Here is a 57,671-nt window from a genome sequence, read left to right as displayed (position 1 = left end):
ACGCCGGTCGTGGTGGTGGGCGCGCCGCTCGCGCACGGGAACCGGGTGCTGAACACGGCCGTGGTCGTGCACCGGGGGCGGGTGCTGGGGGTGGCGCCGAAGTCGTACCTGCCGACGTACCGGGAGTTCTACGAGCGCCGGTGGTTCCAGCCCGGTGACGACGTGCGGGGGACCATCGAGCTGGGCGGCGAGGAGGTGCCGATCGGGCCGGACCTGGTCTTCGACGCCACCGACGTGCAGGGGCTGAGCCTGCACGTCGAGGTGTGCGAGGACATGTGGGTGCCGGTGCCGCCGAGCGCGCAGGCCGCGCTGGCCGGGGCGACGGTGCTGGCCAACCTGTCGGGCAGCCCGATCACCATCGGGCGAGCCGAGGACCGCCGGCTGCTGGTGCGCAGCGCGTCGTCGCGCTGCCTGGCGGCGTACGTGTACGCCGCCGCGGGGCTGGGGGAGTCGAGCACCGACCTCAGCTGGGACGGGCAGACGATGGTCTACGAGATGGGCGAGCTGCTCGCGGAGGCCGAGCGGTTCCCGGCCGAGGCGCAGCGCGCGGTGGCCGACGTCGACCTGGACCGGCTGCGGCAGGACCGGCTGCGGACCGGGACCTTCGACGACAACGCGCGCACCGTGGCGCCGGCGCTGCGGCGGGTCCCCTTCGAGCTCGAGCCGCCGACCGGTGACGTCGGGCTGCGGAGGCAGGTGCAGCGGTTCCCGTTCGTGCCCGCGGACGCCGAGCGGCTGGCCCAGGACTGCTACGAGGCCTACAACATCCAGGTCAGCGGGCTCGAGCAGCGGCTGCGCTCCATCGGGGACCCGAAGATCGTGGTCGGCATCTCCGGCGGCCTGGACTCCACCCACGCGCTGATCGTGGCGGCCAACGCCATGGACCGCCTGGGCCGGCCGCGCAGCGACATCCTGGCCTTCACGCTGCCGGGGTTCGCGACCACTGAGACCACCAAGGGCAACGCGATCCGGCTCATGGAGGCGCTCGGCACCACCTACGAGACCATCGACATCACGCCCGCCGCGGAGCAGATGCTCAGGGACCTGGGCCACCCGTACTCGCGCGGTGAGGAGGTCTACGACGTCACCTTCGAGAACGTCCAGGCCGGCCTGCGCACCGACTACCTCTTCCGCGCCGCCAACCAGCGCGGCGGCATCGTCCTGGGCACCGGCGACCTGTCCGAGCTCGCGCTGGGCTGGTGCACCTACGGCGTCGGCGACCAGATGAGCCACTACAACGTCAACGCCGGCGTCCCGAAGACGCTCATGCAGCACCTCATCCGCTGGGTCATCACCACCAGCCAGTTCGACGAGGACACCGACGAGGTGCTGCGGGCGATCCTGGACCAGGAGATCTCGCCCGAGCTCGTGCCCGCCCGCGACGACGAGCCCGCCCAGTCCACCGAGGACGCCATCGGGCCCTACAGCCTGCAGGACTTCACGCTCTTCAACGTGCTGCGCTACGGCTTCCGGCCCAGCAAGATCGCGTTCCTGGCCTGGCACGCCTGGCACGACGCCGACGCGGGCGTCTGGCCGCCGGCCTTCCCCGAGCAGCGCCGCGTCGCCTACGACCTGGCCGACATCCGCCGCTGGATGGAGGTCTTCATCAGGCGGTTCTTCGCCAACCAGTTCAAGCGCTCGGCCCTGCCCAACGGACCCAAGGTCAGCGCCGGCGGCACCATGAGCCCGCGCGGTGACTGGCGGATGCCGAGCGACGCGAAGCCGACGGCGTGGCTCAGCGAGCTGGAGAACGTGCCGACCCAGTAGCGCTTAGCCGGGCCTTAGCCCGCCGCTCGCGTGGCCTTGGCGCCGTCCGGTCGAACCTCGTCGGGTCAGTGAGACCAGACGAGGAGGACTCGATGAGGAAGGCAGTGCTGGCCGCGGTAGCGGTCGTGGTGGCGGCGGTCGTGGCGCTCGGTGCCTGGGCGGCGTTCGGCGCCGAGGGCGACCAGGAGCAGACGGCGCGCGAGACGTGCGACGGGCGCTCCACGGAGCTCTCGGTGGAGAGGGACGACGAGGGGACCGAGGTGAGCTTCGAGCTGCAGTCGACCGCGCCGGGGGAGACCTGGCAGGTCGTGCTCCAGCAGGGTGACACCGTGCTGCTCGATGGCCAGCGGCAGACCGACGAGGACGCCGAGCTCGACGTCGACGCGGTCGCGCAGGAGAGCGGGAGCGACGAGTTCACCGCGACCGCGACCCCGGCCGACGGTGGCGCCGCTTGCACGACGAGCGTGACCCGATGAAGGGGTGGACCGCGGCCGGCGCCGCGCTCGCGACGATCCCGCTCACGGTGCTGGCGACCGGTACGCCGGCGCACGCCGACGGGCCGACCGCGCGCGGGGCGTGCGGCACCGGCACCTACGAGCTCGAGGCCGAGCGCGACGACGGCCGGATCGAGGTGAGCGCCGACCTGGACCGGCTGGCGCCCGGGTCGCGCTGGACCGTGGTCGTCAAGCACGACGGCCAGCGCGTGGCCCGCGTGACGAGGACCGCCGACCGCGAGGGCGACATCGACGTCGACCTCGACCGGCCCGACACCCGGGGCGCCGACGTGTTCCGGCTCAAGGCCACGGCGGCGAACGGAACGCGCTGTGTCGCGACGGTGACGGTCCGCTAGGCCGGGCCGAGCGTCACGACCACCCGCGCCCCGCCCAGGGGCGAGGCGTCCAGGGCCAGACCGCCACCGCTCGCGGTGGCGGTCTGGTCGGCGATGGCGAGCCCGAGGCCGGTGGAGCCGGCGCCCGAGGTGCCGCGGCGTACGACGTCCAGCCCGGCGGGCAGCCCCGGACCGCCGTCGTCGACGGTGAGCACGAGCCCGCCGGCGGCGGAGGGCGCGAGCGACACCGCGACGGCCGAGCCCTCGGGGGCGTGGGTGAAGACGTTGTCCAGCAGCGCGTCCACCACGGCCTCGAGGTCGGCGGCCGAGGCGCGGACGGCGACGGGAGCGGAGGCGGTGCTGGTGAAGGCGAAGGACCGGTCCTGCTCCTCGGCCAGCGGCTCCCAGAAGCGCACCCGCTCCGAGAGCACGGCCACCCCGTCGGCGGCAGCAACCAGTCCCTCGCGCTCGGAGCGGCGGGCCTCGCGGACCACGTGGTCGACCAGCGCCTCGAGCTCGTCGAGGTCCGCGCCGAGCCGGTCGCGCTCGGGCCCGGCGGACAGCGCCTCGACCCGCAGCCGCAGCGTGGTGATCGGCGTGCGGAGCCGGTGCGACAGGTCGGCGACGCCGGCGCGCTCCCGCTCCAGGAGCGTCTCGATCCGGCCCACGAGCCGGGTCAGCGCGGCCGAGAGCTCGCGCACCTCGCGCGGTCCCCGAGACGCCACGGGCTCGACCGGCCGGTGCCCCAGCGCCCCGGCGTACGCCGCGAGCGCGCGGATCGGCTGCACGAACGAGCGGCCGAGCCGGTCGGCCAGGGCGAGCGCGCCGGCCAGCAGCACCAGGCCGAGCAGGGCCAGGACCAGCCAGCTGCGCAGGATGCCGGACTCGGTCCAGCCGGGCTCGTGCACGACGACCCGGATCACCGGGGTGGCGTCGGCGCCGGCGGTCGAGCCGCCCAGCGAGACCGGGACCAGGAACTCCGCGCCGCCGGCCACGTCGTCCAACCGCGCGCGCCCGGTGGTGCGCGCGTCGACCACGCGGTGGTCCTCGCCGGGATCCGGCCCGATGTCGGTGTCCGCGTCGTCGCCGGGGAAGAGCACCGTCGTCTCGGTGCCGGTGTCGCGGTTGATCCGGTCGAGGTACGCCGCCACCGCGCCGCGGTCGTCGCCCGCTCCGGAGACCACGGTCTCGGTGGCCTGCACCTCGAGCGCCGCGCGCGAGATCCGGTCCTCCAGCGCGTAGCCGCGCAGCAGCAGCGCCATCGGCACCAGCATGGCCAGCAGCACCATCGCCACGACCGCGGCGACGACGCTGATGAGGCTGCGCCGCACGGGTCAGCCCTCCGGCGCGCTGAGGCGGACGCCGACGCCACGCACGGTGTGCAGGTACCTCGGCTCCGACGCGCTCTCGCCGAGCTTGCGGCGCAGCCAGGACAGGTGCACGTCGACGGTCTTGTCCGAGCCGCCCCAGGCCTGCTGCCAGACCTCGGTGAGCAGCTCCTTCTTGGTCACCACCTCGCCGGGCCGCTCGGCCAGGTGCCGCAGCAGGTCGAACTCCCGCGGGCTCAGCTCCAGCTCGCGTCCGTCCAGCACCGCGCGCCGGCCGGCCACGTCGAGCTCGAGCCCGCCGACCACCAGCGCCTGCCGGGGCTGCCGCCCGCCCGCCGTGCGTCTGAGCACCGCGCGGATCCGGGCCTCGAGCTGGGTCGTGGTGTACGGCTTCACCACGTAGTCGTCGGCGCCGGCGTCCAGGCAGCCCACCAGGGACGGGTCGTCGTCGCGCGCGGTGGCCACGATGACCGGGACGTCGCTGACCGCCCGCAGCATCGAGAGCACCTGGGTGCCGTCCACGTCGGGCAGGCCGAGGTCGAGGATCACCAGGTCGGGGCGGGTGGAGACGGCCCGCTGGAGCCCGGCCATGCCGCTCACGGCCGAGTCGACGGCGTACCCGCGCTGGTCCAGGGAGCGCATCAGCAACGGCCGGATCCGGTCGTCGTCCTCGATGATCAGCACCTGCACCACGCCGTGAACCTAGCCGGACGACGTACGCGGGCGGCGCCGTCAGAGGGCGGCTTAGCGCGGCCTTAGCGAGCGCTTATCCGTGCAGACACCAGGATCAGCGGGTGACCCGTCGTGCCGTCCTGGGCTGGGCCGCGGCCTGGCTGCTGGCCGCCGCGGCCTCGGTCGTGGTCGGCGTCCTCGTGGTCGGCCAGCTGCGCGCGGAGAACCGCGACCGCGGCCCGATCGGCGACAACGAGCTGATCCGGCAGGCCCAGCTCAGCCAGGACCGGGCGACGCCGGACCCGCAGGCGAGGGTCGTGCGGCGCGAGATCACCGAGGAGTTCGGGGTCTTCGTGGTCGAGTGCCAGGGCGTCTACGCCTCCGGCGTCGAGGCCCGCCCGGACGAGGCGGCCGGCTGGCGCACGGTCAGCCTGGAGACCGGCCCCGACGACGACGTCGAGGCGGTCTTCGCCCAGGAGCGCCGCTCGGTGGAGATCGAGGTGTTCTGCAACCGCGGCCGCCCGACCGTCGCGGAGATCGAGCGCAACGAGCTCCCCGACTGACCTCCTCCCGGCGAGCCGTTGTGCGGCCCGTGTCAGGCTGACCGGCATGGAGCAGCGGACCCTCGGCAGGACCGGTCGCGACGTCTCGGTCGTCGGCCTCGGCACGTGGCAGCTCGGCGCGGACTGGGGCGACGTCACCGAGGAGCAGGCCCGTGAGGTGCTGGAGGCCTCGGCCGAGGCTGGGGTCACGTTCTACGACACCGCGGACGTCTACGGCGACGGGCGCAGCGAGCAGCTCGTAGGTGCGTTCGTGGCCGACCACGCCGACGCCGGGTTCACCGTCGCCACCAAGATGGGCCGGCGCGCCGAGCAGGTCCCCGAGAGCTACGTGGCCGACAACTTCCGCGCCTGGGTGGACCGCTCCCGGCGCAACCTCGGCGCCGACCGACTCGACCTGGTCCAGCTGCACTGCCCGCCGTCGGCCGTGATCGACGCCGACGCGACCTACGACGCGTTGGACGCGCTGGTCGAGGACGGCTCGATCGCGGCGTACGGCGTCTCGGTGGAGACCGCCGACCAGGCCCTCTCGGCCATCGCGCGACCGGGCGTGGCGTCGGTGCAGATCATCCTCAACGCGTTCCGGCTCAAGCCGCTCGAGCGGGTCCTGCCCGCGGCGATCGACGCCGGCGTGGGCATCATCGCTCGGGTGCCCCTGGCCTCCGGGCTGCTGTCCGGCAAGTACTCCGCGGACACCACCTTCGCCGAGGACGACCACCGGAACTACAACCGCGACGGCAGCGCCTTCGACGTGGGCGAGACCTTTTCCGGCGTGCCGTGGGAGACCGGGCTGTCGGCGGCGCAGGAGTTCTCGCGCCTGGTCGAGGCGCACGCCGACGGGCTCAGCCCGGCCCAGGCGGCGATCGCCTGGTGCGTCCAGCAGCCCGGCGTCAGCACCGTCATCCCGGGGGCCCGCAACCGGGACCAGGCGCGGTCCAACGCGGCCGCCGGCGGGGCCGGCCCGCTCGACCTGGCGCTGCTCGACGGCGTCCGCGCGCTGTACGACGAGCGGCTGCGCCCGCTGGTCCACGACCGCTGGTGAGCCACGCCTCCCGCATGGGTGCCCGGCCCACGGGGCACCGACGACCCGTGACCAGCACCGCTTCCGCACGACCCGGGGTCGACCCCTGGCCGTGAACTGGCTGCAGTGGTCCTACGTCGCCATGCTCGCGTTCTGCCTGGTCGGCACCCTCCCTCTGACCCACCTCTTCGGCCTGGACGTGCTGCGCCGGCCCGCGCGGCTGGCCGCCACGGTGCTGCTCGCCGGCGGACCGTTCCTGCTCTGGGACCTGTGGGCCACGCACGTCGGGCAGTGGTCCTTCGACGCTGCGCAGACCCTGCCGCCCCGGGTGCTCGGACTGCCGCTGGAGGAGATCGCGTTCTTCGTCGTCATCCCCCTCGTCGGGGTGCTCACCCACGAGGCGGTGCTGGCCGTGCGCGCCGGCGTCCGCCCGCCCTGGTGGCCGGGTCGGCGACACCCCGAGCCCAGCCGCGAGGAGGCCCGATGACCTACACCGCCCTGAGCGTCATCAGCATCGTGGTCGCGGTGGTCGTCGACCGCTGGGTGCTGCGGACCCGGCTGACCAGCACGGCCGGCTGGTGGTCGGCGTACGCCATCGTCGTGTTCTTCCAGCTGCTCACCAACGGCTGGCTGACCGGCCGCGGCATCGTGCGCTACCGCTCCGACGCGATCATCGGCGACTCGCACGCCCAGCTCCTCGGCGACGGCCGCCTGGTCTACGCGCCGGTCGAGGACCTCGGCTTCGGCTTCGGGCTGGTCCTCCTGAGCTGCGCCGTCTGGCGCTGGCTGAGCCGTCGCGACGAGGCGGCCCGGACGGAGACCTCGTGACCCAGACCGCCTGGCGCCGCCTCACCGCCGAGCCCGAGACGCTCGGGCTGCCCGGCCCGACGCCCCTGGACATGGCCAAGGTCCTCCGCTCGGTCCGCGCCGACCCGCTGTCCTACCTGGGCCGGGTCCGTGCGCAGTACGGCGAGCTCGTGCCGTTCCCGGTCCCCGGCGTGCCGGTGCTGCTGGTCAACGAGCCCGACGACGCCCGCCACGTGCTGCAGGGCAACGCGCGCAACTGGACCAAGCGGACCGTGCAGTACTCCGCGCTGGCCCGCGTCACCGGCCCCGGACTGCTGGCCTCGGCCGAGCCGGACTGGATCGCGCACCGGCGGATCGCGGCGCCGGCCTTCCACCACCAGCGGCTCGAGCGGATCGGCGAGCAGGTCCACGCCGCGGCCGACGACGCGGTGTCCTCGCTCGCGACGACCCGCGGCGAGGTCGTCGACGTCGCCCCGGCGGTCCTCCAGGTCGCGCTGGACGCGGTGGGTCGGGCGCTGTTCGCGGCCGACCTGTCCGGCCGCGCCCGCACGATGCTGCACGCCTCGGACGACGCGGCCAGCCTGGTCGTCCGGCTGGGCCGGGCGCTGCTGCCCATCCCGCAGGCCGTCCCCACCCCGCTCAACCTGCGGCTGGCCTCCGCGCGCCGCCGGCTCACCAGGGCCACGGCCGAGCTGCTGGCCGAGCGCCGGCGCGCCGCGACCGGCGGCGACGACCTGCTGGGGCTGCTCGTCGACAGCGGCCTGGACGACGAGGCCATCCGCGACGAGCTGGTCACCATGGTCATCGCCGGCCACGAGACGGTCGCGGCCAGCCTGACCTGGACGCTCATGCTGCTGGCCGAGCACCCGGAGGCCCAGGCCCGGGTGCACGCCGAGCTCGACGCGCTGGCCGACAGGGCAGAGCCGGTCTCCATGCTGCGCCACCGCGCGCAGCTGCCCTGGCTGGCCGCGGTGGTCGACGAGGCGCTGCGGCTCTTCCCGCCGGCCTGGGTCGTCTCGCGGCGCAGCGCCGGCCCGGACGTGATCAGCGGCCACGACGTGCCCGAGGGCACGACGGTGATCATCAGCCCCTGGCTGCTGCACCGGCGCGAGGACCTCTGGCCCGACCCGCTCGCCTTCCGCCCGGAGCGGTTCCTCGACGAGCGCGCCGCGCGCTCGACGTACCTCCCGTTCGGGCTCGGCCCACGGCTGTGCATCGGCCGGGAGTTCGCGCTGGGGGAGATGGCCATCGTGCTGGCCCGGGTGCTGTCGGCCTACGAGCTGCGCACGCCGGCCGGCTGGACCCGGCCCCGGCCGCAGGCCCAGGTCGCAGTGCACCCGCGCGGCGGACTGCGGCTGGCGCTGACTCCTCGGGGCCGCCTGTGAGCCCCGTCTGGTCGGCCGTCCTCGCCCTGGTCCTGCTGGCCGTCGGCACCCTCGCGGTGCGGCGGCTGGTCGCGGGCCTGCGCGTCCTGCCCGCCGGCGGTCCGGCGACGGGGGCAGCGGTCTCGGTCGTCGTCCCGGCCCGCGACGAGGCGGCCAGCCTGCCGACCCTGCTCGCGTCGGTCTCCCGGCTCGACCCGGCGCCGGCCGAGGTCGTGGTGGTCGACGACGGCTCCAGCGACGGCACCGGCGAGCTGGCCCGCGCCGGTGGCGCCCGCGTGGTCACCCTCGCCGGTCCGCCCGCCGGCTGGACCGGCAAGGCCTGGGCCTGCCAGCAGGGCGCCGAGGCCACCTCGGGCGAGCTCCTCCTCTTCCTCGACGCCGACACCGTGCTCGCGCCGGGCGCGCTGGGCGGGCTGCTGGCCGGGCACGGGCGCGGGCTGCTCTCGGTGCAGCCCTTCCACGCGGTCGGTCCCGGCTACGAGCAGCTCTCGGCGTACCCCAACGCCGTCTCCTTCCTGGCCAGTGGCGCCTTCGGCGCCCACCCCGAGCGCCGCCCGATGGCCTTCGGGCCCTGCCTGCTCACCACCCGCGCGGACTACGACCGGGCCGGCCAGCACGCCGCCGCGCGGGCCGACGTCCTCGACGACGTGGCCCTGGCCCGGGCCTACGACCGGGCCGGACTCCCGGTCCGCTGCCTGGCCGGCGGCGACGCGCTGGCCATGCGGATGTACCCCTCCGGCCTCGGCCAGCTCGTCGAGGGCTGGAGCAAGAACGTCGCCTCCGGCGCGAGCGCGGCCGCGCCGGGCGCCTCGGTGGCCGCGACCCTCTGGGTGGCCGCCCACCACGCGGTCGCCGTCGGCGCGGTGCTGTTCGTGGTGCACGCGGCCCGCGGCGACGCGGGGGCGCACGCCTGGGTGGCGGCGGCCCTGTGGGTCCTGGGGTGGCTCGGTGTGGCCCTGTCTCTGCGCGCGCTGCTGCGCCGGCTCGGCGCCTTCGCGTGGTGGACGTGGGCGCTGTTCCCGCTGACCCTGCTCGCCTTCGACCTGGTCTTCCTGCGCTCGGCCCTGCTCACCCTGCGCGGCTCGGTGCGCTGGCGCGGCCGGGCCGTCGCCACCCGGACGCCCGAGGCCGGGACGGAGGACGCCGCGTGCTGAAGCTCGTCATGCCCCAGGCCCTCACCCTCGTCGTCGACGTGGTGGCGTGGGGTGTCTTCCACAGCGTCACCGGGTACGCCGCGCACCGGCTCTCCGACGAGCGGCTGTCCCGCGACGGCTGGCTGCTGCGGCCGCGCCGCTTCGAGGACGGCGGCCGGTGGTACCGCCGCCGCCTGCGCATCCAGCGCTGGAAGGACCGCGTCCCCGAGGCCGGCGCGCTCTTCGCCGGCGGGGTGAGCAAGCGCGCGCTGCCCGCCCGGGACGAGGCCGGGCTCGAGCTGTTCGTCCGCGAGACGCGCCGCGCCGAGCTCGCGCACTGGTGGGCGCTGTGCTGCGGCCCGCTCTTCGTGCTGTGGAACCCGCCGCTCGCGGCCGGGGTCCTGGTGGCCTACGGCGTGCTGGTCAACCTGCCGTTCGTCGCCATCCAGCGCTACAACCGGCTGCGCCTGCTGTCGGTCCTCGCCCGCCGCAGGGCCCGCCCCGGTCCGGTCTCGTAGCCGTGCGCTCGCACGAGGAGCGGACGGTCGCGCCGTCCGGCACTCGACCGGCGTCCCGGCGCGACGACCCGAGCGCCCCCCGGCGCCGGTCCCGCCACGGCCCGGTGGCCCAGCTGCTCATCGCCTGGTCGCCGCTCAGCCTCATCCTCATCGCCTACGCCGTCGCGGGCTGGATCAGTGCGCCACTGGACCCCGACGACCCGGCCGAGCAGGTCAACCGGCTCGGGTTCCGCCTGCACACGCAGGGTCCGGCCACCGTCGACCGCCTGCTGTTCGGCGAGCACCCGTCGGCGTGGCTGCAGGACCGGCTGCTGGGCAGCACACCGCACTGGTACGACGCACTGGCGGCGCTGGTCTACGTCACCCACTTCGTCACCATCCCGGTCCTGACCGCGGTGGCGTGGTTCGCGCTGCGCGAGCGGTTCGCGCGATGGCTGGCCACCGTCGTGGCCTTCACCGTCGTCGGCATCACCGGCTACGTGGTCTACCCGGCCACGCCGCCCTGGCTGACCCGCGACGACGGGGTCCGGGTGGCGCAGCGCAGCTCGGCGTTCGGCTGGGACTACCTCCACCTGCACCCCGTCACCCGGCTGCTCGACCTGGCCCAGGCGGTGAGCAACCCCGTGGCGGCGATGCCGTCGCTGCACGCCGGCAGCGCGCTGCTCGTCGCACTGTTCGCCTGGCCGTCGGTGCGGCCGCGGTGGCGCGCCGTGCTGATGGCCTACGCGCTGCTCATGGCGGCCACGCTGGTCTACACAGGCGAGCACTACGTCGTCGACGTCGTCGCGGGCTGGGCCACGGCGGTCACGGCCCTGACGCTGGGGCGGACCGCGGAGCGCTGGTGGCGGGCTCGTCGCGACCGCGACGAGACCACCGTCCCGGACCCGGACCAGGACGGTGGCCCGACGACCGGACCAGGGACACTCCCCCCGGTCGCCTCCCGGGCCCGATCGTCCACTCTTCAACGATCCCCCCCTCGAGCGGGGTACGCCGTCGGGACGTGACGTGGGTCGCACCGGCGGGTGATGAGTTCTCCGGCTCCCGACCGTCACACCCCACGACACCCTCGAAGGACGGAGACGGACGTGGTGGAGATGGCGCAGGAGACCGACGAGCCGGCGTTCGCCGGGCTGACCGAACGGCACCGGCGGGAGCTGCACGTGCACTGCTACCGGATGCTCGGCTCGTTCGAGGACGCCGAGGACACCGTGCAGGAGACGTTCCTGCGCGCCTGGCGGCGCCGCGAGACGTACGCCGGGCGGGCCAGCGTGCGCGCCTGGCTCTACCGCATCGCCACCAACGCCTGCCTGGACCGGCTGGCCCAGCGCCGGCCCCGGCCGGCCACCGGTGGCGAGGTGCCGTGGCTGCAGCCCTACCCCGACCGCCTGCTCGACGAGCTGCCCGCCGCCGGCGCCGACGACCCCGAGCGGCGCGCGCTGGCCCGCGAGACCGTCGAGCTGGCCTACGTGGTCGCGGTCCAGCACCTGGCCCCGCGTCCGCGCGCGGTCCTGATCCTGCGCGACGTGCTGGGCTGGCCGGCCGCGGACGTGGCCGGGCTGCTCGGCGACTCGGTGAACTCGGTCAACAGCGCGCTCCAGCGGGCCCGGGCCGGCCTGCGCGCCCACCTGCCGGCCGACCGCGAGGACTGGGCCGCCGCGCCGCCCGACGACCCCGCCACCCTGGAGGTCGTGCGTCGCTTCGTCGACGCGACCCTCGCCACCGACACCGCCGCCCTCGCCGGCCTGCTGCGCGAGGACGTGCGCTGCTCGATGCCGCCGACGCCCGGGCTGCACGTCGGCCGGGACGAGGTCCTGCGCGACTGGGTGGCGGACGGCTTCACCGAGCTGGCCGGCCTGCGCGTCGTCCCCACCGCGGTGAACCGGCAGCCCGCCTTCGGCTGCTACCTGTGGTCCGAGGCCGAGGAGGCGTACCTGCCGCTCACCCTCGACGTCCTGCGTGTCGAGGGCGGCCTGGTCACCGAGGTCACGATCTTCCACGCCGACCGGTTCGCCGGTGTCGGGCTGCCCGAGCGGCTGGGCGCGTCGTGAGCGGGCTGCGCCTGCTCGGTCTCGGCGTCCTCGCCGCCGTGGCCGCCGCCGTCGTCACCACGCTCGTCGCCGCCCTCGCCGGCGCCCTCGGCGCCGACCTCGCCGTCCCCGACGGCGAGGAGCGGATCCCCCTGGCCGGCGTCGGCACGATGACCGTCGTCCTCTCGCTGGTCGGGGTGGGCCTCGCCCTGGCGCTCCGGGCCTGGTCCGCCCGGCCGGCGCGGGTCTTCCTGGTGGTGACGGCGGTGCTGACCGCGGTCTCGCTGGTGCCGCCACTCCTCGCCGGCGGCGACGCCGCCACCACCGTCACTCTCGTCGGGCTGCACCTGCTGGCCGCCGCGGTGGTGGTGCCGGTCCTCACCCGCGGGCTGGCCGTCTCACCCTCCTAGGCCCGCCCGGCGCAGGAGCTCGTCGACCACCTCGGCCAACGGCCGGGTGGCGTCGACGGCCACGCCCGCCGGCACGTCCTCGCCGCTCGTGTGCAGCCGCAGCACCAGCTCCCGCTCGGCCGGGGCCGAGCCCCACTCACCGGGCGGCCGGGCGTCGAGGCGGCGCGCCAGCGTCTCGCGGTCGACCTGCAGCACGAACACCTCGTCGAACAGCGCGACGAACCGGGAGACGTTCCGCGAGCCGCCGCAGCAGAACGTCACCGGCACGCTCCTGTCCGCCACCAGCGCCCGCACCCGTTCCACGTCCCACAGGTGGTGCTCGTGGTCCGCGGTGTCCGTCGGCGCACCGGTCACCGGGTCGCCCTGGTAGGCCAGCGTCCGGTCGCCGTGCACCACGTGCAGACCCAGCCGCGTCAGCTCGTCGGCCACCGCGGTCTTCCCGGTGCCGGACACGCCCTCGACCAGGTAGTTCCGCACGCCCACCCGGCCAGTGTCGCGCGGCGGCCGGGGTCACGTCGCCCAGCGCGCACCCCTCTAGGCTGCGGGCATGGGCAAGCAAGAGGACTTCGTGCTGCGCGCACTCGAGGAGCGCGATGTCCGCTTCGTGCGGCTGTGGTTCACCGACGTGCTGGGGTTCCTGAAGTCCGTGGCGGTCGCGCCCGCGGAGCTGGAGGGGGCGTTCGCGGAGGGGATCGGGTTCGACGGCTCGGCCATCGAGGGGTTCGCGCGGGTCTACGAGTCCGACATGCTGGCCAAGCCGGACCCGTCGACGTTCCAGATCCTGCCGTGGCGCGGCGAGGGCCCGAGCACGGCGCGGATGTTCTGCGACATCGTGATGCCGGACGGCTCGCCGTCGTACGCCGATCCGCGGTTCGTGCTCAAGCGGACGCTGGCGACCGCGGCCGAGCAGGGCTTCACCTTCTACACGCACCCCGAGATCGAGTTCTACCTCTTCCGCGACACCCCGGTGCAGGGGGTGGACCCGGTGCCGGTGGACCGCTCGGGCTACTTCGACCACACGGCGCAGTCCAAGGGCGCAGACTTCCGGCGCGAGGCCATCACGATGCTGGAGTCGATGGGCATCTCGGTGGAGTTCAGCCACCACGAGGGCGGCCCGGGTCAGCAGGAGATCGACCTCCGCTACGCCGACGCGCTGAGCACCGCCGACAACATCATGACCTTCCGCACGGTGATCCGGGAGGTGGCGCTGAGCCAGGGCATCTGGGCGACGTTCATGCCCAAGCCGTTCACCACCCACCCGGGCTCGGGGATGCACACCCACGTGTCGCTGTTCGAGGGCGACCAGAACGCCTTCTACGAGGCGGGCGCGGAGTACCAGCTGTCGCGGACCGGCCGGCAGTTCATCGCCGGGGTGCTGGCGCACTCGCAGGAGATCAGCGTCGTCACCAACCAGTGGGTCAACAGCTACAAGCGGATGATGTTCGGCGGCGAGGCGCCGTCGTACGTCTGCTGGGGCCACAACAACCGCTCGGCCATGGTCCGGGTGCCGATGTACAAGCCCAACAAGGGTCAGTCCACGCGCATCGAGATCCGCACCATCGACGCGGCGTGCAACCCCTACCTCGCGTACGCCGTGGTGCTGGCGGCCGGGATGGACGGCATCAAGCAGGGCCTGGAGCTGCCGCGCGAGGCCGAGGACGACGTGTGGACGCTGACCGAGCGTGAGCGCACCAGCCTCGGGATCGAGCCGCTGCCCAAGAACCTCAACGAGGCCATCGTCATCGCCGAGCGCTCCGAGCTGCTGGCCGAGACGCTGGGCGAGCACGTCTTCGACTTCTTCCTGCGCAACAAGCGGGCGGAGTGGGACGACTACCGCGGCCAGGTCTCCGCCTTCGAGCGGGACATGATGCTGCCCGTCCTGTGACGCCGGTCTACAGCCTGGACCGGGTCCGCCGGCTGCGGCTGGTCCTGCTCATCGTGGCCGCGCTGGCCGTGGTGATCGCCGTGCTCGCGGCGTTCATCCTGGCCCGCGGCGACAACCGGTCGGCGGGGGCGGTCGCGGTGGTGGTGGCCGGGCTGCTGCTCGGCGCGACCGGCGCGGCCCTGCGGCTGCTGCCCGACCGGGGCCGGCCCGCCAAGATCGCGACCGTCGTCACCGCGGTCGTGTGCGTGCTGTCCGGGGTGGGGCTGGCCGGCACCTGGCTGGCCTTCCTGCTGCCGCTGCTGGGCCTGGGCCTGCTGTTCCTCGCCCTCATCGCCGACGAGCCGGAGGCCCTCCCGTGAGGATCCTCGTGGTCCAGCCCGAGCTGGAGGACCCGCCGCACCTGTTCGGCCGCTGGCTGGAGGAGGCGGGCGCGGGCCTCGAGGTCGTCCACCCCTACGCCGGCGACCCGCTGCCCACGCTCGACGGGTACGCCGGGCTGCTGGTCCTCGGCGGCGCGATGAGCGCCAACGACGACGACCTCCTCGACTGGATCGGACCGGTCAAGGAGCTCATCCGCGACGCCGTGGCCGAGGGCGTGCCGACCCTCGGCATCTGCCTGGGCCACCAGCTCGTGGGCAGCGCCCTGGGCGGCACCGTCGCCCCCAACCCGCGCGGGCAGCAGAACGGTCTGATCCCCGTCGGCTGGACCGCCGCGGCCAGCGACGACCCGCTCTTCGGCGCCCTGGTCACGCCCCGGCGCGGCGTGCACTGGAACTACGACCTCCTCGTCGAGCTCCCGCCCGGCGCCGAGGTGCTGGCCCAGACCCCGGACGACGAGCCGCAGGTCGTGCGGTTCGGCGAGCGCGCGTGGGGCGTCCAGCTCCACCCGGAGGTGGACGAGACCGTGGTGGCCACGTGGGTCACCGACACCGAGCGCGGCGAGCTGGCCGACCGCGGCCTGGACGCCGACCGGCTGCTGGCCGACATCGCGGCGGCGCGCGAGGAGCTCGACCACGCCTGGGCGCCCCTGGCGGCCGGCTTCGCCGACCTCGCGCTGGGCCCGCCGTGAGCCCGACCGTGAGCCCGGCCGGGAGCCCCACCGGCAGCCGGCCCGCGACCACCCAGGGCCAGCTGACCCGGCTCGGCTTCGACGACCCCGAGCGCGCGCTGGCCGACCTCGCCCTGCTGGGCACGGCGGCCGACCCGCTGGTCGCGCTCATCGCCCAGGCCGCCGACCCCGACCTCGCGCTGACCTCGCTGACCCGGCTCCTCGAGCAGGCCGGGACCGACGAGGGCCGCGCGCTGCTCACCGCCCTGGTCGACGACGAGGGCACCGCCATGCGGCTGCTCTCGGTCCTGGGCGCCAGCGAGGCGCTGGCCGACCACCTGTGCCGCCACCCCGAGCACTGGCGCGAGCTCACCGACCCCACGCTGGGCTCGACCCGACCCCCGGCGTACGCCGTGCGCGAGGAGCTCCTGCGCGTCGTGGGCGCTGACCCCCGCGACGCGCAGCCCACCGCGAGCAGACCGGACGCCGAGGCGGTGGACGCGCTGCGCGTGGAGTACCGCCGCGTCCTGCTCCGCCTCGCCGCCCGCGACCTCACCCATCACCTCGGCGTCGACGACGCCGCCGCCGAGCTGTCGGACCTGGCCGCCGGCACCCTCGACGCCGCGCTCGCGGTGGCCCGCCAGCGGGTCGGCGCCGACGCCGCGCAGGCCCGGCTCGCGGTCATCGCCATGGGCAAGTGCGGCGGCCACGAGCTCAACTACGTCTCCGACGTCGACGTGATCTTCGTGCACGAGCCGGCCGAGGGCGCCGATCCGGACCGCGCGCTCAAGGTGGCCACCCAGCTGGCCGGCCACCTGATGCGCGTCTGCTCCGAGCACACCGGCGAGGGCACGATCTGGCCGGTCGACGCGGCCCTGCGCCCCGAGGGCAAGGCCGGCCCGCTGACCCGGACCCTGGCCAGCCACCAGGGCTACTACGAGCGCTGGGCCAGCACCTGGGAGTTCCAGGCCCTGCTCAAGGCCCGCGCGGTGGCCGGCGACCTCGCGCTCGGGGCGGCGTACGTCGCCATGGTCCAGCCGATGATCTGGAGCGCGGTCGAGCGCGACGGGTTCGTCGAGGACACCCAGGCCATGCGCCGCCGGGTCATCGCGCACATCCCGGCCTCGCAGGCCGAGCGCCAGCTCAAGCTGGGCTCGGGCGGGCTGCGCGACGTGGAATTCGCGGTCCAGCTGCTCCAGCTGGTCCACGGCCGCACCGACGAGTCGATCCGGCCCTCGACCACGCTCAGCGCGCTGGCCCGCCTGACCACGGGCGGGTACGTCGGCCGCGAGGACGGCGAGGCCCTGCACGAGGCCTACGCCTTCCTGCGCACCCTCGAGCACCGCATCCAGCTCTTCCAGCTGCGCCGCACCCACGTCGTGCCCGAGGACGAGCGGTCGCTGCGCCGCCTGGGCCGCAGCATGGGCTACACCAAGGAGCCGGTGGCCACCTTGGACAAGGAGTGGCAGCACCACCGCCGCGAGGTCCGCCGGCTGCACGAGAAGCTCTTCTACCGACCGCTGCTCACCTCGGTCGCGCGCCTGGAGTCCGACGAGGCCCGGCTGACCCCCGAGGCGGCCACGGCCCGGCTCGCCGCGCTCGGCTTCGCCGACCCCAGGGCGGCGCTGCGCCACCTCGAGGCGCTCACGTCCGGGGTGACCCGGACCGCGAACATCCAGCGCCAGCTGCTGCCGGTCATGCTCGACTGGTTCGCCGAGGCGCCCGACCCGGACGCCGGGCTGTTCGGCTTCCGGCGGCTGAGCGAGTCGCTGGGCCGCACGCCGTGGTACCTCAAGACCCTGCGCGACGAGGGCCAGGTCGCCGAGCGGCTGGCCAAGCTGCTGGCCACCTCGCGCTACGTCTCCGCGCTGCTCGAGCAGGAGCCGGCCGGCGTGCGGATGCTGGGGGAGGACCTCACCCCGCTCTCCTCCGAGCAGGTGGTGGAGGAGATGCTCGCCGCGGCCGGTCGGCGCACGGGGGCCGAGGACGCCGTCCGCGCGATCCGGGCCGTGCGCCGCCGCGAGCTGCTCCGCGTGGCCGCCGGCGACGCGCTCGGCCTCACCGACGTGGCCGACGTCGGCGCCGCGCTGTCCCGGCTGACCGACGCCACCCTCGAGGCCACCTTGCGGGTCGTGACCGCCTCGGTCGCGCAGGCCAAGGGCCTGGACCCCGCCCCCGCGCGCATCGCCGTCATCGCCATGGGCCGCTACGGCGGCTTCGAGCTGTCCTACGGCAGCGACGCCGACGTGCTCTTCGTGCACGAGCCGGTCGAGGGCGCCGACCAGCACGCCACCTCGTCGTACGCCGTCGCGGTGGCCAACGAGGTGCGCCGGCTGCTGGCCCTCCCCGGTGGCGACCCGGCGCTGGTGGTGGACGCCGACCTGCGCCCCGAGGGCAAGCAGGGCCCGCTGTCGCGCAGCCTGGACTCGCACGCGGCGTACTACGCGAAGTGGTCGCACGTCTGGGAGGCGCAGGCCCTGCTCCGCGCCGACGCCGTCGTGGGCGACGAGGGGCTGCGCGAGCGGTTCGTGGCCCTCATCGACCCGCTGCGCTACCCGGCGGCCGGACTGAGCGAGGACGACGCGGTCGAGGTGCGCCGGATCAAGGCGCGCGTGGACAAGGAGCGGCTGCCGCGCGGCGCCGACCCGGCCAGCCACCTCAAGCTCGGCCGCGGCGGGCTCGCCGACATCGAGTGGACCGTCCAGCTGCTGCAGATGCAGCACGCCGGCAGCGTCGCGGGTCTGCGCACCCCCCGGACCCTCGACGCCCTGGCCGCCGCCCGCGGGGCCGGGCTGATCGGGGCCGCGGACGCCGAGGCGCTCGCGCACGGCTGGCGCTGGGTCAGCCGGATCCGCAACGCCGTCACCCTCGTGCGCGGCAAGGGCAGCGACACCCTGCCGCACGACATCCGCGAGCGCGCCGCCGTGGCCAACGTGCTCGGCTACCCCGCCGGCGCCACCGACCGGATGGTCAACGACCACCTGCGGACCATGCGGGTCTCGAGCGAGGTCGTCGACCGGGTGTTCTGGGGATGACGCCGCTGCCCGAGGGGATGACCCTGCGGGTGCACCAGCGCGAGGCGCTCGCCGCGCTCGACGCCGCCTGGACCGCCGGGAGCCGCCGCGCCTGGGTCGCCCTCCCGCCCGGGGCCGGCAAGACCCTCGTCGGCCTGCTCACCGTCCGCGACCGGATCGCCGCCGGCGCCGCCGGTCGCGCCGTCGTGCTCGGCCCCAACACCGCCATCCAGGGCCAGTGGGCCGCCCAGGCCGCCGCCCTCGGCCTCGACGTGGGCACCGACCGCAGCCTCGAGCACCAGCTCACCGCCCTGACCTACCAGGCGCTGGCCGTCTTCGACGCCGACGACGAGGTCGACGACGACGGCGTACCCGCCGCCCCCACGGTCCCGGAGCCGCCGCCGGTCGCTTGTAACGCTCAGTTACAGGATCTTCCGACCCGTTCGAACGGGTCGGAAGATCCTGTAACTGAGCGTTACAAGCGGGAGGCGGGGTCGGCGGGGGAGCGGGGACTGCTGGACCGGCTGCACCCGAACGGGCGGGCGTTCGTCGAGGAGCTGCGGGCGGCCGGGCCGCTGCTGCTGGTGCTCGACGAGTGCCACCACCTGCTCGAGGTGTGGGGCCGGCTCATCGGCGAGCTGCTGGACCAGCTGCCCGACGCCCTCGTCCTCGGCCTCACCGCGACGCCGCCCGAGGCGCTCACGGCCGATCAGGCGCAGCTGGTCGACGAGCTGTTCGGCACGCCGCTCTACCGCGTCTCGATCCCGGCTGTGGTCAAGGCCGGCGACCTGGCGCCGTTCGTGGAGCTGGCCTGGCTGACGACGCCCACGGCCAGCGAGGACCAGTGGCTGGCCGAGGAGGCCGAGCGGTTCCAGGAGCTCGTCACCCAGCTGACCGACCCGACCTTCGGTTCGATGGCCTTCCTGCCGTGGCTCGACGCGCGCTTCGTGGCCGGCCGCTCGCCGTGGCTGACCCTGGTCCGCGAGCAGCCCGACCTGTGCCGGGCTGTGCTGCGGCTGCACCACGCGGGGCTCATCGGGCTGCCGTCCGGCGCGCGCCTGCAGGAGGAGCACCGCTCGGCGCCGACCGCCGACGACTGGGTGCTGCTGGTCGACGACTGGCTCACCGGCCGGCTCACCAGGACCGGCCTGCCCGAGGACGAGCAGGTCGTCGAGGCGGTACGCCGGGCGCTGCCGTCGGTCGGCTACCAGTGGACCCGGCGCGGGATCCGTCGCGGCCGCAGCCCGGTCGACCGGGTGCTGGCCCGCAGCGAGTCCAAGACGCAGGCCGTGGTCGAGCTCTGCGTGCACGAGCACCTCGCGCTCGGCGAGCGCCTGCGGATGCTGGTCCTCACCGACCACGAGCGCGCCGGCGCGACGCTGCCGGCCGACCTCACGGGGGTGCTGGACCAGCAGGCCGGCTCGGCCCACGCCGTGCTGGCCGCGCTGGTGGCGGCGCCGGAGACCGCCGGCCTCCGCCCGCTGCTGGTCACCGGCAAGACCGTGGCGGGCGCGGCCGCGACGCTGACGGCGTTCCTGGCGTGGCTCCCGGACCGGGAACTGGCGAGCAGGCTGGGCGTGCAGCCGCTCGACGGCGCCCTGGCCCAGGTCACCGGGCCGTGGGAGGCGCGCACGTGGGTGGGCCACGTGACGGCGTACTTCCAGGACGGCCACGCCCAGGTCCTCGTCGGCACCCGCGCGCTGCTCGGCGAGGGCTGGGACGCGAAGCGGATCACCGGCCTGGCCGACCTCACCGCCGTCACCACGATCACCTCGGTCGTGCAGACCCGCGGTCGGGCGCTCCGCACCGACCCCCTGTGGCCGGACAAGGTCGCGGTCAACTGGTCCCTGGTGTGCGTCTCGGACCGACACCCGAAGGGCGGCAACGACTGGGACCGGCTGGTGCGCAAGCACGCCGGCTACTTCGGCCTGGACCCCGACGGCCAGATCGTGGACGGGGTCGCACACCTCGACCCCGCCTTCTCGCCGTACGTCCCGCCGCCGGTGGCCGAGTTCGGCGCCGCCAACGCCCGCGCCGTGATCCGCGCCGAGCAGCGCGACACCGTCCGCACGCAGTGGCGGGTGGGGGAGCCGTACGCCGACACCGCGGTCTACGGCATCCGGATCAAGGCCCGCGGCACCAGCACCGGTGGCTTCGGGCTCGGCCAGGGTCCGGCGGACGTCGTGCTGCGACCGGACGCCGCCGAGCTGCGCGGCCTGCGCCGGCACCGCACCGCCGACCGCGCGACCTCGCTGCTGGCCGGCGCCGGCGTGCTCGCGGTGCTCGTGGCGGCCGTGGCCGGCGCGCCGCTGGTCCTGGCCGCCGGCGCGCTGGTCGGCGTCGGCGCCGCCGCGCTGCGGGTGCGCAGCCAGCTGCGCCACGGCGCCGAGCTCCTGCACGCCGCCGAGGAGGCGCCGTCGGTCATCCGGATCGCCTCCGCGGTGGCCGACGGGCTGCTCGCGGCCGGCCTGGTCCGCCGGGGCGCCGACGCGGTCGAGGTGGTGCTGGACCGGGACGGCGAGTACCGCTGCGTCCTGCACGCCGACCAGACCGAGGCCCAGACCTTCGCCACCGCGCTGGACGAGGCGGTCTCGCCGATCCTGCTGCCGCGCTACCTGCTGCCGCGCTGGGTCCGCTCGCCCCGGCCCCGCACCTGGTGGCGCGAGCTCCGGGCCGGGCTCGGGCGGGTGCGGCCCGACGGCGTGGTCTGGCACGCCGTGCCCACCGTGCTCGGCGTCAACGCCGAGCGCGCCGCCGCGTACGCCCGGGCCTGGGACCACTGGGTCGGCGGTGGCGACCCCGTCTACACCGGCTCGCCCGAGGGGCAGGGGGTCCTGGCCGCCCAGCAGGGCACCGACCCGTTCGCGGCCTCGACCGTGATGCGCCGCCAGTGGGAATGAACGGCAACGGTTGAGTCTTCAACCAGACATGACTCGCATCAGCATCGTCGGAGGCACCGGGTACGCCGGCGGCCACATCGCCCGGGAGGCCGTGTCCCGCGGCCACGAGGTGACCTCGTGGTCGCGCCACGAGCCCACCGAGCCGCTCGACGGCGTGACCTACCGCACCGGCTCCCTGGCCGACCCCGACGTGCTGGCCGAGGCCGCCCGCGCCGACCAGCTCGTCGTCGCCGTGCACGGAGCCGACGTGGACGGGCGGCCCCTGTCCGCGCTGACCCCGGGCCTCATCGACGCCGCCGTCGCCCAGGGCACCCGGCTGTCCTTCGTCGGCGGCGCCGGCTCGTCGTACGTCGCCGAGGGCGGCCCGCGCCTGGTCGACACCCCGGACTTCCACGAGGAGTGGAAGCCGGAGGCCCTCTCGCACGCCGACGTGCTGGCCGAGCTGCGCGCCGCGCCGGCCGAGCTCCAGTGGTTCTACGTCAGCCCGGCCGCACTGTTCGGCTCCTACGCGCCCGGCGAGGCGACAGGGGAGTACCGCACCGGCGGCGATGTCCTGGTGACCCAGGAGGACGGGAGCTCGGAGATCTCCGGGGCCGACTTCGCGACGGCCTTCGTCGACGAGATCGAGCGGGTCGCGCACCCCAACCAGCGCTTCACCGTCGGGCACTGAGCCTCAGTCGGCGAACCAGGCCAGGCCGCCGGTCGCCCAGACGGCGCCCAGCCCCACGGCGTACGCCGCCACCAGCGTCAGCGTGACCGCGGCCGGCCGGACCGTCTCCGGGCGCCGGAGGGCGCCGAGGCTCGCGCAGCCGGCGAGCCCGGCCGCGACCGGCCCGAGGAGCACGACGGCGTCGGCGGCGACCAGCCACACCGACGGCAGGTGGTCCCAGCCGGCGCCGAGCGGCAGCACGAAGGCCACGAGCCCCAGCAGGCACGCGGCCGCGACCCCGGCGGCGAGCCGGGTGTCCGTGGTGGTCACGGCCACAGGATGGCAGCCGTCGCTGCCGGGCGCCACGATCGGGCACAGTGAGGTCATGACTGCCGACGAGACCACCCGGGCCAAGGGGAGCGAGCTCCTCCGCCTCCACCAGGACCCCACGCTGCTCACCGTCGTCAACGTGTGGGACGTGATCTCCGCGAAGACCGTGGCCCAGGTCGAGGGCACCCGGGCGCTGGCCACGGCCAGCCACTCGATCGCGGCGTCCTTCGGCTACGAGGACGGCGAGAACATCCCCCTCGACCTGCACCTGGAGCAGATCGCGCGCATCGTCGGCGCGACCGACCTGCCGGTGACCGCCGACCTCGAGGGCGGGTACGGCGACGCCCCGGAGACCGTGCGCCGCGCGATCGGGCTCGGCGTGGTCGGGGCCAACATCGAGGACCAGATGAAGCCGCTGGCCGAGGCGGCCCAGCAGGTCGAGGACATCATGCGGGTGGCCGAGCAGGAGGGTGTCGACTTCGTCCTCAACGCCCGCACCGACGCCTTCCACCTGGGCCGCGACAACGACCCGCAGGACAACCTCAAGGCGGCGATCGAGCGCGGCAAGGCCTTCCTCGACGCCGGGGCACCCGTCGTGTTCGTGCCGGCCATCCTGACCGAGGAGATGATCGACGAGCTCGTCGCCGCGTTCGGACCGCAGCGGCTCACGACCATCGGCATCCCCGGCCTCCCGCCGCGCGACTGGCAGCAGGAGCACGGCGTGGCGCGCACGTCGTACGGCCCGCTGAGCCAGAACGTCGCCCTCACGGCCCTGCAGGAGCTGGTCGAGGAGGTCCACCGCGGCGGCGGCGTCCCCGGGAACATGCGCATCCTCAACTGAGGTGTCCGACCTCGCCGAGCGGTTCGTGGCGGCGGCCCGGGCCTGTGACGACACCGTCCTGGGCCACCGCCGTCGCGGCCCGGCCGAGACGCTCCGGACGCTGGCCGACGCGGCCGACGAGCTCGGGATCGACCAGTGGGACCGCTACGGCGACGGCGGCGCGGTCGCGCGCGTCGAGGCCGAGGTGGCCGAGCTGCTCGGCCGGCCCGCGGCGGTCTTCTTCGTCAGCGGGACCATGGCCCAGCAGGCGACGCTGCGCGCGTGGTGCGAGCGGCGCGGCTCGGACCGGGTGGCGATCCCCGACCTGGCCCACCAGCTGCGCCACGAGAGCGACGGGCCGCGGCTGCTCCAGGGGTTCCGCTTCGAGACCCTGACCACCGGCTGGGCCACCGCGACCGCCCCCGACCTGCTCGCGCTGCCGGCCGCGGACCGGCTCGGCGCGGTCCAGCTCGAGCTGCCGCTGCGCGAGGCCGGCTGCCTGCTGCCGGAGTGGGACGAGCTCGTCGACTTCTCCGAGGCCGCCCGCGGTCTCGGGGTGCCCTTCCACGTCGACGGCGCCCGGCTGTGGGAGGCCCAGCCGTTCTGGGACCGCGCGCTGCGCGAGATCACGGCCCTCTTCGACAGCGTCTACGTCTCGTTCTACAAGGGCCTGCGCGGCATGGCGGGCGCGGCCGTCGCCTGCGACGAGGAGCTCGCCCGCGAGCTGCGCACGTGGCGCCAGCGGATGGGCGGGACGCTCTACGGCCTCACGCCGTACGCCGTCGGCGCGCTCGTCGGCCTGCGCGACGAGCTGCCGCGGATCGGTGACGAGGTCGCCTGGGCGCAGGCCCTGGCCGGCGAGCTGGTCGCCCGCGGCTTGCGGGTCCAGCCGGAGCCGCCGCACACCACCACCTTCCTGCTCTTCGCCGAGGCCGACCCCGACGTCGTGACCGAGCGCACGGTGGCGTTCATGGCCGAGCGCGGCACCGTGCCCTGCAACCCCTGGTGGGCCGCCCGCGCACCGGGCACGGCCATGACCGAGGTGACCGTGGCCGGCGCCGCGCTCGACCACGACCCGGCCACCGTCGCCGGCTGGTACGCCGACCTGGTCGCGCCGGGCGACTAGGGTCAGCAGGAGGAGGAGCAGCGATGGCCGACGCGACGGTGGTGCCGGACGACGAGCCGGTCGTGCCCGTCTTCTTCCTCTCCGACAGCACGGGGATCAGCGCGGAGACCATGGGCAACGCCCTGCTCATCCAGTTCCCCGACCTGCGCTTCGAGCGGACCCTGTTCCCGTTCATCACCACCGTCGAGGAGGCCGAGCGCGTCGTCGCGCTGCTGGACGAGGCCATGGACGGCCCGGTCACGCCGCTGGTCTTCACCACCGCCGCCGACGACGTGATCCGCCAGGCACTGGCCCGGACCACGGCGCCGGTCATCGACTTCTTCGACATCCACATGAGCCGGGTCGAGGAGGTCCTCGGCACCCGCGGCCTGCACGAGGCCGCCCGGCTGCACGGCGTCGGCGACGTGCGCAACTACAACAACCGGATGGCCGCGGTCGAGTTCACCATCGAGCACGACGACGGTCAGAGCGTGCGTGGCCTGGACAAGGCCGACGTGGTCCTCATCGCGCCGTCGCGGTGCGGCAAGACGCCGACCAGCATGTACCTCGCCCTGCAGCACGGGCTGTTCGTGGCCAACTACCCGCTCGTCGACGAGGACCTCGACCGCGCGGACCTGCCCGACCTGCTGAGCGACCACCTCGACCGCTGCGTCGGCATCACCACCACCGTGGAGCGGCTCAGCCGGGTCCGCAACGAGCGGCGCCCCGGCTCGTCGTACGCCAGCCAGGAGCAGTGCCGCTGGGAGCTGCGCCGCGCCGGCGAGCTGTACGCCGCGCACCGGATACCGGTCATCGACTCCTCCACCCGGTCGGTGGAGGAGATGTCGACCCTGATCGTGCAGACCCTGACCAAGAACCGGAAGGCGAAGAAGTGAGCGACAACGTGCGGTGGTTCCGTGACCTGGGCATGGGCGACGTCGAGGAGGTGGGCGGCAAGAACGCCTCCCTCGGCGAGATGGTGAGCAACCTGTCCGAGCTCGGCGTGCAGGTCCCGGACGGGTTCGCCACCACGGCGGCGGCGTACCGCTCCTTCATCGGCACTGATGTCGATGGAAGGGGCGGGCTGGCCGAGCGGATCAGCGGCTTGCTCGAGGACCTCGACACCGACGACGTGCGGCGGCTGGCCGAGGTCGGCCGCGAGATCCGCACCGCGGTGGTCGAGCAGCAGTTCCCGGACGACCTCGAGCAGGACATCCGCGACGCCTACGACCAGCTGGTGGAGGAGAGCGGCGAGGAGCCGTCCTTCGCGGTCCGCTCCAGCGCGACGGCCGAGGACCTGCCCGACGCCTCGTTCGCCGGGCAGCAGGAGACCTTCCTCAACGTCCGCGGCATCGAGGCGGTGCTCACCGCGATCCGCGAGGTCTTCGCCTCGCTCTACAACGACCGGGCCATCGCCTACCGCGTCCACCACGGCTTCGAGCACGACGAGGTCGCGCTGTCGGCCGGTGTGCAGCGGATGGTCCGCTCCGACGTCGGGGCCTCCGGAGTCCTGTTCACCATGGACACCGAGTCGGGCTTCCAGGACGCGGTCTTCGTGACCGCGGCCTACGGGCTCGGCGAGGGCGTGGTGCAGGGCGCGGTCAACCCCGACGAGTTCTACGTCTACAAGCCCGCGCTGCGCGAGGGTCGCCCCGCCGTGCTCAAGCGCGGGGTGGGGGACAAGGCGACCAAGATGGTCTACACCGACGACGCGACCGTCGGGAAGACCACCGAGTTCGTCGACGTCGACCCGGCCGAGCGCAAGCGGCTGTCGCTCACCGACGAGGAGGTCGAGGAGCTGGCGCGGCACGCGCTGACCATCGAGGACCACTACGGCCGGCCCATGGACATCGAGTGGGGCAAGGACGGTGTCGACGGCGGGCTGTTCATCCTCCAGGCCCGCCCCGAGACGGTGCAGTCCCGCGCGTCCGGCACCCTCGAGCGGTACTCCATGCCGAAGGCCGCCCGCGCCGACGCGGAGGTCCTCGTCGAGGGGCGCGCGATCGGCCAGAAGATCGGCGCCGGTGCCGCCCGCATCCTCAAGACCGTGGACCAGATGCACGAGTTCGTGGCGGGCGAGGTGCTCGTCGCCGACATGACCGACCCCGACTGGGAGCCGATCATGAAGCGCGCCTCGGCCATCATCACCAATCGCGGCGGCCGCACCTGCCACGCCGCGATCATCGCCCGCGAGCTCGGCATCCCCGCCGTGGTCGGCACCGGCTCGGCGACCAAGGAGCTGGCCGACGGCCGCGAGGTCACCGTCTCCTGCGCCGAGGGCGACACCGGGCTGGTCTACGACGGCATCCTGGACTTCGCCGTCGAGCGGACCGAGCTGTCAGAGATGCCCGACCTGCCGGTCAAGATCATGATGAACGTCGGCACGCCCGACCAGGCCTTCGCCTTCGCCGCGCTGCCGCACCGCGGCATCGGGCTGGCCCGGCTGGAGTTCATCATCAACCGCCAGATCGGCATCCACCCCAAGGCGCTGCTCGACCTCGAGCGCGACCCGTCCTCGCTCGACGACGACCTGCGCCGCGAGATCGAGGACCAGATCGCCGCCTACCCCGGCCCGCGCGAGTTCTTCGTCCAGCGCGTCGCCGAGGGCATCTCGATGCTGGCCGCCGCGTTCGCGCCGTACCCCGTCATCGTGCGGATGAGCGACTTCAAGTCCAACGAGTACGCCAACCTGCTGGCCGGTCCGGCGTACGAGCCGGAGGAGGAGAACCCGATGATCGGCTACCGCGGCGCGTCGCGGTACCTCTCACCCGACTTCGCCGACTGCTTCGCCATGGAGTGCGAGGCGCTGCGCCACGTGCGCGACGACATGGGGCTCACCAACGTGTGGGTGATGATCCCGTTCGTCCGCACCCTGGAGGAGGCCTCGGGTGTCATCGACCTGCTGGCCGAGCACGGCCTGGAGCGCGGGCAGAACGACCTCAAGGTCGTGATGATGTGCGAGGTCCCGTCCAACGCCGTGATCCCCGAGCGGTTCCTCGAGCACTTCGACGGCTTCTCCATCGGCTCCAACGACCTCACCCAGCTCACCCTCGGCATCGACCGCGACTCCTCGCTCGTGGCCGCCGGCTTCGACGAGCGCAACCCGGCCGTGCTCGCGCTGTTGGAGCGGGCGATCAAGGCCTGCAAGGAGCAGGGGAAGTACGTCGGCATCTGCGGCCAGGGTCCCTCGGACCACCCCGACCTCGCCGAGTGGCTGCTCGAGCAGGGCATCGAGTCGATGAGCCTCAACCCCGACACCGTCGTCGACACCTGGCTGCGGCTGGCCGGTCAGAAGGCCTGACCGCCTCCGGACGCACGACGAGGCGGGCGCCCTGGAGGACGCCCGCCTCGCGCGGTGCGGCTAGGCCGTGATGGCCTCGGTCCGGCCCTCGACGGTCTCGGCGCCGCCGATCGAGATCTTGCGCGGCTTGGCCTTCTCCGCCACGGGGACGACGAGCCGGAGCACGCCGTTCTCGTAGGCCGCCTCGATGCGCTCGAGGTCCAGGTTGTCGCCCAGGACCAGCTGGCGGCTGAAGGCGCCGCGCGGGCGCTCGGTGGCCAGCATCTCCCAGTCGCCGTTGCGGCTCACGCGCTCGGCGCGGACGGTCAGCACGTTGCGCTCGACGTCGAGGTCGATGGTCTCCCTGCTGACGCCGGGCAGGTCGAACTCGATGACGAAGCGGTCGCCCTCGCGCCACGCGTCCATCGGCATCACCGCGGGACGGCTCGTGGTGCCGAGCAGCTGCTGGGTCAGGCGGTCGAAGTCGCGGAACGGGTCGGTCGTGCGGAGCAGCATGGTGTCCTCCTGGTTCTGGTCGGGTCGGGGAGCCTGGTGGCCCGTCGATCTGTATTGATAGATACATATTTGTTGTAGCGCGCGGGTCAGGTACTGTCAAGCCCGTGCCGGGCCGTCCCACGGGTGTCTTCGCGATCTCCGTCGCCGCCGAGATGGCGTCGATGGAGATCCAGAACCTGCGCGTCTACGAGCGCCGGGGCCTGGTCGAGCCCGAGCGCACGCCCGGCGGGACGCGGCGCTACAGCGAGGCCGACGTGGACCGGCTGGTCCGCATCGGCGAGCTGCTGGCCGAGGGGCTCAACCTCGCGGGCATCGCGCGGGTGCTGCAGCTCGAGGCGCGGGTGGCGCGGCTCGAGCGCGACAACGCCCGGCTGCGCGAGCGCGACTAGCCCGCCGGCGCGAGGCGTACGCCGGGCGAGCCGGCCAGCAGCGCGCGCGCCGTCTCGAGCTCGACCGGGCGCGACCACAGGTAGCCCTGGCCCAGGGCGCACCCGGCCTCCCGCAGCCAGTCGGCCTGACCGGGGTCCTCGACGCCCTCGGCGACGCTGGTCAGGCGCAGCGCGCGGGACATGGCCAGGATGGCGCTGACCAGGGCGTCGTCGCGGTCGTGCTCGAGGCGGTCGACGAAGGACTTGTCGACCTTGAGCACGTCCACGGGCAGTCGGGCGAGGTGGGACAGCGAGCTGTAGCCGGTGCCGAAGTCGTCGATGGCCACCCGCACGCCCTGGCGGCGCAGGGTGGTCAGCGCGGTGACGCCGGCCTCGACGTCGGAGAGCAGCGCGGTCTCGGTGACCTCGAGGGTCAGCCGGTCCGGCGCCAGCCCGGAGTCGGCCAGCGCGCTGCGCACCAGCGTGACGAAGCCGGGGTGCACGAGCTGGCGCGCCGAGACGTTCACGGCCACCGACGGTCGGTGCGTGGAGCTCTGGAGCGACGCGGCGTCGCGCACGGCCGTGCGCAGCACCCAGGTGCCGAGGCGCACGATCAGCCCGGTCTGCTCGGCCAGCGGGATGAACTCCAGGGGCGGGACCACCCCCCGGGTCGGGTGCGGCCAGCGGACCAGCGCCTCGAACCCGGTGACGGCGCCGGTCGCGAGGTCCACGGTCGGCTGGTAGTGCAGGGCCAGCGCGCCGTCGTCGACGGCGGCCTCGAGCTCGCGACGCAGCGTCAGGGTCTCGAGGGCGCGCTCGTGCGCGGCCGAGTCGTAGACCGCGAGCCCGCCCTTGCCCCGCTCCTTGGCGGCGTACATGGCCACGTCCGCGTGGCGCATGGTGGCGGCGCCGTCCTCCTCGCCGGGCACGGCCTCGGCCAGCCCGACGCTGGCGCGCACGGTGTGGGTGTGGCCGTCGAGGGTGACCGGCTCGGCCACCGCGACGAGCAGCCGGTGCGCGAGCTGCGAGGCGGTGGTGAGGTCGGTGTCCTCGAGCAGCACGGCGAACTCGTCGCCGCCGAGCCGGGCCGCGGTGTCGCCGGGCCGGACCCCGGCGGCGATCCGGGCCGCCACCGCGACCAGCAGCTCGTCGCCGGTCGCGTGGCCCAGGCTGTCGTTGACGTGCTTGAAGTCGTCGAGGTCCACGAACAGCACGGCCAGCGGTCGCGGGGAACCGGAGCGCCGGCTGAGCGCGTGGTCGAGCCGGTCGGTGAACAGCTGTCGGTTGGCCAGGCCGGTGAGCGAGTCGTGGAAGGCCTGCCGGGCCAGGTCCTCCTGCAGGCGCGCCCGCTCGGTCACGTCGCGCACGGTCAGCACCCAGCCCTGGACGGTGGGCTCGTCGCGCAGGTCGGTGAGCGTGCCCTCCGCCACCAGCGCGCGGCCGTCGGCGTGGTCCATCCGCAGCTGGAGCTCCTGCTGCCGCCCGGGCCGCGCGGAGCTCACCACGTGGAGGATCTGTGGGCGGTCCGCGGCGGCCACCAGGTCGAGCAGGCCGCCACCGAGGAGGTCGTCGGCGTCGTGGCCGAGGACGTGGGCCGCGGCCGGGCTGACGTACGACGCGCGCGCGTCCGGGTCGAGGATGGCGACCACGTCGGAGCTGCTCTGCACCAGGGCGTGCAGGCGCCGCTCGCCGGCGTCGGCGGCCTTGCGCTCGGTGAGCTCGCGCTCCACGCCGCGGTGCTTGGCGACCAGGCGCCGGAAGTAGAGCCACCACCCGACCGAGACCACCAGCAGCAGGACCACGAAGATCCCGGTCACCTTGCGGTCCACCGTGCTCTGCTCGTCGGCCACCGCGTCCCCGGCGACGTCGACCTCGTCGCTCAGGCCCTGCAGGTCCTCCGGCGTGCCCGAGGCGCGCCAGGTGTCCAGTCGTGCGGTCAGGGCCTCGGCGTCGGCCACCCCGCTGCCGGCGAGGTCGCGGACCGCCTCGGCCACCGCGGCGTCGTCCGCGCCGGGTCGCCACACCGCGACCGCCACCGCGGCACGGGCCTGCGCGCGGTCGCGGGCGTCCGCGCCGTCGTCGAGGTGGAACAGGGCCTGGAGGAGCACGAACTCGGTGACGATGAAGGCCACCGAGACCAGCACGAAGGCCGCGCTGCGCGTGCGCGAACGCCCCGCCGAGCCCGTCATCCGCCCCGCCCCCCTCTGCGCCGCGCCCAGTCGCGACGAGACTCCATGGTCACCCGATCGGGTGGCTTCGTCGGCGGAACGGCTCGGCCCGCCGGACTGGACTGGTCCGGTGGGCCCGGGTCCTCAGTTCAGGCGGACGTGCGCGGCGTTGAGGGCGGTGGCGAAGCCGGTCCAGGCGACGTACGGCGCCAGCGCGGCGGCCGCCGCCGGGTCGCGGCGGACGGTCTCGCGCAGCAGGGCCAGGTTGAGCGCGTCGAGCACCGCGATGGTGGCCAGCCCGCCGCGCGGCGACCGGGCGGTGAAGAAGGCCCAGCACCAGCCGGCGTTGACGGCGAGGTTCGCGCCGGTGAGCGCGAGGTAGCGCCCGCGGCGCTCCTCCTCGGCCGCGGCCGCGCGACCGGTGCTCCACGCGATCGCGGCGTACAGGGGCGTCCAGACGAGCGGGAAGGCGACCGCGGGCGGCTGCCAGGAGGGCTTGCGCAGCGCGCGGTACCACGCGCTGTCGGGCTTGGTGCCGAGCGTGCCCACCGCGGCGGCGGCGAGCGTGAGCAGACCGGTGGTCAGGCGGGGAGACATGATCCTCAGCCTCCCAGCCCCTCCAAGAGCCGCTCGAACGGCGTGAACTCCTCGACGGCGTGGGGGCGCGGGCGGCGCAGCACCGCTTCGGCCAGCTCGCCGGCGGCGCGGTCGATGCGGACGCTCAGCTCCGGCGAGGCGAAGTCCTCGCTGGCCGCGAACACACCGGTCGGGACCGGCACGGCCCGCAGGTAGGCGAACAACGGGCGCAGCGCGTGCTCGAGGACGAGCGAGTGGCGGGCGGTGCCCGCGGTCGCCGCCATCAGCACCGGCGTGCCGTCGAGCGTGCCCGGGTCGAGCACGTCGAGGAAGGACTTGAACAGCCCGCTGTAGGACGCGCTGAACACCGGCGTCACCGCGATGACCGCGTCGGCGCGCGCCACGGCCTCGACGGCGTCGGCCAACGCCCCGGTCGGGAACCCGGTCAGCAGGTTGTCCGCGATCGGGTGCGCGAGGTCGCGCAGCTCGACGTGGGTGACCTCCGCATCGGGCAGCTGCGCGACCACGGCGGCGGTGAGCCGCTCGGCCAGCAGGGTGGTGGAGGACGGGACGCTCAGTCCCGCCGAGACGACGACGAGGCGGGTCACGCCACGACCTCCTGCTCCTCGTGGACCGGTGCGCCACCGACGGCCGGGTGGACGGGCGGGTCGGACGGCACGTGCGCGGGACGCAGCGCCTCGAACTCCTTGCGCAGCGCCGGCACGACCTCCTCGCCGAGCAGGTCGAGCTGCTCGAGCACGGTCGTGAGGGGCAGCCCGGCGTGGTCGACGAGGAACAGCTGGCGCTGGTAGTCGCCGGCGTACTCGCGGAAGCCGAGGGTGCGCTCGATGACCTCCTGCGGTGAGCCGACGGTCAGCGGGGTCTGGCTGGTGAAGTCCTCGAGCGACGGGCCGTGGCCGTAGACCGGAGCGTTGTCGAAGTAGGGGCGGAACTCGCGGACGGCGTCCTGGCTGTTCTTGCGCATGAAGACCTGTCCGCCGAGGCCGACGATGGCCTGGTCGGCGGTGCCGTGTCCGTAGTGCTCGAAGCGGCGGCGGTAGAGGTCGACCATCCGCGCGGTGTGCGACGGCGGCCAGAAGATGTGGTTGGCGAAGAAGCCGTCGCCGTAGTAGGCGGCTTGCTCGGCGATCTCGGGCGAGCGGATCGAGCCGTGCCACACGAAGGGCGGGACGCCGTCGAGCGGGCGCGGGGTGGCGGTGTAGCCCTGGAGCGGCGTGCGGTGCTTGCCCTCCCAGTCCACGACGTCCTCGCGCCAGAGGCGGTGCAGCAGGGCGTAGTTCTCGACGGCCAGCGAGATGCCGTCGCGGATGTCCTTGCCGAACCACGGGTAGACCGGGCCGGTGTTGCCGCGGCCCATCATCAGGTCGAGGCGGCCGTCGACGAGGTGCTGGACCTTGGCGTAGTCCTCGGCGATGAGCACCGGGTCGGTGGTCGTGATCAGCGTGGTCGAGGTGCTGAGCAGCAGCCGCTCGGTCTGCGCACCGATGTAGGCCAGCGTCGCGGTGGGGTTGGAGGCGATGAACGGCGGGTTGTGGTGCTCGCCGGTGGCGAACACGTCCAGCCCGACCTCCTCGGCCTTCTTGGCGATCGCGACCGTGGCCTTGATCCGCTCGAACTCGCTCGGCGTGCGACCCGTGGTCGGGTCGGTGGTGACGTCGCCGACGGTGAAGATCCCGAACTGCATGGCTGGCTCCTCGGAAAGTAGTGCAAGATGCAACTACTCGAACACGGAGAGGTCCTCGGGCATTCCCGGCGCCTGGTCGGTCCCGTGCACGATGACCGCGTCGGCGCCGGCGCCGGCCAGCTCCCCGACGCGCGCCGAGATCTGCTCGGCGGACGAGTCCGGGGCCAGCGGGGCGAAGGCGTAGACCTGCGCGTCGCCGACCAGCTCGCGCGCGCGGCGTACGACGTCGGGGTCGGTCACGGTGTCGAGCAGCACCCCGTCGGCGACCTCGGCGGCCAGCTCGATGGTCTTGGGGCCGCGGGCGCCGACCAGCAGCCGCGGCGGCTCGGCGGGCGGCCAGTCCAGGGCCACGGCGTCGAGGGAGACGTAGCGGCCCGAGACGGTGACCGTCTCTCCGCGCAGCAGGTCGCGGACCGCGGTGGTGTGCTCGCGCAGCAGGGTCATCGGCGAGTCCACCCCGGCGCCGACCTGGCGCATCCAGTCGAGCACGCCGTGGCCCACGGTGACGGTCAGCCGACCGGGGAACATCCGGGCGAGGGTGGCGATCTCCATCGCGGCCAGCGCCGGGTTGCGCAGCGGCACGGGGAGCAGCCCGATGCCCACGTGCAGCCGCTCGGACCAGGCCAGCGCGCTGGTGGCCGCGGTGAGCCCGCCGTTGCGGAAGCAGTCCTCCCAGAACCACAGCTCGCCCACGCCGGCGGCCTCGGCGCGCTCGACCGCGGCCCGGAGCTCCTCGGGTGGCTGCTCGGGACGGAAGACGACGCCGGTGGTGACCATGGTCCGAGCCTGCCATCCCGGGCCGACAGCGCCGCCCGCGCCGGGCGGGCCGTCCGGGGCGGCGGGCTGGTGCGTTCGGGTGGAGGCCACCAGTGCGCCGGGCGCGCCCGGGTCATGCCGTCGTGGCCCGTCCGGGTGGTTCGCCGGGCTGGTCCTTGGCAGCGCTTCCCGCACCCGTCTACGTTCTGCGAGCGAGGACGCGGAGCCCCCTGGGGAGGGAGCGCGCCGGACGACGGCAGACCCCTGCCGCCGCCCGTCGTGTGGCGAGGCGGACTCACCAGGCGCGTCGCCGCCCCATGCGGCGACGCACACGCGACGGCCCCCCTCCGGATCTGCCCGGAGAGGGGCCGTCGTGCTGGCGAGCGGAGGACTACTCCACCTCGGAGCCCGGCAGCGCGGCGCCGGGGACCTCGTCGGGCAGGTAGATCTCCTCGTCGCCCGGGTAGGGCAGCTCCCAGTGGTGCGCGTCGTACCACGTGAACCGGTTCATCAGCTCCGGGTTCGCGTAGTCCGGCTGCGCCTTCGGTCCGGTCAGGTGCTGCTTGGCCGCCCACTCCTGCCACGCCGTGGCGTAAGAGACGTACGGCGTCGGCGTGGGCGCCGCCTGGACCGCCCGCGCCCCGGTCGGGGCGTCGAGACCGCAGGCCGGGGGCGTCGCGATGTTCTCGGTCAGCGGCACCCGGTTGGGCTTGGCGTCGTAGGCCGTGTAGTCCGGCTTCTTCCTGAAGGCGTCGAACATCGGCGTCGCCGCCGCGACCTTCTGGTTGAGCGGCTCGGCACCGAGGATCTGCTCGATGGTGCGCACCATGTTGATCTGCGAGTAGTAGCGCGACACCGTCTTCCCGTGCACCGCCCACGGGCTGATGACCTGCACCGGCGCGCGGTGCCCGTCGACGTGGTCCGCGCCGTTCTGGCTGTCGTCCTCGACCACGAAGATCGCGGAGTTCTTCCACCACCGGCTGTGGCTGATGGTGTCCACGATCTTGCCGACCGCGAGGTCGCTGCCGGCCACCTCGGCGCGCGCGGAGACCGGGCCGCCGGTGTGGTCGTCGGAGAGCCACATCATCTGGAAGTCCGCCGGTCCCCGCTCGAGGAAGTCCTGCTTCCACACCTGGTAGCGGTAGAGGTCGGGGATCGAGAGGTCGAACGGCGGGGACTGGCGGTAGGTGATGGCGTCCAGCGACGGGATCACCGAGCCGTAGTTGCCGCGCAGCGCCTGGCTGGACAGCTGTGCCGGGTCGCCGCCCTGGTCGACCGAGCGGCTGGCGCAGTAGTACTGCTGCCAGGTCCCGGCCGGCTTGCCCTCGGTGTAGATGAACTCGCCGTAGTTGCGCGCGCTGTTGCCCGCGGCCTGGACGGCGGTCCACAGGAAGCCCGAGCGCTGGTGGCCGAGGACGTCCTCCTCGGTGTCGTAGCTGCGCGTGTACTCACCGGCGCTGGACTCGGTGTACTCCGGGTCGTCGCCCTGCATCAGCCAGTTGTGACCCTCGGCGGAGTTGGTCCCCACGTCGTAGGTGTTGTCGTAGAGGCCGAACTCCCGGGCGAGGGCGTGGGTGTTGGGCGTGACGGTCTCGCCGAACTGCGCGAGGCTCGCGTCGCCGTTGCCCTCGGTCATGTCGCCGTGGATCTGGTCGTAGGTGCGGTTCTCCTTGACCAGCATAAAGACGTGCTTGATCGTCGACGGGTCGCCGATCTTCTTGGGCACCGGCACCGCCTTGGCCTTCTTGCCGCGCGCGTGCTTGACGTCGCTGTCGCCCTGGCCCCACCCGTTCTGCCGGTAGACGGTGGTCGTCCACTGCCGCCGGATGTCGGTGTCGCTGGGCAGGGTGAACCGGGTCAGCGACGCGGTGGTGCCGTGCGTGCCGCGGCCGGTCGCCGGCGTGGTGCCGTAGCCCTCGTTGAAGGTCAGCAGCGGGCCGCGGGCGTCGACGCCGCGCCGGTTGGCCACGACCACCTGACCGCCGACCGGGAAGACGTCCTCGGGGTAGTAGTCGGTCGGCACCAGGCCGACGTAGCTGACCGGGTCGAGGGCGTCCTGGCCGACCCGGTAGACCGCGATCGCGTTGGCGCGCCCGAGGCTCACCAGCAGCCGGCCGTCGACCACCGCGAGCGCGTCGGGGGCGTAGCCCACCTGTGAGCCCTGCCAGGGCTGGGTGTTGATGGTCTGCTTGACGGTGCCCGTGGTGGTGTCCACGACCGAGACGGTGTCGTCGAAGGTGTTGGCGACGTACAGCACGTCGTCGGCCACGAGCAGGTCGGTCGGGTGCAGCCCGACGGGGATGGTGCCGACGGGCGCCGCCGGGTCGGTGGTGTCGATGACGCTGAGGGTGCCGGTCGTCGACGTGCCGCGGACCGGGTCGGCCACGATCGCCGTGCCGTAGGAGTCCTGGGTCTGGTCCCCGCCGCCGGCCGGGCGGCCGCCCTCGTCGCTGACGTAGAGCGTGTCGCCGGCGAACGCCACCTGGCGCGGGGCGTTGCCGACCGGCCACGTGCCCTGGGCGGCGCCGGTCGCGGGGTCGAGGGCCACCACGGTGTTCTGGCCGTTGAGGGCGGCGTACAGGGTGCTGCCGTCGGGGGAGTAGGTCATCCCGGCGGTGAGCGGCTGCTTGCCGTCGACGGTCGGCAGGGTGATCTTGGTGCCGACGCCGGGCTTGCCGTCCGGGCCGATCGGGAAGCGGGTCAGCCCGGTGGCGTTGGGCATCCACAGCACCGTGCCGTCGGGGGAGTAGAGCGGTCCCTCCTGGCCGACGGTGTTGTCGGTGAGCTTCTGGTCCACGCCGGTCGCCGTGCCGCCGCGCCACAGCAGCCGGTAGCTCTGCAGGTCGAAGATCTGCAGCGAGACCGAGCGGTCGTTGGCGGTGGCGGCGAGGTAGCGGCCGTCCGGGCTCACGGTCGAGCCCATGAACTTGCCGTACGGCGTGCTGAGCCGGTCGCCGAGCGGCCGCAGCACCTGGTTGGAGGAGATCTGCAGGCCGTCGGGGTACTCCGTGCCGACCTGGTGCTGGCCGAAGCCGAGCGTGGTTCCGTAGGCGACGGTGCCGGTGACGGCGAGCGTGAGCCCGCCGACGAGCACCGCGAGCGCCGTGCGTGGCAGGCGCCGGCGTGCGGGCCGCACCACGCGGTTGCGCGTGACCTTCATCGAGTTCCTTTCGGGGGGTGTTCAGTTGTCGTGGTCGTCGTCCAGCAGGTCGACGAAGCCGTCGAACTGCCACAACGGGTTCGGGGCGTCGCCGCTGGGGGTGCGCACCTGGAAGAACCCGTTGACCTCCTTGGGGCCGTCGCCGTCGGCGACGTACCGGCCGTCCGCGGCCACGTCGAGCTGGTAGATCGCGGTGCCGGTGGCGGTGGCCCCGGGCAGCGTCCAGGTGACGGTGCAGCGCCAGTCCGCGCCGGGCCCGGAGTCCGCGACGCGCTCGCCGCCCTTGTCGCAGGACGCGGTGGTGCGCAGGTCGCCCTCCTTCACCGCGGGGCGGTTCAGCTCGTCGGTCTGCAGCACGTAGAGGTGGGAGAACGAGGTGGCCAGCTCCCGCTCGAGCTGGGCACGCTCGACGCCGGTGCCGGTCACGCCGCCGGCCGCGGCCACGACCCCCGTGGTCGCGGCGACGAGCGCGGCCAGGGGGACGAGGCCGCCGACGAACAGGCGGCGCCCGGACCCGTCGTGGGCCAGGTCGGTGAAGTCGCGGCGCACGAACAGCCGGTAGGCCAGCGCCGTCGCCACCACGGCCCAGGTCAGGCTGACCGCGAGGCCGACCCAGACCAGGTCCAGCTGGCGCGGCTCGGTGAGCAGGCCGCGGTAGGAGACGAACGCCGTCATCGGCAGGGCCTCGCGCAGGGGGACCGGGACCGGGAGCAGTGCGACGCCCTCGAGGGCGAGGGCGAAGGCCACGGGGGTGAGCAGCCCCAGCGGTGAGCGCCCGAGGGCGACCGAGCCGAGCAGGCCGACGGCGGAGAAGGCGAGCGTGGGCGCGAGCAGGGTCAGCCAGGAGAGCGCGACCGTGCCGGCCAGCTCGCCGGACGACATGAGGTGGCCGTCCAGCCCGGGCAGCGGGTGGTGGCCGACCGAGGCCAGGGCACCCGCGGTCGCGGAGACGACCAGGGCGACGAGCAGGGCCAGGGTCACCGTGAGCGCGGCCAGCGCCTTGGCCGCGAAGACCACGCGCTTGGAGCGGACCGTGACCAGCAGGTGCCGCCAGGTGCCGAGGCGGTCCTCGACCGCGAAGACGTCGCCGGCGACGAGCGAGGTGAGCAGGGGCAGCAGGATCGTGCCCAGGAAGACCAGGACCACCAACGACCCGGCCCAGCCGGACTGGCCCATCCACCGGCCGTAGACCGCGTCGGTGGGCAGCGAGCTCTGCCGGCTCACGATCGCGGTGTAGCCGGCCGGGGCGACCAGGCAGGCCAGGACGATCAGCCGGACCCGCCACTGCGAGAGCAGCTTGACCAGCTCGAAGCGGTACGCGCGGCGCAGCGTGACCGGGCGGATCGTGACGGTCGCGGTGGCGGACGGCTGGAGGGTCGTGGTCACCGGCGCTCCTCGTGCTCGGCGCCGGTCAGGGCGAGGAACGCCGCCTCGAGCGGCGCGACGACGGGGCCGAGCTCACGCAGCGGTACGCCGGCCGCGGCCAGGCGGCGCACCAGCTCGTCCAGGGCCTGCTCCGGGCCGCGGACCACCAGCTCCTCGGTGTCCACGCTGCGCTGGGGGACGAGGCCGAGACCGGGCACGTCCGTGGCGATCCGGCGGGCCGTGGCCGGGTCTGCCGTGCGCAGGCGGTAGTCCAGGTCGCTGCTCTCCGCGGCCAGCTTGGCCACCGGTCCCGAGAAGACGACCCGTCCGGTGGCCAGCAGGGTGACCTCGTCGCACAGCGCGGCCAGGTCGTCCATGCGGTGGCTGGAGAGCACGATGGTGGCGCCGGCGTCGGCCAGGTCGGTGAGGACCCGGTGCACCTGCCGCTTGCCGGCGGGGTCGAGGCCGTTGGCCGGCTCGTCGAGGACGAGCAGCCGGGGGTCGCCGAGCAGGGCGGCGGCCAGCCCGAGCCGCTGGCGCATGCCGAGGGAGAAGCCGCGCACCGGGTCGCCGGCCACGTCCAGCAGGCCGACGCGGTCGAGCAGGGCGTCGACGTCGGTGCTCTCACCGCGGAGGCGGGCGAGTGCGGCGAGGTTCTGGCGCGCGGTGAGGGTGGGGTAGAGCCCGGGGCCGTCGACGAACCCGGCCACGCCCTCGGCGGCCGGGCCGCCGCCGAGCAGCTCCAACGTGCCGCGGTCCGGCGTGGCCAGCCCCAGCAGCAGGCCGAGCAGCGTGGTCTTGCCGGCCCCGTTGGGACCGACGAGCCCGTGGACCTGCCCGGCGGGCACGTCGAGGTCGACCGCGTCGAGGGCGACCACGTCGCCGAAGGTCTTGGTCAGACCGCGCGCCCGGACGGCGGTCGAGGACATGACGCCTCCATCCGGAAGGGCACCCGAGACGGCCCCTCCGTCCGTCGACGCTAGGGACGACGGATGGCCGTCGCGCCCCGCGCGGGCGAACAGCGGGCGAACGGAGCGGGCACGCAGGCTTGCCTGCCCGCGTCCGGGTCAGCCCGGGAAGAGCTCGCCCAGCGCCTCGAGGAGGCGGTCGACGTCGGAGTCGTCGGAGTACGGCGCGAGGCCGACCCGCAGGCCGCCGGCCTCGCCGAGCCCGAGGCGCCGGGCCGGCTCGTAGGCGTAGAAGCTGCCGGCGGGCGCGTTGACGCCGCGGGTGGCCAGGTGGCGCGAGACCTCCTGCGGGTCACGGTCGGCGAAGGTCACCAGCACGGTCGGCGTACGACGGGCGGCGCGGGAGTGCACGGTGGCGCCCGGAAGCGCGCGCAGGCCGTCCTCGATGCGGGTGCGGAGCCGGTCCTCGTGCTCCTCCAGCGCGGCCAGAGAGGCGACCAGCCGCTCGCGGCGGGTGCCGGCCGCGCCCGGCGCGAGGCCGGCCAGGAACTCCACCGCGGCGCCGGCGCCGGCCATCAGCTCGTAGGGCAGCGTGCCGAGCTCGAAGCGCTCCGGCACCCGGTCGGTCGACGGCAGGAGCTTGTCCGGGTGCAGCTGCTCCAGCAGGTCCGGCGCCGCGGCCAGGACGCCGGCGTGCGGCCCGAGGAACTTGTACGTCGAGCAGCCGACCAGGTCCATGCCGTCCTGGGCCAGCGAGACCGCGGCGTGGGCGGTGAGGTGCACCGCGTCGACGTACAGCCAGGCGTCGGTGCGGTGCACCCGGTCGGCGACCGCGCGCAGGTCGGGCCGGGTGCCGATGAGGTTGGAGGCGCCGGTGACCGCGACCAGCCGGGTGCGCTCGGACAGCGCCTCCTCCAGCGAGTCCAGCGAGAGCTCGCCGGACCCGGGGTCGAAGTCGATCCAGCGCACGGTGGCACCGGCGGCCTCGGCCGCGATCACCCACGGGCGCACGTTGCCGTCGTGGTCGAGCCGGCTGACCACGACCTCGTCGCCCGCGCCCCAGCCCTTGGCCAGGGTGCGGCTCAGGTCGAAGGTGAGCTGGGTGAAGCTGCGGCCGAAGACCACGCCCTCCGGCGTCGCGTCGAGCAGGTCGGCCAGGGCGGCGCGGGCCTCGGTGACCGCGCGCTCGGCGTTCTGCTGGGCGAGGGTCAGGTCGCCGCGGTTGGACAGCGGGCCGAGCATCGTCGCGTGCATCGCGTCGGCCACCGGCCGCGGGGTCTGGGAGCCGCCCGGCCCGTCGAAGAACGCCAGCCCGCTCTCGAGGGCGGGGAAGTGGGCGCGGACCTTGGCGACGTCGTACTGCTGCTCAGCCATGGGCTCGAGCCTAGGGCTCCAGCGTGTAGCCCAGCCCGCTGGTGGTCAGCAGGTGTCGGGGGTGCGCCGGGTCGTCCTCGAGCTTGCGGCGCAGCTGGGCGGCGTAGACCCGCAGGTAGTGGTGCTCCCGGGTGTAGCCCGGTCCCCACACCTCGCGCAGCAGCTGCTCGCGCGGGACCAGCTTGCCGACGTTGCGGGCCAGCACCTCGACGAAGGCCCACTCGGTCGGCGTGAGCTGGACGTCCACGCCGGAGCGGCGCACCTTCTTGCGGGCCAGGTCGACGACCAGGTCGCCGGCCACGACCTCGGTGAGCGCGGGGGAGCCGTCGGCGGCGCGGCGCACGGCGGCCCGCAGGCGGGCCATCAGCTCGTTCATGGCGAAGGGCTTGGTGACGTAGTCGTCGGCGCCGAGGTCGAGCGCCTCGACCTTGTCCTCGCCGTCCTGGCGGGCCGACAGCACGACGATGGGCACGGAGGTCCAGCCGCGCAGGCCGGCGATGACCTCGGTGCCGTCCATGTCGGGCAGCCCGAGGTCGAGCACGACGACGTCGGGGTGGGTGGTGGCCGCGGCGTCCAGGGCGCTGCGGCCGTCGGCGGCGGTGACCACCTCCCAGCCGTGCGCGCGCAGGTTGATGGCCAGCGCGCGGGCGAGGGCGGGCTCGTCGTCGACGACGAGGACGCGGCCGGGGGAGTCGGTCACGAGGCCCTCGGCAGGGACAGCACCATGGTCAGCCCGCCGCCCGGGGTCTCCTCGGGCGTGAGCGTGCCGCCGAGGGCCTCGGTGAGCCCGCGAGCGACGGCGAGACCGAGGCCGAGCCCACCCGGGGTGCCGTCGCCCAAGCGCTGGAACGGCTCGAACATCCGGTCCCGGTCCTCGGGCGGTACGCCGACGCCCCGGTCGACCACCATGACCTCGACCGAGTCGGGACGCTCGTGGGCCAGCACCCGCACGGGCGCGCCGCCGGCGTGGCGCACCGCGTTGCCCACCAGGTTGGCCACCACCCGGCCGAGCAGGCCGGCGTCGGTGGAGACCAGCGGGGCGGGCTCCTCGACCTCGAGGTCGACGCCGGGGTGGCCGGCCACGGCGAGGGGCAGCACCTCGTCCAGCGAGCGGGCGGTGAGCACGGGGTGCACCAGCCCGCTCTGCAGGCGGGACAGGTCGAGCAGGTCGTCGATGAGCGACTCGAGCTGGCCGGCCGAGGCGTCGACGGCGGCGACCAGCTCGGTGCGGTCCGCGCCCGAGACGCCCGGCGCGAGCAGCCCGTCGACGGCTGCGCGCATGGTGGCCAGCGGCGTGCGCAGGTCGTGGGAGACGGCGCGCAGCAGCGCGGTCGAGGTGGCCTCGGCACGCTCGCGCTCGCGCAGCCGCCGGTGCTCCAGGACCAGCCCGGCCTGGACCGCGAAGGCCTCGAGCACGCGCTGGTCCTCGGCGCGCAGCGGCTCGCCGCACAGGGCCAGGACGGAGTCGTCGTCGACGCGGACCCGGGTGTCGCCCTCGTCGGGCGTCGCGGCGCAGGGCGCGCCCGAGGAGGCCAGCACCACCCACCCGGAGCCCGCGCGACGGAGCAGGGAGACCGCGTCCTGCCCGAACACCTCGCGCAGCCGGGCCACGACGGCCTCGGCGGTGTCCTCGCCCGAGAGCACCGAGCGCGAGAGGGCGGACATGGTGGCCGCCTCGGTGCGGGCGCGCAGGGCCTCGGCCGCCCGCCGCGAGGCGCGGTCCACGACGGTGGCCACCGCGGCGGCCACCGCCACGAAGACCACGAGGGCCAGGACGTTGCGCGGCTCGGAGACCGTGAACGTGCCGGTCGGGGGCGTGAAGAAGTAGTTGAGGGCGAGGAAGCCGATGACCGCCCCGGCCAGCGCCGGCAGCAGCCCACCCACCAGCGCGACCACCACGGTCGAGGCGAGCAGGGCCAGCGTGGCCAGGGCCAGGTCGTCGGTGTCGTCCACGGCGTGCAGGGCCGCGGCCAGGACCAGCGGCAGGACCACCGCGCCGAGCCAGCCGGCGACCTGGCGGCCGGGGGAGAGCGGCGAGAGCGAGGGGCGGGAGAGGAGCCGGCCGCCGACCTGGTCGTGGGTGACCAGGTGCACGTCGACCGCGCCGGCCAGCGAGGCGATCCGGTCGCCCGTCGTACCGGTGAACAGGCGGCGCAGCCGGCCGTGGCGGGAGACGCCGACGATGATCATGGTGGCGTTGGCGCCGCTGGCGAAGTCGACCACCGCGGCCGAGACGTCCTCGCCCACCACGGAGTGGAAGGTCCCGCCGACCGAGGCGACCAGCTGCTGGGCGCGCTCGAGGCGGCGCTCGTCGGCGGCGTGCAGCCCGTCGGTGGCGATGACGTGCACCGCGAGCAGCTCGGCCCCGGCCGCGCGCTGGGCCAGCCGGGCGCCGCGGCGGATGAGCGTCTCGCTCTCCGGCCCGCCGGTCACGGCCACGACGATGCGCTCCTTGGCCGGCCACGGCTCCTGGATGCGGTGCGCGCGGCGGTAGTCGTCGAGCTGGTCGTCGACCCGGTCGGCCAGCCACAGCAGGGCCAGCTCGCGCAGGGCGGTGAGGTTGCCGACGCGGAAGTACGACGTCAGTGACGCGTCGATCTTGTCGGGCCGGTAGATGTTGCCGTGCGCCATCCGCCGGCGCAGGGCGTCCGGCGGCATGTCGATGAGCTGGATCTGGTCGGCCTCGCGCACGACCCGGTCGGGGACGGTCTCGCGCTGGCGCACACCGGTGATCCGCTCGACCTCGTCGTTGAGCGACTCCAGGTGCTGGATGTTGACGGTGGTGATGACGTCGATGCCCGCGTCGAGCAGGAGCGCCACGTCGTCCGCACGCTTCTCGTGGCGGCTGCCCGGCACGTTGGTGTGCGCGAGCTCGTCGACCAGCACCACGGCCGGTCCGCGGGCCAGCACCGCGTCGACGTCCATCTCGGTGAACGACGCGCCGCGGTGCTCGAGGTGGCGCCGCGGCACGACCTCGAGCCCCTCGGCCTGGGCCTCGGTCTGCTCCCGGCCGTGCGTCTCGACGTACGCCACGACCACGTCGGTGCCCCGGGCGAGGCGGCGGTGCGCCTCGCCCAGGGCCGCGTAGGTCTTCCCGACCCCGGGTGCGGAGCCGAGGTAGACGATCAGCCGCCCTCGGCGCGCGTCCGGCACGTCACCCATCATCCTCTGTCCGGTCGCCCGCGGCCTGGAGCACCGCGATGTCCAGCGTCAGCACGTTGACGTGCGGCTCCCCGAGCACGCCCCAGGTGCGCCCCGAGGTGTGGTCCTCGACCAGCGCGCGCACCCGGTCCTCGGAGAGGCCGGTGGCGGCCGCGACCCGCGGCACCTGCAGCTCGGCGTAGGCCACCGAGATGTCCGGGTCCAGCCCGGACGCGGACGCGGTCAGGGCGTCGGGCGGCACCCGGCTCGGGTCGACGCCCTCGCGCTCGGCCACCTCGGCGCGCCGCTGCTCGATCGCGTCGATCAGGGCGGGCTCCTCGGGACCGAGGTTGGAGCCGTACGTCGAGAGCGTGTCGTAGCCGTCGCCGGCCGCGGACGGTCGCGGCTGGAACAGCCGGTCGTCGTCGACGACCTGGCCGAGGATCGCCGAGCCGACGGCCTTCGACGGGTCCTCGGTGTGCGAGCCGTCGGCGGTCACCAGCGAGCCGCGGGCCTCCCAGGGTGCGGCCACCCGGCCGAAGCCGTAGACCACCGCCGGGTAGGCGAGCCCGAGGAGCAGGGTGGCAGCGATCAGCAGCCTCAGCCCGGCCAGGCTCTGGCGCCACAGGTCGTAGAGGGTCTTCATGGTCATGTCAGGTCACAGTCCAGGGATGAGGGAGACGACGAGGTCGAGCAGCTTGATGCCGACGAACGGCGCGATCAGGCCGCCGACCCCGTAGAGGAGGATGTTGCGGCGCAGCAGGGCGGCCGCCGAGGACGGTCGGTAGCGCACGCCGCGCAGGGCGAGCGGGATCAGCGCCACGATGACGAGGGCGTTGAACACGACCGCGCTCACGATCGCCGACTCCGGCGACGACAGCCGCATCACGTTGAGGACGTCGAGGTCGGGGAAGGCGACGACGAACATCGCCGGCAGGATCGCGAAGTACTTCGCGACGTCGTTGGCCACCGAGAACGTCGTGAGCGCGCCGCGGGTGATGAGCAGCTGCTTGCCGATCTCGACGATGTCGATGAGCTTGGTCGGGTCGGAGTCGAGGTCGACCATGTTGCCGGCCTCCTTGGCCGCGACCGTGCCGGTGTTCATGGCCACGCCGACGTCGGCCTGGGCCAGCGCTGGGGCGTCGTTGGTGCCGTCGCCGCACATCGCGACCAGCCGGCCACCGGTCTGCTGCTCGCGGATGAGCGCGAGCTTGTCCTCCGGGGTGGCCTCGGCCAGGAAGTCGTCGACCCGGGCCTCGCCGGCGATGGCCTTCGCGGTCGTGGCGTTGTCGCCGGTGATCATCACCGTGCGGATGCCCATGGCGCGCAGCTCGTCGAACCGCTCGCGCATGCCGGGCTTGACCACGTCCTTGAGGTGGATGACCCCGAGCAGCCGCCTCTCCTCGCCTCGGGCCTCGGCCACCACCAGCGGGGTGCCGCCGGTGGCGCTGACCTGCTCGACCAGACCGTCGAGCTGCGGGTCGCTGTGGCCCACCCAGGCGGTGACGGCCGAGCCGGCGCCCTTGCGCAGCTGGCGCCCGCCGGTGTCCACGCCGCTCATGCGGGTGGTCGCGCTGAACTCGACCAGCTCGGCGTCGCGGGGCAGGGTCGCCTCGCCGCCCACCAGGGTCACGATGCTGCGGCCCTCGGGGGTCTCGTCGGCCAGCGAGGACAGCAGCGCGGCCTGGGCCAGCTCGTCCGGGTCGACCCCGTCGACGGGGAGCAGCTCGGTGGCGTGCCGGTTGCCGAGGGTGATGGTGCCGGTCTTGTCCAGCAGCAGCACGTCGACGTCGCCCGCGGCCTCGACCGCGCGTCCGGACATGGCCAGCACGTTGCGCCGGACCAGCCGGTCCATCCCCGCGATGCCGATGGCCGACAGGAGTGCGCCGATGGTGGTCGGGATGAGGCAGACCAGGAGCGCGACCAGCACGAGGACCGGCTGGCGGGCGCCGTTGTGGTCGGCGACCGGCCAGAGCGTCGCGCAGACCACGACGAACACGACGGTCAGCGCGCTGAGCAGCACGTTGAGCGCGATCTCGTTGGGCGTGCGCTGCCGCTCCGAGCCCTCGACGAGCGCGATCATCCGGTCCACGAAGGACTGGCCCGGCTCGCTGGTGATCCGCACCGCCACCTGGTCGGAGAGCACCGTCGTGCCGCCGGTCACCGCGCTGCGGTCACCGCCGGACTCCCGGATGACCGGCGCGGACTCGCCGGTCACCGCGGACTCGTCGACCGAGGCGACGCCCTCGATGACCTCGCCGTCGCCGGGGATCCGCTCGCCCGCCGCGACCACGACGACGTCGCCGGAGCGCAGGCTGGTGCTGGGCACCTCCTCGATGCCGCCGCCCGGCGTACGCCGGTTCGCGGTCGTCTCGGTCTGGAGCGCGCGCAGGCTGGCGGCCTGCGCCTTGCCGCGGCCCTCGGCCACGGACTCGGCCAGGGTCGCGAAGAGCACGGTCAGCCACAGCCACACCGTGACCATCCAGCCGAGCACACTCGGGTCGACGACGGACAGGACGGTGGTGACCACGGCGCCGATCTCGACGACGAGCATCACCGGCTCGCGCACGAGCTGGCGCGGGTCGAGCTTGGTCACCGCACCGAGCAGGACCTGGCGGTCGATGTTGAGGTTCACGAGAGGGACTCCACGATCGGCCCGAGGATCAGCACGGGCACGTAGGTGAGGCCGACGACGACGAGCGCGACGCCGGACAGGAGCAGGACGAAGAGCGGCGTGTGGGTCGGCAGGGTGCCGGCGCCGGCGGGCGCCCGCCTGGCCGCGGCGAAGCGGCCGGCGAGCGCGAGCACGAAGACGATCGGCAGGAAGCGGCCGAAGAGCATCAGCAGCCCGAGCAGCGTGTTCCAGAACGGCGTGCCCGAGGTGAGCCCGCCGAAGGCCGAGCCGTTGTTGTTGGCCGCCGACGTGACGGCGTACAGCATCTCGGAGAAGCCGTGCGGCCCGCCGTTGAGGATGCCGGCCGGCCCGTCGTCGACGGACACCGCGACCGCGATGCCGACCAGCAGCAGGAACGGCGTGGTGAGGACGTAGGCCGCCACCAGGACGATCTCGCGCTGGCTGATCTTCTTGCCGAGGTACTCCGGCGTCCGGCCGACCATGAGACCGGCGAGGAACACGGTGACGACGGCCAGCATGAGCATGCCGTACAGGCCCGAGCCCACACCGCCGGGCGCGATCTCGCCGAGCATCATGTTGAACATGGCCACCCCGCCGCCGGGGGCGGTGAGGGAGTCGTGCATGGCGTTGACCGCGCCGGTCGACGTACCGGTGGTGGCGGCGGCGAACAGCGCGGACGCGGCCTCGCCGAAGCGGACCTCCTTGCCCTCCATCGCGCCCCCGGCCAGCTGCGGCGCGGTGCCGGGTCCAGCCATCTCGGCCCAGGTGAGCAGGCCGATCGAGACAGACAGGAGCAGGGCCATCACGCCCCCGACGGCGATCCCCTGGCGGCGGTCGCGCACGATGAGGCCGAACGCGCCGGCCATGGCGAACGGGATGAGCAGCATCAGGTAGATCGAGACCAGGTCGGTGAAGGGCGTCGGGTTCTCGAACGGGTGGGCGGAGTTGACGTTGTAGAAGCCGCCGCCGTTGGTGCCGAGCTGCTTGATGGCCTCCTGGCTGGCCACCGGGCCGCCGGTCAGCGTCTGGTGGCCGCCGGTGAGCGTGGTCATGACCGAGTCGCCGGCGACGTTCTCCACCACGCCGAAGAGCACGAGCACGCAGGCCGTGACCAGGGAGATCGGCAGCAGCACCCGCACGGTGGTGCGCACCAGGTCGGCGAAGAAGTTGCCGACCCGGCCGTCGTGCTCGGTGCGGGCCAGGCCGCGCGCGAACGCCGCGGCGACGGCCATGCCGACTCCCGCGCTGACGAAGTTCTGCACCGTCAGCCCGCTCATCTGGAACAGGTGGCCCACGGCGGCCTCGCCGGAGTACCACTGCCAGTTGGTGTTGGTCACGAAGCTGACCGCGGTGTTCCAGGCCCCGTCCGCGGGCAGCCCGGCGAAGCCGAGCGACAGCGGCAGGTGGGCCTGCACGCGGCCGAGGGTGTAGAGCGCCAGGACGCCGACCAGGCTGAAGCCGAGCACCGACAGCGCGTAGCTGCGCCAGTGCTGGTCGGCGTCCGGGTCGACCCGCAGCACGCGGTACGCCGCGCGCTCGGGCGCCAGGTGGCGCTCGCTGGTGTAGAGGTGGGCGAGGTACCGCGCGAGCAGCGGGACCGTCAGCACGAGGAGCAGGACGAGGGCGCCGATCTGGCCCAGCGCCGGGAGCGTCTCGCTCACCGGTCGAGGACGCTGACCAGCAGCGCGAGCCCGGCGAACGCGAGGAGCGTCACCAGGACGTAGATGAAGTCGTTCACGCCCTCATTGCTACGTCCCGTCCGCCCTGGTCAGGGGTCGTCTTGACGGTTCCCTTACGCCGCCCCGGTGGCCCTTGACGCCTTCTCTGCGGGTGGTCCGTGCTCCACGAGGAACGCCTGCGCCCGGCGTACCGACGGGTGCAGCCCGACGGTCGCGACCACGGCGATGAGCGCGATGACCAGCCACCCGGCCTCGCCCCAGCTCATGGCCAGGAACGTGTAGAGCGCGGGTGCCCAGACCCGGCCGAGGGTGCCGCTGAGCTCGGCGGCGCCTTGGTACTCACCACGGCGACGGGGGTCCATCAGCTCGGCCTCGAAGGACCAGCTGGCCGCGGACAGGTAGAGCTCGGCGCCGGTGACGGTCACGTGACCGAGCCAGACCAGGGCGATGGTCACCCAGCCCACGGTCTCGTGGGTGTAGAGCGTGATGAGGCAGGAGCCCACGAAGAACACCGTCGAGAGCCGGATCGCCCGCAGCGCGGTCGAGATGTCGCGCACGCCTCGGGCCGCGGCCATCGGCAGGAAGATGCACATCACGGTGTTGGTGCCGAACAGGAAGGCGAGCAGCACCCGGGGGGCGTCGGTGCGCTCCACCAGCCACAGCGGGATGACGATGTTGAGCAGGACCTGGTTGGTCCAGAGCACGCCGGTGAAGAAGGTGCCGGCCATCCACCCGGCGTTGCGCAGCGGGCCGGGCCCGGGCAGCCGGACCCGCCGCTCCTCCGGCGTGCGCTCGTCGTGCGGGGCGTTGGGCAGCCGCAGGATCGCCGCGGCGTTGACCAGGAAGGCCGCGGTGACGAACCACGGCAGCGCGTGCAGCACCGTGTTGGAGTCGAAGGCCAGCGCGATGCCGCCCAGCAGCGAGCCGAGGGTGAAGCCCAGGTTGAGCGCGGAGTACATGTAGGCCCGCGACTCCACGCGCTCCTCCGGTGGCAGCACGTCGATGGTGTACGCGCCGTGCGACGCCCCGCCCAGGGACTCGAAGACCGCCATCACCATGGCCATGGCGACGTAGCCCCGGAAGCCGTCGATGAACGGCCACAGCGAGAACAGGGCGGCCTGACCGGCCGCGCTCACCGCCCAGCAGCGCTTGGGTCCGAACCGGTCCACGAGCTTGCCCATCGGCCAGGCCAGCGCGAAGCCGGCCACGCCCGCGATGGTCAGCCCAAGCCCGACCTGCGCCGCGCTCAGGCCGACGATCTGGGTGTAGAAGACCGCCGAGCCGGTCATGAACGTGCCCTCGCCCAGCGCGAACAGCAGCGACTGCCCGGCCAGGCGGCCCGCGAGGGGGGAGGGCGGGCGGAAGCGGGTGCGCAGCGATCCGAGCATCGTGGCGGGAGTCTTCCAGCGCCCGCCGACGGCTGTCGTCCGGTTTTCGGGTGCCTCCGGAAACCTGATGTTCACACGACCCGCACACGGTTGTGACCTCCGGCACACCTCGGCCTGTCACCGTCGGTCGCGACGGCTCAGGCTCAGCTCGGTGACCGGAGGTGCGGCATGGCGCTGGTGGGTTTCCCCGACGACGGGCCGCGGGTCCTGTCGGTCTACGAAGGCTTCTTCTCCGGCGGCGCTCGAGTGCTGCACACCGCGGTGGTGCGCAGCCTGGACGCCACGACCGCGCAACGGCACGCGGTGCTGGGGCTGACCAACCGCTCGGTGCGCGAGGGCACGGTGCAGACCGCCGAGGCCGACCTCAGCCACCAGCGGCTCCGCGCGGCCGGCGTACCGGTGGAGGCGCTGGAGCGGGAGACCCACGAGCCGCTGACGCCGTTCCACCTGGCCGCGGTCGAGCGGGCGGCCGCGCAGGCCGACGTCGTGCTCTCGCTCAAGGAGCAGCCGCTCATCGCCCTGCGTGAGGTCGAGCGGCCGGTGGTCGCCTGCCTGCACCGCTCCGACCCCGAGCACTCCGGCGCCGGCCTCGAGCAGCTGGTCGAGCTCACCGAGCGCGGCGTCGTGGTCGCCGCGGTCTGCTGCGCCCGCTCCACCCAGGCGGCGTACCACGCGGCCACCGGCATCCCGCTCGACCAGCTCCCCGTCATCCCCAACGGCACCGACCTGCGCCGCTTCCGCTCCTCGCCGCAGGACCGCGCCGAGGTGCGCCGCGACCTCGGCGTGGTCGGCGACGCCCCCGTCGTGCTGCTCTCGGCACGCTTCGACCCGATGAAGGACGTCGGACTCTTCGTCCGCTCCGCCGCCACCTTCCTGCGCCGCTACCCCGACGCCCACGCCGTGCTCTGCGGCGCCGGCATGGTGGCCACCAACCCCGCGCTGGCCGACCTCCTGGCCGCCGCCGGCGCCCCCACCGACCGCGTGCACCTGCTCGGCATCCGCGCCGACATGCCGAGGCTCTACAACGGCGCCGACCTGGTGGCCATCACCAGCGCCTACGGCGAGGCCGCGCCCCTCTCCCTGCTCGAGGGCATGGCCTGCGGCGCCGTCCCGGTCACCACCGACGTCGGCGACGCCGCGCTCATGGTGGCCGACCCGCGGCTGGTCATCCCCGACCGCGACCCGGACGCGGTCGCACGCGTGTGGGAGGCCGCCTTCGAGCAGCGCGAGGAGCACACCGAGCGGATCCTGCGCCACCGCCAGCGACTCAGCGACCAGCGCTGCTTCGACGCCTACGCCGCCCTGATCCGCCGCCTCGCAGCGCCGCAGGCGCTGGAGGTCGCGGTCTAGGGCTCCTCGTGCTGGGCTCTCGCTTGCCCGTCGCCGGTTCTTGCTTCTCGGCGTGATCAATTGCGTGCGGCCGCGCGCTTACCAGCCCGACTCCCGCTGTCAAGGACGCTACGCGCCACTTCGTGGCGGACGGCGGCCTTCGGCGAGAGGTCCGTCCTTGACAGCGGGACCCGGTCTGGCTGGTAGGGGCGCGCTAAGGGCGAGGCTGCGCCCCGCCCCACAATGCGCGGCCGCCTTCGGCGACCACGCTGCGGTCCCGATCCACGAATGACCTCGACCGCACCCCACCCGAACCCGTGAAGGCGGAGGCGAGACGGTGCCGCCGCCGACCAGGCCGCCTGTGGGCTGACCCGGCCCCCGCCGGACCGCAGCCCCCTCGCCGAACGCTAGACCCGCGGCGTGGGGCACGCATACGAGACGCAACCACGCTGGGAGCAGTCGCGTGCAACACGGCGTCGGTTGCGTTCGGTGAGGGGGCTGCGGTCAGGCGGAGGCCGGGTCAGTCCACAGGCGGCCGGACCCCGAGAGCCCGCACCACGAGACCCAGCACCCAGCCCCCTCACCCCGTAGGCCCGAACCTCTCGACCCTGATCCCCTCCACCGGCATCCCACAGTCCACCAGCAGCGTCTCGGCGTACGACGCGAACCGCGCCGAGCCGCACACGTAGGCCAGCTCGACGCCCTCGAGCAGCGGCCGGACCTCGTCGGCCGTCGGCGCACCAGCGGCGCGCGTGTCGGCGGAGACCCGCGTGTAGGCCAACGAGGCTCCGGCCTTGGCCAGCTCGGCGCGGTACGGCAAGTGGTCGGGGGAGCGGCCGACGGCCACGACCCGCAGCAGGTCGGTGCGCCCGAGCCGCCGCGCGGTCCGGAGCATGGCCACGGCCGGCACGACGCCGGTGCCGCCGACGAGCACGACGGCGGGGGTCGTGGTGTCCCAGGTGAACCAGCGACCGATCGGGCCGCGGACCTCGAGCTCGTCGCCGACCTCGACCACGTCGTAGAGGTGCGAGGACACCTCGCCGTCGGGGAGGCGCTCGACGAGGAACTCCACGAGGGGGTCGTCGTCGTCGGAGGCGACCGAGTAGGAGCGCTGGGCGGTGTAGTCGTCGGGGGCGCGCAGGCGGATCAGGTAGTGCTGCCCGGGCCGGTGCCGGATCCGGTCCTGCACGTGCACACGCAGCTGCACGAGGTCGTCGGTGGGCTGGGCCTTCTCGATGACGATGCCGGTGGTCCACGCCGTCTCGACGGCCTGGACCTCCTCGATCGGCAGCGGCGCGTCGGTCACCGCTCAGTCACCCTGGTAGCGCTGCTCGGCCCACGGGTCGCCGCGGTCGTGGTAGCCGTTCTGCTCCCAGAACCCCCTGCGGTCGTGCGCCATCAGCTCGAGGCGGGTGACCCACTTGGCGGACTTCCAGAAGTACAGGTGCGGCACCAGCAGCCGGACCGGGCCGCCGTGCTCGCGGGGCAGCGGCTTGCCGCCGTACTCCCAGACGACCCAGGCCTTGCCGTCGGTGACGTCGGCGAGCGGCAGGTTGGTGGTGTAGCCGGTGGTCGAGTGCGCCATGACGTACGCCGCCTCGGGCTGCGGTCCGGCGGCCTCGAGGAGCAGGTCGACGCTGACGCCGCGGAAGGTGACGTCGAACTTCGACCAGGTCGTCACGCAGTGGATGTCCCCGACGTAGGAGGACGGGGGCAGCTCGTGGAGCTGGTCCCAGGTCCAGGTGGTGGGGGAGGAGACCAGGCCGTCGACGGTCATGGTCCAGCGCTGCGGATCCAGGCGCGGGGTGGCCTCGGCGGTCAGGACGGGCCAGCCGCCGCCGACGTCGTACTGCCCCGGCGGCAGGCGGTGCTCCTGCCCGCGCCGCTTGCCCAGGAACCCTCGTGTGACCGCCACGGGGTCAGCCTACTGAGCCGCGGGCTCCGGGGCCTGGGTCCGGCGGTGCGCGCCGGCGAGCTCGGGGACGCCGAGGAGGAAGCCCTGGCCGAGGTGCACGCCGAGGTCGCCGAGGATCTGGAGCTGCTCCTGGGTCTCGATCCCCTCGGCACAGACCTTGGCGCCGCGGCGGGTGGCCCAGGCCAGGACCGTGCCGAGCAGGGCCCGGCTGCGCGCGGAGTCCAGCCCCTGCACCACCGACATGTCGACCTTCACGATCTCCGGCTCGATGAGGTCGAGGCGGGCCATGTCGGAGTAGCCGGTGCCCCAGTCGTCCACGGCGACCAGCGCGCCGCGCTCGCGGTAGTCGGCGAGCACGTCCTGGATCTCGGCCACCCGGCCGGGGTCCGCGGGGCTGTGGGTGTGCTCGGTGACCTCCACGACGACGTACTCGAGGTCGCCGGCCAGCGCGGCGCGCACCTCGGGCGCGGTCAGCGAGGCGATGTCGACGTTGACCGAGAGCAGCATCCGCGGCACCGCGACCATGCGGGCGCTGCCGATGGCGGCCGCCTCGAGCTCGGCGAGCCGGCCGAGGGTGCGCGCCTGCTCGAAGACCTCCATCGGGCCGGTGCCGGCGAAGCGGCTGAGCGCCTCCATGCCGACGGTGGTGCCGGTGGCCAGGTCGACGATCGGCTGCAGGGCGATGCGCGGCTGGGGGAGCAGCAGGTCGGCGGGGACGTACGGCGCGACGCGGACCTGGTTGCGACCGCCGCGCTTGGCGCTGTAGAGCGCCTCGTCGGCGGCGGCGACGGTGACCGCGGAGTCGGTGTCCTGGTGCCAGGTCGCCACCCCGGCGGAGAAGGTCTGACCGGCCGGGGTGTCGACCAGCATCTCCAGCAGCCGCAGGCGGGCCGCCTCGCCGTCGTGGTCGGGGAACAGCACCCCGAACTCCTCGCCGCCCACCCGCGCGAGCACCTCGCCGGTGCGCAGGTGCTGGCCCCAGGCGGCGGTGGCCTCCTTGAGCAACCGGTCGCCGGCGGGGTGGCCGTGGGCGTCGTTGTAGTCCTTGAAGTGGTCCAGGTCGAGCAGCGCGACGCTCAGCGGCCGGCCGCTCTCGCTGGCGCTGCGGCAGGCGCGGGCCAGCTCGAAGTCCCACGTGCGCCGGTTGGGCACGCCGGTGAGCGCGTCGGAGCGCGCGAGGGCGGAGAGCTGCTCGGACTGGAGACGGACCACCCGGAGCAGCCCGGCCACCCGGACCAGGACCAGGACCGAGAGCACGGCCGAGCCCGCGACGACGACCGGCCAGGCCGACAGGTGCCCGTCGAGACCGTCGGCGAGCAGGCTGGCGGGCGGGAGCAGCAGCCCGCCGGTGAGCACGAGCAGCCGACGCGCCGGGTCGACGCCCTCCTCGGCCCTCGGCGCCGGGTCGGACAGCTCACGCAGCGAGCGGTCCCAGGTCGAGGCCGCGAGCACCACGTAGCCGGCGTACCAGACCAGGTCGTTGCCGAGCTGGGTCTCCACGCTGCCGGTGGCCAGGGTGGTGCCGGTGTAGTAGAGGTCGCCGACGAGCACCAGCCCGAGCGCGCTCATGAGCATCCGCAGCGCGAGCGGACGCGAGCCGGGCAGCGCCCAGCAGCGCACCAGGATGCCCAGCAGCAGCACGTCGGCCACGGGGTAGAAGGCGCTGGTCAGCTTGGCCAGCACGCCGAGGCTGCTGTCGGTGGCGATCGGGGCGAGCACGAAGACGCCGGCCACGACCGCGACACCCGTGGCCACCACCGCCGCGTCCAGCAGCGCGGCGAGCTCGGCCGGGCCGCGCCCGCGGCGCACCATGACCGCCAGTCCCACCGTCATCAGCACGTACGCCGCGAGGTAGGCGCCGTCGGCCGGCGCCGGGTAGGCGTCGATGCCCCAGGCGCCCTGGAGCGAGAACAGCGCGTCGCCGACCACCCAGCCGGCGAACCCGGCCAGGACCAGGACCCACCCGGTCACCCGCCGGGGCCGGTGGCGCCGCAGACCGATGGCCGCGACGACCACGCAGACCAGGCCGAGAGCGGCGAAGACCCCGTCGCGGGCCGGTCCCGCGGGCAGGGCGGCGTACCCGCCGCCGGCCAGGGCCAGCGGCGCCACGACGACAGCCGGTCGGCTCAGGCGGCCCACGCCCTGCATCGTCCCCGCAAACGGCCCCGTCGCGCGGGCGTTCGGGGCAATTGCCCCGGGCGCGGACGCCTCCGGCTCGCGCGCGCTCAGGCGAGCGTCACGTCGAGGTCGTCCAGTCCGCGACCCATCTCGTAGCGCACCCGGAGCCGGACCTCGCCGCGGCAGGGCGGCAGCGACAGCACCTTGTCGCCGCTGAAGGAGTTGCAGGCGCCCAGGTCGAGACCGTCGGCGAGGCCGGCGCTCCCGCTCAGCACCAGCGCGTCGGCCTCCTGGCCGTCCGGCACGTGGAAGGTCACCACGGTGTCGACCACCGGGTCGACCCGGCCGGTGCGGAAGTCGACGGCACTGACCTCGACCGCCTCGCTCACCGGCGTCCACCGCAGGTGCTCCCAGGCCTCGGGGTCCTGCGCGTAGTAGGGCCACTCGTGCTTCGGTGCGGCCACCACGAAGCCGTAGAAGCGCTGGTCGGTGCTCGCCAGCCGGAGGCTGGTCGTGTAGGTCTGCGGCACCAGCCGGGTGCGCGGGCCGACCACGCCCCGGGCGTGCAGGCCGTTGAGCACCGCGACCTGCATCTCGTCGAGCAGGCCCGTCTCCACGAGCTCGGCGACGACCACGTCGACCTCGCGCGGCAGGTCCACCGTGAGCGCGTCGCCCTCGACGACCTCGACGATGCCGCCGAAGCCGTTGGCCTCGACGGTCTCGCGCAGGCAGCGGGCGAGCACCGGGTCGATCTCGACGGCGTACACCTTTCCGGCGCCGGCGGCCGCGGCGAACAGGGTCAGGATGCCGGTCCCGGCCCCGACCTCGACCACCACGTCACCGGGCCGGACGACCTGCTCGATGGCCCGGCGGAAGCCGAGCGTGCGCTCGCGGTCGACCAGGCACAGGTAGGGGTAGTCGGTGTTGGACCAGATGATCCCGTCCGCGCTCATTCCAGCCTTCCGCCCGGCGACCCGTCCCGACCTCGCGATCGGCCGGGGTAACACTAGTGCTACGGCTCGGTGCCGGTCCGCGCGTATCGCCGCGCGGCGGGTCAGCGCGGCGGTAGCGTGCCGAGCATGGCGACCACTGCGTCGGTGACGCACGCCCAGCGGCGCTTCCGGCGCACCGCTGTCGTCGTCGCCGCCGTCGCTGCGGTCTTCGTCGTGCTCCTCACCCCGCTGCTCCCGCAGTCCGCGCGCGAGCAGGTGAGCGGTGCCGGCCTGCTCGTCGCCGGCTTCGTCGGGACCGTCCTCGTCTACCGCCGTTCGCGGATCGGGCCGCCGGCGGCCCGGCGACCGTGGCAGGTCCTGGTCACCGCCGGGGTCGTCGCGATCGTGGGCAACATCTGGGTCGCCGCGACGGGGTCCGACCCGTCGACCGACCCGAGCCTGGTCAGCATCACCAGCCTGGCCTACGCGCTCGTCGTCTCGATCATCGCGCTGGCCATCTTCCCCGTCCGGCGCCGGCGCGGGGCCGAGCTCGCGGTCACCCTCCTCGACGGTGTGGTGGCGGGCGGCGCGTTCCTGCTCATCGTCTCGGCCACGGCGTTCTCCGCGCTCCTCGAGTCCGACACCGCCACCACCACCGTCGACCAGGTCACCGGGGTGGCCTTCCCGGTGCTCGACGTCCTTCTGGCCACCGTCGCCGTCCTGCTCGTCGTGCGCGCGGCGCCGCAGGACCGGCTGATGCTCGCCATGGTCGCGGTGGCCTACCTGCTCTACGCCACCTCGGACCTGCAGTACGCCGTGCGCACCAACCGCGGCGACTTCTACTTCGGCACCGTCCTCGACCTCGGCTGGATCCTGGGCTACCTGCTCCTGGGCCTGGCCGCGACCACCCCGCCCCGCGACGAGGCGCCCCGCAGTCGGATCCCGGCCAGCGTCTCCGACGCCCTGGGCACCACGCTGGTCTTCACGGTCCTCGTCGCCGCAACCCTGGTGCAGGTCCTCGTGGGCGGCAGCGGCCAGCTCCTGCGGGCGCAGTCGGTGCTGTGGGTCGTCATCATGGTCGCGGCCGGAGTGCGCCAGGTGCTCCTCACCACCGACAACAACCTGCTGCGCCACGGCCTGGAGCGCCGCGTCGAGGAGCAGACGGCCGACCTGCGCCGGCTCGCGCGCCAGAACGAGGTGCTGGTGACCTCGGTGGGCGACGGCGTGTACGGCGTGGACCACCAGGGCCGCGTCACCTTCGTCAACCCCTCGGGCGCCGCCGCGCTGGGCTACCGGCCCGAGGAGCTCGAGGGCCGCCGCGCCCACGACGTCTTCCACGCGCCGGCCGCCGACGGGACGCCGTATGCCTGGTCGCAGTGCTACGTCTTCGAGGCGATCACCCACGGACTGGTGGCGAGCTCGGAGGAGGACGAGTACGTCCGCGCCGACGGCTCGGTCTTCCCCGTCGAGATCACCGCCTCCCCGCTGGTCGACGGCGACGAGGTCCGCGGTGCGGTGGTGGTCTTCCGCGACGTCACCCAGCGGCGCGAGGTGGACCGGATGAAGGACGAGTTCCTCTCCGTGGTCAGCCACGAGCTGCGCACCCCGCTCACCTCGATCCGCGGCTCGCTCGGGCTGCTGGCCGGCGGCCGGATGGGCGAGCTCCCCGAGCGCGCGGGCAAGCTCATCGACGTCGCGTCGCAGAGCACCGAGCGGCTCACCCGGCTGATCAACGACTTGCTCGACATCGAGCGGATGGAGTCCGGCACGCGACCGATGGAGCTCACCTCGCTCGACGCGCGCCACCTCCTCGACTCCGCGGTGCGCCAGATCGAGGGGATGGGCAGCCAGCTGGGCGTGCGGGTCGAGGTCGCCGACGCCCACGGCCGGGTCCAGGCCGACGAGGACCGGGTCATCCAGACCCTGCTGAACCTGGTCGGCAACGCGCTGAAGTTCTCCGAGCGCGGCGCCGTCGTGCGCCTCGAGGCGGCGGAGGAGGGCGACGAGGTGCACTTCCGGGTCAGCGACGACGGTCGCGGCATCCCGGCGGACAAGCTGGAGTCGGTCTTCGAGCGCTTCCAGCAGGTCGACTCCTCCGACACCCGGCAGAAGGGCGGGACGGGGCTCGGACTGGCCATCAGCAAGGGCAT

General features: G+C 74.1%; 50 protein-coding genes (2 of these 50 running past the window's edge). 26 read left to right on the top strand and 24 right to left on the bottom strand.

Annotated features, from left to right (window positions below):
- The 3 genes from G5V58_RS13905 to G5V58_RS13895 all read left to right on the top strand — a co-directional run.
- Positions 1-1,767 carry the 3' portion of an NAD(+) synthase gene (locus tag G5V58_RS13905; protein ID WP_165233746.1) on the top strand. The gene continues 261 nt to the left of window position 1, outside the view, so only the last 1,767 of its 2,028 coding nucleotides appear in the window; the start codon falls outside the window, past its left edge; its stop codon occupies positions 1,765-1,767.
- 92 nt (positions 1,768-1,859) lie between these two features.
- Positions 1,860-2,243 (top strand): hypothetical protein, encoded by a 384-nt coding sequence (locus tag G5V58_RS13900; RefSeq protein ID WP_165233742.1) that lies wholly within the window; start codon positions 1,860-1,862, stop codon positions 2,241-2,243.
- A complete protein-coding gene (locus G5V58_RS13895) occupies positions 2,240-2,617 on the top strand; it encodes a hypothetical protein (RefSeq protein ID WP_165233739.1) in 378 nt (125 codons plus the stop codon). Before G5V58_RS13900 ends, G5V58_RS13895 begins: the two co-directional genes overlap by 4 nt.
- On the opposite strand, the gene G5V58_RS13890 is transcribed toward G5V58_RS13895, so the two are convergent.
- Positions 2,614-3,927 (bottom strand): sensor histidine kinase, encoded by a 1,314-nt coding sequence (locus G5V58_RS13890; RefSeq protein WP_165233736.1) that lies wholly within the window; start codon positions 3,925-3,927, stop codon positions 2,614-2,616. The genes G5V58_RS13895 and G5V58_RS13890 overlap by 4 nt on opposite strands.
- A gap of 3 nt (positions 3,928-3,930) precedes the next feature.
- Entirely contained in the window at positions 3,931-4,617 is a 687-nt protein-coding gene (locus tag G5V58_RS13885) for a response regulator transcription factor (protein WP_165233733.1), read from the bottom strand.
- Between the two features lie 101 nt (positions 4,618-4,718).
- On the opposite strand from G5V58_RS13885, the gene G5V58_RS13880 reads away from it, so the two are divergent.
- From G5V58_RS13880 to G5V58_RS13835, 10 genes are all read left to right on the top strand, one after another.
- The gene (locus tag G5V58_RS13880) at positions 4,719-5,159 is read left to right on the top strand and encodes a hypothetical protein (RefSeq protein WP_165233730.1); all 441 of its coding nucleotides are present in this window, start codon (positions 4,719-4,721) and stop codon (positions 5,157-5,159) included.
- Between the two features lie 46 nt (positions 5,160-5,205).
- Entirely contained in the window at positions 5,206-6,198 is a 993-nt protein-coding gene (locus G5V58_RS13875; protein WP_165233727.1) for an aldo/keto reductase, read from the top strand.
- Positions 6,199-6,289: 91 nt separating this feature from the next.
- Positions 6,290-6,664 carry a lycopene cyclase domain-containing protein gene (locus G5V58_RS13870; protein WP_165233724.1) on the top strand — a complete coding sequence of 125 codons (375 nt, stop codon included), beginning with the start codon at positions 6,290-6,292 and terminating at the stop codon, positions 6,662-6,664.
- Complete coding sequence (locus G5V58_RS13865; RefSeq protein WP_165233721.1) at positions 6,661-7,005, top strand: lycopene cyclase domain-containing protein; 345 nt, start codon at positions 6,661-6,663, stop codon at positions 7,003-7,005. The genes G5V58_RS13870 and G5V58_RS13865 overlap by 4 nt, the downstream gene beginning before the upstream one ends.
- Entirely contained in the window at positions 7,002-8,369 is a 1,368-nt protein-coding gene (locus G5V58_RS13860; protein ID WP_165233718.1) for a cytochrome P450, read from the top strand. The genes G5V58_RS13865 and G5V58_RS13860 overlap by 4 nt, the downstream gene beginning before the upstream one ends.
- Positions 8,366-9,523: a glycosyltransferase family 2 protein gene (locus tag G5V58_RS13855; protein ID WP_165233715.1), complete on the top strand. Its 1,158-nt coding sequence runs from the start codon at positions 8,366-8,368 to the stop codon at positions 9,521-9,523. The genes G5V58_RS13860 and G5V58_RS13855 overlap by 4 nt, the downstream gene beginning before the upstream one ends.
- Positions 9,517-10,020 carry a glycosyl-4,4'-diaponeurosporenoate acyltransferase CrtO family protein gene (locus G5V58_RS13850; RefSeq protein ID WP_165233712.1) on the top strand — a complete coding sequence of 168 codons (504 nt, stop codon included), beginning with the start codon at positions 9,517-9,519 and terminating at the stop codon, positions 10,018-10,020. Before G5V58_RS13855 ends, G5V58_RS13850 begins: the two co-directional genes overlap by 7 nt.
- Positions 10,021-10,022: 2 nt before the next feature.
- Entirely contained in the window at positions 10,023-11,024 is a 1,002-nt protein-coding gene (locus G5V58_RS13845; protein ID WP_165233709.1) for a phosphatase PAP2 family protein, read from the top strand.
- Between the two features lie 90 nt (positions 11,025-11,114).
- Positions 11,115-12,068, top strand: coding sequence for an RNA polymerase subunit sigma-70 (locus tag G5V58_RS13840; protein WP_230486623.1), 954 nt, complete (start codon positions 11,115-11,117; stop codon positions 12,066-12,068).
- Entirely contained in the window at positions 12,065-12,457 is a 393-nt protein-coding gene (locus tag G5V58_RS13835; RefSeq protein ID WP_165233703.1) for a DUF6069 family protein, read from the top strand. The genes G5V58_RS13840 and G5V58_RS13835 overlap by 4 nt, the downstream gene beginning before the upstream one ends.
- Here the strand turns inward: G5V58_RS13835 and G5V58_RS13830 are convergent.
- Entirely contained in the window at positions 12,446-12,940 is a 495-nt protein-coding gene (locus G5V58_RS13830) for a nucleoside kinase (protein ID WP_165233700.1), read from the bottom strand. The genes G5V58_RS13835 and G5V58_RS13830 overlap by 12 nt on opposite strands.
- Before the next feature lie 64 nt (positions 12,941-13,004).
- Between G5V58_RS13830 and glnA the strand changes: the two genes are divergently transcribed.
- From glnA to G5V58_RS13800, 6 genes are read left to right on the top strand one after another with little or no spacing between them, the layout of a single operon-like run.
- Positions 13,005-14,342: a type I glutamate--ammonia ligase gene (gene glnA / locus G5V58_RS13825; protein WP_165233698.1), complete on the top strand. Its 1,338-nt coding sequence runs from the start codon at positions 13,005-13,007 to the stop codon at positions 14,340-14,342.
- The gene (locus tag G5V58_RS13820) at positions 14,339-14,701 is read left to right on the top strand and encodes a hypothetical protein (protein ID WP_165233695.1); all 363 of its coding nucleotides are present in this window, start codon (positions 14,339-14,341) and stop codon (positions 14,699-14,701) included. The genes glnA and G5V58_RS13820 overlap by 4 nt, the downstream gene beginning before the upstream one ends.
- On the top strand, positions 14,698-15,411 hold the full coding sequence (locus G5V58_RS13815; RefSeq protein WP_165233692.1) for a type 1 glutamine amidotransferase: 714 nt from the start codon (positions 14,698-14,700) through the stop codon (positions 15,409-15,411). Before G5V58_RS13820 ends, G5V58_RS13815 begins: the two co-directional genes overlap by 4 nt.
- Positions 15,408-18,425, top strand: coding sequence for a bifunctional [glutamine synthetase] adenylyltransferase/[glutamine synthetase]-adenylyl-L-tyrosine phosphorylase (locus tag G5V58_RS13810; protein ID WP_230486622.1), 3,018 nt, complete (start codon positions 15,408-15,410; stop codon positions 18,423-18,425). Before G5V58_RS13815 ends, G5V58_RS13810 begins: the two co-directional genes overlap by 4 nt.
- Positions 18,422-21,304, top strand: coding sequence for a DEAD/DEAH box helicase family protein (locus G5V58_RS13805; protein ID WP_165233690.1), 2,883 nt, complete (start codon positions 18,422-18,424; stop codon positions 21,302-21,304). The genes G5V58_RS13810 and G5V58_RS13805 overlap by 4 nt, the downstream gene beginning before the upstream one ends.
- Positions 21,305-21,332: 28 nt before the next feature.
- On the top strand, positions 21,333-21,974 hold the full coding sequence (locus G5V58_RS13800; RefSeq protein ID WP_165233687.1) for an NAD(P)-dependent oxidoreductase: 642 nt from the start codon (positions 21,333-21,335) through the stop codon (positions 21,972-21,974).
- Positions 21,975-21,977: 3 nt separating this feature from the next.
- Here the strand turns inward: G5V58_RS13800 and G5V58_RS13795 are convergent, their stop codons facing one another.
- Positions 21,978-22,283 carry a hypothetical protein gene (locus tag G5V58_RS13795; RefSeq protein WP_165233684.1) on the bottom strand — a complete coding sequence of 102 codons (306 nt, stop codon included), beginning with the start codon at positions 22,281-22,283 and terminating at the stop codon, positions 21,978-21,980.
- A gap of 55 nt (positions 22,284-22,338) precedes the next feature.
- On the opposite strand from G5V58_RS13795, the gene G5V58_RS13790 reads away from it, so the two are divergent.
- Genes G5V58_RS13790 through ppsA form a run of 4 tightly spaced genes read left to right on the top strand, consistent with a single transcriptional unit; the run spans position 22,339 to position 27,509 of the window.
- A complete protein-coding gene (locus G5V58_RS13790; protein ID WP_165233681.1) occupies positions 22,339-23,124 on the top strand; it encodes an isocitrate lyase/PEP mutase family protein in 786 nt (261 codons plus the stop codon).
- A 1-nt stretch (position 23,125) separates the two neighbouring features.
- Positions 23,126-24,229, top strand: coding sequence for a threonine aldolase family protein (locus G5V58_RS13785; RefSeq protein WP_165233678.1), 1,104 nt, complete (start codon positions 23,126-23,128; stop codon positions 24,227-24,229).
- A 23-nt stretch (positions 24,230-24,252) separates the two neighbouring features.
- A complete protein-coding gene (locus G5V58_RS13780) occupies positions 24,253-25,104 on the top strand; it encodes a pyruvate, water dikinase regulatory protein (protein WP_165233675.1) in 852 nt (283 codons plus the stop codon).
- Complete coding sequence (ppsA, locus tag G5V58_RS13775) at positions 25,101-27,509, top strand: phosphoenolpyruvate synthase (protein WP_165233671.1); 2,409 nt, start codon at positions 25,101-25,103, stop codon at positions 27,507-27,509. Before G5V58_RS13780 ends, ppsA begins: the two co-directional genes overlap by 4 nt.
- 60 nt (positions 27,510-27,569) lie before the next feature.
- Here the strand turns inward: ppsA and G5V58_RS13770 are convergent, their stop codons facing one another.
- The gene (locus G5V58_RS13770) at positions 27,570-28,004 is read right to left on the bottom strand and encodes an Hsp20/alpha crystallin family protein (protein ID WP_165233668.1); all 435 of its coding nucleotides are present in this window, start codon (positions 28,002-28,004) and stop codon (positions 27,570-27,572) included.
- 104 nt (positions 28,005-28,108) lie between these two features.
- On the opposite strand from G5V58_RS13770, the gene G5V58_RS13765 reads away from it, so the two are divergent.
- Complete coding sequence (locus G5V58_RS13765) at positions 28,109-28,393, top strand: MerR family transcriptional regulator (protein WP_230486621.1); 285 nt, start codon at positions 28,109-28,111, stop codon at positions 28,391-28,393.
- Here the strand turns inward: G5V58_RS13765 and G5V58_RS13760 are convergent.
- The 15 genes from G5V58_RS13760 to G5V58_RS13690 form a co-directional block, all read right to left on the bottom strand.
- Complete coding sequence (locus tag G5V58_RS13760; protein WP_165233665.1) at positions 28,390-30,561, bottom strand: putative bifunctional diguanylate cyclase/phosphodiesterase; 2,172 nt, start codon at positions 30,559-30,561, stop codon at positions 28,390-28,392. The two genes, G5V58_RS13765 and G5V58_RS13760, sit on opposite strands and share 4 nt — an antisense overlap.
- Positions 30,562-30,684: 123 nt before the next feature.
- A complete protein-coding gene (locus G5V58_RS13755) occupies positions 30,685-31,137 on the bottom strand; it encodes a TspO/MBR family protein (protein WP_165233662.1) in 453 nt (150 codons plus the stop codon).
- Positions 31,138-31,142: 5 nt separating this feature from the next.
- Positions 31,143-31,724 (bottom strand): FMN reductase, encoded by a 582-nt coding sequence (locus G5V58_RS13750; protein WP_165233659.1) that lies wholly within the window; start codon positions 31,722-31,724, stop codon positions 31,143-31,145.
- Positions 31,721-32,821, bottom strand: a complete 1,101-nt coding sequence (locus G5V58_RS13745) for an LLM class flavin-dependent oxidoreductase (RefSeq protein WP_165233656.1) — start codon at positions 32,819-32,821, stop codon at positions 31,721-31,723. Before G5V58_RS13745 ends, G5V58_RS13750 begins: the two co-directional genes overlap by 4 nt.
- Positions 32,822-32,854: 33 nt before the next feature.
- On the bottom strand, positions 32,855-33,598 hold the full coding sequence (locus G5V58_RS13740; RefSeq protein WP_165233653.1) for an LLM class flavin-dependent oxidoreductase: 744 nt from the start codon (positions 33,596-33,598) through the stop codon (positions 32,855-32,857).
- A 370-nt stretch (positions 33,599-33,968) separates the two neighbouring features.
- Positions 33,969-36,737, bottom strand: coding sequence for a bifunctional YncE family protein/alkaline phosphatase family protein (locus G5V58_RS13735; RefSeq protein WP_165233650.1), 2,769 nt, complete (start codon positions 36,735-36,737; stop codon positions 33,969-33,971).
- A 21-nt stretch (positions 36,738-36,758) separates the two neighbouring features.
- The gene (locus tag G5V58_RS13730) at positions 36,759-38,123 is read right to left on the bottom strand and encodes an ABC transporter permease (RefSeq protein ID WP_165233647.1); all 1,365 of its coding nucleotides are present in this window, start codon (positions 38,121-38,123) and stop codon (positions 36,759-36,761) included.
- Positions 38,120-39,031 (bottom strand): ABC transporter ATP-binding protein, encoded by a 912-nt coding sequence (locus G5V58_RS13725; protein WP_165233644.1) that lies wholly within the window; start codon positions 39,029-39,031, stop codon positions 38,120-38,122. The genes G5V58_RS13730 and G5V58_RS13725 overlap by 4 nt, the downstream gene beginning before the upstream one ends.
- Before the next feature lie 138 nt (positions 39,032-39,169).
- Positions 39,170-40,384 carry a cysteine desulfurase-like protein gene (locus tag G5V58_RS13720; RefSeq protein WP_165233641.1) on the bottom strand — a complete coding sequence of 405 codons (1,215 nt, stop codon included), beginning with the start codon at positions 40,382-40,384 and terminating at the stop codon, positions 39,170-39,172.
- A 10-nt stretch (positions 40,385-40,394) separates the two neighbouring features.
- Entirely contained in the window at positions 40,395-41,084 is a 690-nt protein-coding gene (locus G5V58_RS13715) for a response regulator (protein ID WP_165233638.1), read from the bottom strand.
- Complete coding sequence (locus G5V58_RS13710) at positions 41,081-43,546, bottom strand: sensor histidine kinase (protein ID WP_165233635.1); 2,466 nt, start codon at positions 43,544-43,546, stop codon at positions 41,081-41,083. Before G5V58_RS13710 ends, G5V58_RS13715 begins: the two co-directional genes overlap by 4 nt.
- Positions 43,539-44,177 carry a potassium-transporting ATPase subunit C gene (locus G5V58_RS13705; protein ID WP_407939626.1) on the bottom strand — a complete coding sequence of 213 codons (639 nt, stop codon included), beginning with the start codon at positions 44,175-44,177 and terminating at the stop codon, positions 43,539-43,541. Before G5V58_RS13705 ends, G5V58_RS13710 begins: the two co-directional genes overlap by 8 nt.
- Before the next feature lie 6 nt (positions 44,178-44,183).
- On the bottom strand, positions 44,184-46,160 hold the full coding sequence (gene kdpB, locus G5V58_RS13700; protein WP_165233632.1) for a potassium-transporting ATPase subunit KdpB: 1,977 nt from the start codon (positions 46,158-46,160) through the stop codon (positions 44,184-44,186).
- Positions 46,157-47,821, bottom strand: coding sequence for a potassium-transporting ATPase subunit KdpA (kdpA, locus tag G5V58_RS13695; RefSeq protein ID WP_165233629.1), 1,665 nt, complete (start codon positions 47,819-47,821; stop codon positions 46,157-46,159). The genes kdpB and kdpA overlap by 4 nt, the downstream gene beginning before the upstream one ends.
- Positions 47,822-47,952: 131 nt before the next feature.
- Complete coding sequence (locus G5V58_RS13690) at positions 47,953-49,227, bottom strand: MFS transporter (RefSeq protein ID WP_165233626.1); 1,275 nt, start codon at positions 49,225-49,227, stop codon at positions 47,953-47,955.
- Between the two features lie 168 nt (positions 49,228-49,395).
- Between G5V58_RS13690 and G5V58_RS13685 the strand changes: the two genes are divergently transcribed.
- Complete coding sequence (locus G5V58_RS13685) at positions 49,396-50,577, top strand: glycosyltransferase (protein WP_165233623.1); 1,182 nt, start codon at positions 49,396-49,398, stop codon at positions 50,575-50,577.
- Positions 50,578-51,136: 559 nt separating this feature from the next.
- Here G5V58_RS13685 and G5V58_RS13680 read toward each other — a convergent pair.
- The 4 genes from G5V58_RS13680 to G5V58_RS13665 all read right to left on the bottom strand — a co-directional run bounded on the left by G5V58_RS13680 (position 51,137) and on the right by G5V58_RS13665 (position 55,542).
- The gene (locus G5V58_RS13680; protein WP_230486620.1) at positions 51,137-51,862 is read right to left on the bottom strand and encodes an FAD-binding oxidoreductase; all 726 of its coding nucleotides are present in this window, start codon (positions 51,860-51,862) and stop codon (positions 51,137-51,139) included.
- Between the two features lie 3 nt (positions 51,863-51,865).
- Entirely contained in the window at positions 51,866-52,471 is a 606-nt protein-coding gene (locus G5V58_RS13675) for a sulfite oxidase-like oxidoreductase (protein ID WP_165233620.1), read from the bottom strand.
- 9 nt (positions 52,472-52,480) lie between these two features.
- On the bottom strand, positions 52,481-54,610 hold the full coding sequence (locus tag G5V58_RS13670) for a bifunctional diguanylate cyclase/phosphodiesterase (protein ID WP_165233617.1): 2,130 nt from the start codon (positions 54,608-54,610) through the stop codon (positions 52,481-52,483).
- Positions 54,611-54,696: 86 nt separating this feature from the next.
- A complete protein-coding gene (locus tag G5V58_RS13665) occupies positions 54,697-55,542 on the bottom strand; it encodes a 50S ribosomal protein L11 methyltransferase (protein ID WP_165233614.1) in 846 nt (281 codons plus the stop codon).
- A 126-nt stretch (positions 55,543-55,668) separates the two neighbouring features.
- On the opposite strand from G5V58_RS13665, the gene G5V58_RS13660 reads away from it, so the two are divergent.
- Positions 55,669-57,671, top strand: the 5' portion of a protein-coding gene (locus G5V58_RS13660; RefSeq protein ID WP_165233611.1) for an ATP-binding protein. The gene runs 796 nt beyond the window's last position; only the first 2,003 of its 2,799 coding nucleotides appear in the window; it begins with the start codon at positions 55,669-55,671; the stop codon falls past the right edge of the window.

The organism is Nocardioides anomalus, from assembly GCF_011046535.1.
Classification (GTDB): domain Bacteria; phylum Actinomycetota; class Actinomycetes; order Propionibacteriales; family Nocardioidaceae; genus Nocardioides; species Nocardioides anomalus.
The sequence above is the reverse complement of the archived record's forward strand: the minus strand, read 5'-3'. Positions and strand labels throughout refer to the sequence as shown.

Excerpts from the sequence above, each read along its gene's own strand:
- G5V58_RS13800 (WP_165233687.1), top strand. The coding sequence starts at position 21,333 with ATGACTCGCATCAGCATCGTCGGAGGCACCGGGTACGCCGGCGGCCAC.
- G5V58_RS13705 (WP_407939626.1), bottom strand. The coding sequence starts at position 44,177 with ATGACCATGAAGACCCTCTACGACCTGTGGCGCCAGAGCCTGGCCGGG.
- G5V58_RS13755 (WP_165233662.1), bottom strand. The coding sequence starts at position 31,137 with ATGTCTCCCCGCCTGACCACCGGTCTGCTCACGCTCGCCGCCGCCGCG.
- G5V58_RS13900 (WP_165233742.1), top strand. The coding sequence starts at position 1,860 with ATGAGGAAGGCAGTGCTGGCCGCGGTAGCGGTCGTGGTGGCGGCGGTC.
- G5V58_RS13685 (WP_165233623.1), top strand. The coding sequence starts at position 49,396 with ATGGCGCTGGTGGGTTTCCCCGACGACGGGCCGCGGGTCCTGTCGGTC.
- G5V58_RS13735 (WP_165233650.1), bottom strand. The coding sequence starts at position 36,737 with ATGAAGGTCACGCGCAACCGCGTGGTGCGGCCCGCACGCCGGCGCCTG.
- G5V58_RS13840 (WP_230486623.1), top strand. The coding sequence starts at position 11,115 with ATGGCGCAGGAGACCGACGAGCCGGCGTTCGCCGGGCTGACCGAACGG.
- G5V58_RS13720 (WP_165233641.1), bottom strand. The coding sequence starts at position 40,384 with ATGGCTGAGCAGCAGTACGACGTCGCCAAGGTCCGCGCCCACTTCCCC.
- G5V58_RS13895 (WP_165233739.1), top strand. The coding sequence starts at position 2,240 with ATGAAGGGGTGGACCGCGGCCGGCGCCGCGCTCGCGACGATCCCGCTC.
- G5V58_RS13725 (WP_165233644.1), bottom strand. The coding sequence starts at position 39,031 with ATGTCCTCGACCGCCGTCCGGGCGCGCGGTCTGACCAAGACCTTCGGC.
- G5V58_RS13710 (WP_165233635.1), bottom strand. The coding sequence starts at position 43,546 with ATGGGTGACGTGCCGGACGCGCGCCGAGGGCGGCTGATCGTCTACCTC.
- G5V58_RS13805 (WP_165233690.1), top strand. The coding sequence starts at position 18,422 with ATGACGCCGCTGCCCGAGGGGATGACCCTGCGGGTGCACCAGCGCGAG.
- G5V58_RS13770 (WP_165233668.1), bottom strand. The coding sequence starts at position 28,004 with ATGCTGCTCCGCACGACCGACCCGTTCCGCGACTTCGACCGCCTGACC.
- G5V58_RS13780 (WP_165233675.1), top strand. The coding sequence starts at position 24,253 with ATGGCCGACGCGACGGTGGTGCCGGACGACGAGCCGGTCGTGCCCGTC.
- G5V58_RS13790 (WP_165233681.1), top strand. The coding sequence starts at position 22,339 with ATGACTGCCGACGAGACCACCCGGGCCAAGGGGAGCGAGCTCCTCCGC.
- G5V58_RS13690 (WP_165233626.1), bottom strand. The coding sequence starts at position 49,227 with ATGCTCGGATCGCTGCGCACCCGCTTCCGCCCGCCCTCCCCCCTCGCG.
- G5V58_RS13745 (WP_165233656.1), bottom strand. The coding sequence starts at position 32,821 with ATGCAGTTCGGGATCTTCACCGTCGGCGACGTCACCACCGACCCGACC.
- G5V58_RS13875 (WP_165233727.1), top strand. The coding sequence starts at position 5,206 with ATGGAGCAGCGGACCCTCGGCAGGACCGGTCGCGACGTCTCGGTCGTC.
- G5V58_RS13665 (WP_165233614.1), bottom strand. The coding sequence starts at position 55,542 with ATGAGCGCGGACGGGATCATCTGGTCCAACACCGACTACCCCTACCTG.
- G5V58_RS13740 (WP_165233653.1), bottom strand. The coding sequence starts at position 33,598 with ATGGTCACCACCGGCGTCGTCTTCCGTCCCGAGCAGCCACCCGAGGAG.
- glnA (WP_165233698.1), top strand. The coding sequence starts at position 13,005 with ATGGGCAAGCAAGAGGACTTCGTGCTGCGCGCACTCGAGGAGCGCGAT.
- G5V58_RS13865 (WP_165233721.1), top strand. The coding sequence starts at position 6,661 with ATGACCTACACCGCCCTGAGCGTCATCAGCATCGTGGTCGCGGTGGTC.
- G5V58_RS13760 (WP_165233665.1), bottom strand. The coding sequence starts at position 30,561 with ATGACGGGCTCGGCGGGGCGTTCGCGCACGCGCAGCGCGGCCTTCGTG.